The sequence below is a fragment of the Nitratireductor luteus genome, from assembly GCF_026162365.1.
Classification (GTDB): domain Bacteria; phylum Pseudomonadota; class Alphaproteobacteria; order Rhizobiales; family Rhizobiaceae; genus Chelativorans; species Chelativorans luteus.
This window is the reverse complement of record NZ_JAOANW010000006.1, coordinates 1-56,899: the sequence shown is the minus strand read 5'-3', so window position 1 is coordinate 56,899 and position 56,899 is coordinate 1. Positions and strand designations below refer to the sequence as shown.

The 56,899-nt window shown below is 64.1% G+C and carries 52 protein-coding genes and 2 riboswitches (1 of these 54 cut by a window edge); of the genes, 29 read left to right on the top strand and 23 right to left on the bottom strand.

Features of this window, described 5'->3' with window-relative positions:
• Window positions 1-291: the 5' portion of a CbtA family protein gene (locus N1058_RS09170; protein WP_265517217.1), read on the bottom strand. It extends 456 nt beyond the left edge of the window; 291 of the gene's 747 nt are visible here — the first part of the coding sequence; its start codon is at window positions 289-291; its stop codon lies off the left edge, out of view.
• 15 nt (window positions 292-306) lie between these two features.
• Window positions 307-489, bottom strand: coding sequence for a CbtB domain-containing protein (locus N1058_RS09165; RefSeq protein WP_265517216.1), 183 nt, complete (start codon window positions 487-489; stop codon window positions 307-309).
• Window positions 490-523: 34 nt separating this feature from the next.
• Window positions 524-721: riboswitch (cobalamin riboswitch) on the bottom strand.
• A gap of 61 nt (window positions 722-782) precedes the next feature.
• A riboswitch (cobalamin riboswitch) is annotated at window positions 783-990 on the top strand.
• Window positions 991-1,029: 39 nt separating this feature from the next.
• Here N1058_RS09165 and N1058_RS09160 point away from each other — a divergent pair.
• The 7 genes from N1058_RS09160 to N1058_RS09130 are packed head-to-tail and all read left to right on the top strand — an operon-like array spanning window position 1,030 to window position 9,209.
• On the top strand, window positions 1,030-1,488 hold the full coding sequence (locus tag N1058_RS09160; protein WP_265517215.1) for a DUF1636 family protein: 459 nt from the start codon (window positions 1,030-1,032) through the stop codon (window positions 1,486-1,488).
• Window positions 1,485-2,522 (top strand): cobalamin biosynthesis protein CobW, encoded by a 1,038-nt coding sequence (gene cobW / locus N1058_RS09155; RefSeq protein WP_265517214.1) that lies wholly within the window; start codon window positions 1,485-1,487, stop codon window positions 2,520-2,522. Before N1058_RS09160 ends, cobW begins: the two co-directional genes overlap by 4 nt.
• A gap of 4 nt (window positions 2,523-2,526) precedes the next feature.
• Window positions 2,527-5,877: a cobaltochelatase subunit CobN gene (gene cobN / locus N1058_RS09150; RefSeq protein WP_265517213.1), complete on the top strand. Its 3,351-nt coding sequence runs from the start codon at window positions 2,527-2,529 to the stop codon at window positions 5,875-5,877.
• Complete coding sequence (cobG, locus tag N1058_RS09145) at window positions 5,874-7,079, top strand: precorrin-3B synthase (protein WP_265517212.1); 1,206 nt, start codon at window positions 5,874-5,876, stop codon at window positions 7,077-7,079. Before cobN ends, cobG begins: the two co-directional genes overlap by 4 nt.
• On the top strand, window positions 7,079-7,711 hold the full coding sequence (locus N1058_RS09140; RefSeq protein ID WP_265517211.1) for a precorrin-8X methylmutase: 633 nt from the start codon (window positions 7,079-7,081) through the stop codon (window positions 7,709-7,711). Before cobG ends, N1058_RS09140 begins: the two co-directional genes overlap by 1 nt.
• On the top strand, window positions 7,708-8,448 hold the full coding sequence (locus N1058_RS09135; RefSeq protein WP_265517210.1) for a precorrin-2 C(20)-methyltransferase: 741 nt from the start codon (window positions 7,708-7,710) through the stop codon (window positions 8,446-8,448). Before N1058_RS09140 ends, N1058_RS09135 begins: the two co-directional genes overlap by 4 nt.
• On the top strand, window positions 8,445-9,209 hold the full coding sequence (locus N1058_RS09130; protein WP_265517209.1) for a precorrin-3B C(17)-methyltransferase: 765 nt from the start codon (window positions 8,445-8,447) through the stop codon (window positions 9,207-9,209). Before N1058_RS09135 ends, N1058_RS09130 begins: the two co-directional genes overlap by 4 nt.
• Here the strand turns inward: N1058_RS09130 and N1058_RS09125 are convergent.
• On the bottom strand, window positions 9,173-9,943 hold the full coding sequence (locus tag N1058_RS09125; protein ID WP_265517208.1) for a cobalt-precorrin-6A reductase: 771 nt from the start codon (window positions 9,941-9,943) through the stop codon (window positions 9,173-9,175). The genes N1058_RS09130 and N1058_RS09125 overlap by 37 nt on opposite strands.
• 1 nt (window position 9,944) lies before the next feature.
• Between N1058_RS09125 and cbiE the strand changes: the two genes are divergently transcribed.
• From cbiE to cobF, 8 genes are read left to right on the top strand one after another with little or no spacing between them, the layout of a single operon-like run.
• Window positions 9,945-11,213, top strand: coding sequence for a precorrin-6y C5,15-methyltransferase (decarboxylating) subunit CbiE (gene cbiE / locus N1058_RS09120; protein WP_265517503.1), 1,269 nt, complete (start codon window positions 9,945-9,947; stop codon window positions 11,211-11,213).
• A complete protein-coding gene (locus tag N1058_RS09115; protein WP_265517207.1) occupies window positions 11,210-11,596 on the top strand; it encodes a cobalamin biosynthesis protein in 387 nt (128 codons plus the stop codon). The genes cbiE and N1058_RS09115 overlap by 4 nt, the downstream gene beginning before the upstream one ends.
• A complete protein-coding gene (cobM, locus tag N1058_RS09110; protein ID WP_265517206.1) occupies window positions 11,593-12,357 on the top strand; it encodes a precorrin-4 C(11)-methyltransferase in 765 nt (254 codons plus the stop codon). Before N1058_RS09115 ends, cobM begins: the two co-directional genes overlap by 4 nt.
• On the top strand, window positions 12,354-13,130 hold the full coding sequence (gene cobA, locus N1058_RS09105; protein ID WP_265517205.1) for a uroporphyrinogen-III C-methyltransferase: 777 nt from the start codon (window positions 12,354-12,356) through the stop codon (window positions 13,128-13,130). The genes cobM and cobA overlap by 4 nt, the downstream gene beginning before the upstream one ends.
• Window positions 13,127-14,440, top strand: coding sequence for a cobyrinic acid a,c-diamide synthase CobB (locus N1058_RS09100; protein WP_265517204.1), 1,314 nt, complete (start codon window positions 13,127-13,129; stop codon window positions 14,438-14,440). Before cobA ends, N1058_RS09100 begins: the two co-directional genes overlap by 4 nt.
• Window positions 14,441-14,443: 3 nt before the next feature.
• Window positions 14,444-15,202 (top strand): adenosylcobinamide-GDP ribazoletransferase, encoded by a 759-nt coding sequence (gene cobS / locus N1058_RS09095; protein ID WP_265517203.1) that lies wholly within the window; start codon window positions 14,444-14,446, stop codon window positions 15,200-15,202.
• A 10-nt stretch (window positions 15,203-15,212) separates the two neighbouring features.
• Window positions 15,213-16,226: a nicotinate-nucleotide--dimethylbenzimidazole phosphoribosyltransferase gene (gene cobT, locus N1058_RS09090; RefSeq protein WP_265517202.1), complete on the top strand. Its 1,014-nt coding sequence runs from the start codon at window positions 15,213-15,215 to the stop codon at window positions 16,224-16,226.
• An 8-nt stretch (window positions 16,227-16,234) separates the two neighbouring features.
• Window positions 16,235-17,008 carry a precorrin-6A synthase (deacetylating) gene (gene cobF / locus N1058_RS09085; RefSeq protein ID WP_265517201.1) on the top strand — a complete coding sequence of 258 codons (774 nt, stop codon included), beginning with the start codon at window positions 16,235-16,237 and terminating at the stop codon, window positions 17,006-17,008.
• Between the two features lie 113 nt (window positions 17,009-17,121).
• Here cobF and N1058_RS09080 read toward each other — a convergent pair whose 3' ends face one another.
• Together N1058_RS09080 and N1058_RS09075 are read right to left on the bottom strand one after the other, a co-directional pair.
• Complete coding sequence (locus tag N1058_RS09080; protein ID WP_265517200.1) at window positions 17,122-17,751, bottom strand: cysteine hydrolase family protein; 630 nt, start codon at window positions 17,749-17,751, stop codon at window positions 17,122-17,124.
• Window positions 17,752-17,860: 109 nt separating this feature from the next.
• On the bottom strand, window positions 17,861-19,003 hold the full coding sequence (locus N1058_RS09075; protein ID WP_265517199.1) for an ABC transporter substrate-binding protein: 1,143 nt from the start codon (window positions 19,001-19,003) through the stop codon (window positions 17,861-17,863).
• A 191-nt stretch (window positions 19,004-19,194) separates the two neighbouring features.
• On the opposite strand from N1058_RS09075, the gene N1058_RS09070 reads away from it, so the two are divergent.
• Window positions 19,195-20,091, top strand: a complete 897-nt coding sequence (locus tag N1058_RS09070) for a MurR/RpiR family transcriptional regulator (protein ID WP_265517198.1) — start codon at window positions 19,195-19,197, stop codon at window positions 20,089-20,091.
• Window positions 20,088-21,404, top strand: a complete 1,317-nt coding sequence (locus tag N1058_RS09065) for a type I glutamate--ammonia ligase (protein WP_265517197.1) — start codon at window positions 20,088-20,090, stop codon at window positions 21,402-21,404. The genes N1058_RS09070 and N1058_RS09065 overlap by 4 nt, the downstream gene beginning before the upstream one ends.
• 3 nt (window positions 21,405-21,407) lie before the next feature.
• Here the strand turns inward: N1058_RS09065 and N1058_RS09060 are convergent, their stop codons facing one another.
• From N1058_RS09060 to N1058_RS09040, 5 genes are read right to left on the bottom strand one after another with little or no spacing between them, the layout of a single operon-like run.
• A complete protein-coding gene (locus N1058_RS09060; RefSeq protein WP_265517196.1) occupies window positions 21,408-22,049 on the bottom strand; it encodes a cysteine hydrolase family protein in 642 nt (213 codons plus the stop codon).
• Window positions 22,046-23,101 carry a branched-chain amino acid ABC transporter permease gene (locus N1058_RS09055; RefSeq protein ID WP_265517195.1) on the bottom strand — a complete coding sequence of 352 codons (1,056 nt, stop codon included), beginning with the start codon at window positions 23,099-23,101 and terminating at the stop codon, window positions 22,046-22,048. The genes N1058_RS09060 and N1058_RS09055 overlap by 4 nt, the downstream gene beginning before the upstream one ends.
• A gap of 1 nt (window position 23,102) precedes the next feature.
• Window positions 23,103-23,993 carry a branched-chain amino acid ABC transporter permease gene (locus tag N1058_RS09050; RefSeq protein ID WP_265517194.1) on the bottom strand — a complete coding sequence of 297 codons (891 nt, stop codon included), beginning with the start codon at window positions 23,991-23,993 and terminating at the stop codon, window positions 23,103-23,105.
• Entirely contained in the window at window positions 23,990-24,712 is a 723-nt protein-coding gene (locus N1058_RS09045; RefSeq protein WP_265517193.1) for an ABC transporter ATP-binding protein, read from the bottom strand. The genes N1058_RS09050 and N1058_RS09045 overlap by 4 nt, the downstream gene beginning before the upstream one ends.
• A complete protein-coding gene (locus N1058_RS09040) occupies window positions 24,705-25,496 on the bottom strand; it encodes an ABC transporter ATP-binding protein (protein ID WP_265517192.1) in 792 nt (263 codons plus the stop codon). Before N1058_RS09040 ends, N1058_RS09045 begins: the two co-directional genes overlap by 8 nt.
• Before the next feature lie 173 nt (window positions 25,497-25,669).
• Between N1058_RS09040 and N1058_RS09035 the strand changes: the two genes are divergently transcribed.
• The 7 genes from N1058_RS09035 (at window position 25,670) to N1058_RS09005 (ending at window position 35,236) form a co-directional block, all read left to right on the top strand.
• Window positions 25,670-26,407 carry an N-formylglutamate amidohydrolase gene (locus N1058_RS09035; protein ID WP_265517191.1) on the top strand — a complete coding sequence of 246 codons (738 nt, stop codon included), beginning with the start codon at window positions 25,670-25,672 and terminating at the stop codon, window positions 26,405-26,407.
• Between the two features lie 123 nt (window positions 26,408-26,530).
• Window positions 26,531-27,457 (top strand): LysR family transcriptional regulator, encoded by a 927-nt coding sequence (locus tag N1058_RS09030; protein ID WP_265517190.1) that lies wholly within the window; start codon window positions 26,531-26,533, stop codon window positions 27,455-27,457.
• Between the two features lie 146 nt (window positions 27,458-27,603).
• Window positions 27,604-28,602, top strand: a complete 999-nt coding sequence (locus N1058_RS09025; RefSeq protein WP_265517189.1) for a tripartite tricarboxylate transporter substrate binding protein — start codon at window positions 27,604-27,606, stop codon at window positions 28,600-28,602.
• Between the two features lie 68 nt (window positions 28,603-28,670).
• Window positions 28,671-29,165, top strand: a complete 495-nt coding sequence (locus N1058_RS09020; protein ID WP_265517188.1) for a tripartite tricarboxylate transporter TctB family protein — start codon at window positions 28,671-28,673, stop codon at window positions 29,163-29,165.
• 16 nt (window positions 29,166-29,181) lie between these two features.
• On the top strand, window positions 29,182-30,696 hold the full coding sequence (locus N1058_RS09015) for a tripartite tricarboxylate transporter permease (RefSeq protein WP_265517187.1): 1,515 nt from the start codon (window positions 29,182-29,184) through the stop codon (window positions 30,694-30,696).
• Between the two features lie 19 nt (window positions 30,697-30,715).
• Window positions 30,716-32,608, top strand: coding sequence for a bifunctional sugar phosphate isomerase/epimerase/4-hydroxyphenylpyruvate dioxygenase family protein (locus tag N1058_RS09010; protein ID WP_265517186.1), 1,893 nt, complete (start codon window positions 30,716-30,718; stop codon window positions 32,606-32,608).
• A gap of 972 nt (window positions 32,609-33,580) precedes the next feature.
• The gene (locus N1058_RS09005) at window positions 33,581-35,236 is read left to right on the top strand and encodes a BCCT family transporter (RefSeq protein WP_265517185.1); all 1,656 of its coding nucleotides are present in this window, start codon (window positions 33,581-33,583) and stop codon (window positions 35,234-35,236) included.
• 191 nt (window positions 35,237-35,427) lie between these two features.
• Here N1058_RS09005 and N1058_RS09000 read toward each other — a convergent pair whose 3' ends face one another.
• A complete protein-coding gene (locus tag N1058_RS09000) occupies window positions 35,428-36,264 on the bottom strand; it encodes a GlxA family transcriptional regulator (RefSeq protein ID WP_420847959.1) in 837 nt (278 codons plus the stop codon).
• 576 nt (window positions 36,265-36,840) lie between these two features.
• Here N1058_RS09000 and N1058_RS08995 point away from each other — a divergent pair.
• The 4 genes from N1058_RS08995 to N1058_RS08980 all read left to right on the top strand — a co-directional run bounded on the left by N1058_RS08995 (window position 36,841) and on the right by N1058_RS08980 (window position 42,475).
• A complete protein-coding gene (locus N1058_RS08995; RefSeq protein WP_265517183.1) occupies window positions 36,841-37,590 on the top strand; it encodes an electron transfer flavoprotein subunit beta/FixA family protein in 750 nt (249 codons plus the stop codon).
• Between the two features lie 16 nt (window positions 37,591-37,606).
• Window positions 37,607-38,542, top strand: coding sequence for an electron transfer flavoprotein subunit alpha/FixB family protein (locus N1058_RS08990; RefSeq protein ID WP_265517182.1), 936 nt, complete (start codon window positions 37,607-37,609; stop codon window positions 38,540-38,542).
• Window positions 38,543-38,655: 113 nt separating this feature from the next.
• On the top strand, window positions 38,656-41,217 hold the full coding sequence (locus N1058_RS08985) for a GcvT family protein (RefSeq protein WP_265517181.1): 2,562 nt from the start codon (window positions 38,656-38,658) through the stop codon (window positions 41,215-41,217).
• 223 nt (window positions 41,218-41,440) lie between these two features.
• On the top strand, window positions 41,441-42,475 hold the full coding sequence (locus N1058_RS08980; RefSeq protein WP_265517180.1) for a GlxA family transcriptional regulator: 1,035 nt from the start codon (window positions 41,441-41,443) through the stop codon (window positions 42,473-42,475).
• Window positions 42,476-42,481: 6 nt separating this feature from the next.
• On the opposite strand, the gene N1058_RS08975 is transcribed toward N1058_RS08980, so the two are convergent.
• Both N1058_RS08975 and N1058_RS08970 read right to left on the bottom strand, forming a co-directional pair.
• Complete coding sequence (locus N1058_RS08975) at window positions 42,482-43,558, bottom strand: FAD-binding oxidoreductase (protein WP_265517502.1); 1,077 nt, start codon at window positions 43,556-43,558, stop codon at window positions 42,482-42,484.
• 13 nt (window positions 43,559-43,571) lie between these two features.
• Window positions 43,572-44,810: an aromatic ring-hydroxylating oxygenase subunit alpha gene (locus N1058_RS08970; RefSeq protein WP_265517179.1), complete on the bottom strand. Its 1,239-nt coding sequence runs from the start codon at window positions 44,808-44,810 to the stop codon at window positions 43,572-43,574.
• 153 nt (window positions 44,811-44,963) lie between these two features.
• On the opposite strand from N1058_RS08970, the gene N1058_RS08965 reads away from it, so the two are divergent.
• Entirely contained in the window at window positions 44,964-45,848 is an 885-nt protein-coding gene (locus N1058_RS08965; protein WP_265517178.1) for a LysR family transcriptional regulator, read from the top strand.
• A gap of 71 nt (window positions 45,849-45,919) precedes the next feature.
• On the opposite strand, the gene purU is transcribed toward N1058_RS08965, so the two are convergent.
• From purU to N1058_RS08915, 10 genes are all read right to left on the bottom strand, one after another.
• On the bottom strand, window positions 45,920-46,804 hold the full coding sequence (gene purU, locus N1058_RS08960; RefSeq protein ID WP_265517177.1) for a formyltetrahydrofolate deformylase: 885 nt from the start codon (window positions 46,802-46,804) through the stop codon (window positions 45,920-45,922).
• Between the two features lie 12 nt (window positions 46,805-46,816).
• Complete coding sequence (locus N1058_RS08955; RefSeq protein ID WP_265517176.1) at window positions 46,817-48,226, bottom strand: L-serine ammonia-lyase; 1,410 nt, start codon at window positions 48,224-48,226, stop codon at window positions 46,817-46,819.
• Window positions 48,227-49,501 (bottom strand): serine hydroxymethyltransferase, encoded by a 1,275-nt coding sequence (gene glyA / locus N1058_RS08950; RefSeq protein ID WP_265517175.1) that lies wholly within the window; start codon window positions 49,499-49,501, stop codon window positions 48,227-48,229.
• An 18-nt stretch (window positions 49,502-49,519) separates the two neighbouring features.
• On the bottom strand, window positions 49,520-50,074 hold the full coding sequence (locus N1058_RS08945; protein ID WP_265517174.1) for a sarcosine oxidase subunit gamma: 555 nt from the start codon (window positions 50,072-50,074) through the stop codon (window positions 49,520-49,522).
• A gap of 13 nt (window positions 50,075-50,087) precedes the next feature.
• The gene (locus N1058_RS08940) at window positions 50,088-53,078 is read right to left on the bottom strand and encodes a sarcosine oxidase subunit alpha (protein ID WP_265517173.1); all 2,991 of its coding nucleotides are present in this window, start codon (window positions 53,076-53,078) and stop codon (window positions 50,088-50,090) included.
• The gene (locus N1058_RS08935) at window positions 53,075-53,377 is read right to left on the bottom strand and encodes a sarcosine oxidase subunit delta (protein WP_265517172.1); all 303 of its coding nucleotides are present in this window, start codon (window positions 53,375-53,377) and stop codon (window positions 53,075-53,077) included. The genes N1058_RS08940 and N1058_RS08935 overlap by 4 nt, the downstream gene beginning before the upstream one ends.
• A 12-nt stretch (window positions 53,378-53,389) precedes the next feature.
• Window positions 53,390-54,643, bottom strand: a complete 1,254-nt coding sequence (locus N1058_RS08930) for a sarcosine oxidase subunit beta family protein (RefSeq protein ID WP_265517171.1) — start codon at window positions 54,641-54,643, stop codon at window positions 53,390-53,392.
• 146 nt (window positions 54,644-54,789) lie between these two features.
• Complete coding sequence (locus N1058_RS08925; protein WP_265517170.1) at window positions 54,790-54,948, bottom strand: hypothetical protein; 159 nt, start codon at window positions 54,946-54,948, stop codon at window positions 54,790-54,792.
• A gap of 137 nt (window positions 54,949-55,085) precedes the next feature.
• A complete protein-coding gene (locus tag N1058_RS08920) occupies window positions 55,086-55,205 on the bottom strand; it encodes a cation transporting ATPase C-terminal domain-containing protein (RefSeq protein ID WP_265517169.1) in 120 nt (39 codons plus the stop codon).
• Window positions 55,206-55,618: 413 nt separating this feature from the next.
• Window positions 55,619-56,656, bottom strand: a complete 1,038-nt coding sequence (locus N1058_RS08915) for an IS110 family RNA-guided transposase (RefSeq protein WP_265517168.1) — start codon at window positions 56,654-56,656, stop codon at window positions 55,619-55,621.
• Window positions 56,657-56,899: the final 243 nt, after the last annotated feature.

The window sequence follows — 56,899 nt, the reverse complement described above, 5'->3', positions numbered from 1 at the left end:
CGCGAAGCCGACCCCCGTGACGATATTGGCCAGCGCCGTATAGGCAGCGCGTTCGAATCCGTCCGCCGGCGCCCAGGCGTCTTCATCGTGAGTATGTGCCTGCACCGCAGCCTCCGCGCCGCCAGCCACTCCATCGGTTGCCTCATGGCTGTGCTCGGGCGCAGCTTCCTCGAAGGTTTCCGCCTGCAGGATCAGCGGAACGGTGAAAGCCGTCTGCAGGACCGCCATGACAATGCCGGCGCATAACCCGGCGAGCGCGGCGGCGAACACCACGTTGCGAAAAATATTCATGATCTCACCCTCTCGTCAGTGGCAGGGAAACGCCATGGAGTGGCGGTAATCGTGCCCGGCATTGTGCATGGCTTCGAGCTGTGAAAAGCCCACGAAGCCGATGATGAAGATGCCGAGCAGCCCCGCCAGGGCAAGCTGCAAATTGCGAGATTGTGCGGAAGAAGCCACGTCGTGCGTGGTCGAAGCATGTGTCGCCATATCCGTCCTCTCCCCTCCACCCGAGGGTATTGGTGTCAATTTTCGGTCGCCGGCAGGTTTCCTGGCTCGCGGGTCGATGTTCTTGCCCGCCTTCCCAAAGCTTCAAGCCTCAGTGGCAGATGGGCGCGAACTCTCCGCTTACAGTTGCGGGGGCAGCCGCGGCATTGGCGCTCTCGCGCCGCACCGCATTCCCTTTTGGTCCCTTTCGAGGACCAGCGACGCGCCGACCATAACGAAAATGTGGCGCGCCGCAAACGGTTTGTTGAGCGCATTGACAGGAACGACGAGCCGGCTCTAAATGCATCGCTGACGGTCTTCCTTCCGCAACGGAGGAAGCTAAGAGGGAATACGGTGCGGACTTACCGGTCCAATGCCGTAGCTGTCCCCGCAACTGTAAGCGGAAAGTTTTCGCCGACACGCCACTGAGGCTAGAAGCTTTGGGAAGGCAGGCAAAAGCATCGATCCGCGAGCCAGGAAACCTGCCGTCGAAACGAGAAATCCTGACCGCCTGGCGGGTGACCCGGGCAAGGAGAATGTATTTTGACGATCGACGGCGCCGTTGCGCGCGAATCCCTGACCGACCGCTCCTCTACGGACTGCGATGAAACCGCCGGCGATTCCGAGCCGCGGCATGGCGTCACCGTCATCGTCTGCAGCTCCTGCCGGCATCCGGGTGAGACCGATGTCTCCCCGCGCCCGGGTTCGCTGCTGGCGGCCGATGCCAGGCGCGCGGGCGAGAACAGCGAAGTCAGCGTCAGGCATGTCGCCTGCCTGGGCAACTGCAAGCGCGGCCTCAGCGCCGCCATCCTCAAACCCGGCGCCTGGAGCTATGTCTTCGGCGAGCTCACCACCGACAGCGGTGCCGATCTCATCGCCGGCGCCGAGCTTTTTGCCCGGTCGGCGGACGGCTTCATGCCCTTCCGCGCCCGCCCCGAAAGCCTGAAGCGGGGCCTCATCGCCCGTATCCCCAATTTCGACAACCTGAAGGACCTGCCATGACCGCGTCCGCCGATCGCGTCCCCTGCACCGTCGTTACCGGCTTTTTAGGCGCCGGCAAGACGACTCTCATCCGCAACGTCCTGGAGCGGGCCGGAGGCAAGCGGCTGGCGATCATCGTCAACGAGTTCGGCGATGCCGGCATCGACGGCGAGATCCTGAAAAGCTGCGGCATCGAGAACTGCCCGGAGGAAAACGTGCTGGAACTGGCCAATGGCTGCATCTGCTGCACCGTGGCCGACGATTTCGTGCCGGCGCTCGAACAGATCCTCTCCCGCGAGCCGAAGGTGGACCACATCCTGATCGAGACCTCCGGCCTGGCGCTGCCCAAGCCGCTGGTGCAGGCTTTCCAGTGGCCGGCCATCAGGAACCGCGTCACGGTGGACGGCGTCATCGCCGTGGTCGACGGCCCGGCACTGGCCGAAGGCCGTGTCGCCGCCGATCTCGACGCGCTGGACGCGCAGCGCGCGGCGGACGATTCGCTCGACCATGACGACCCCATCGAAGAGGTGTTCGACGATCAGGTCGCCTGTGCCGACCTCATCATCCTGTCGAAGAGCGATCTTCTCGACGCGGCCGGCAATGAGCGCGCAAGGGGCCGCATCGAGGCGCATCTGGCGCGCAGCGTGAAGATCGTGCCGAGCACCCATGGCAAGGTCGACCCGGCACTGCTTCTGGGACTCGGACTGGCGGTCGAGGACGATATAGAAAACCGCAGAACGCATCATGACCGCGCGGATGACCACGAGCACGACGATTTCGACACCTTCATCGTCGACCTGCCGGCGGTGCCGCATCCCGAAGATCTGGAACGCCGCGTGACCGCCGCCGTCGACACCGGCGAGGTGCTTCGTCTCAAGGGTTTCGCCCATGTGACGGACAAGCCGATGCGGCTGCTCGTGCAGGCGGTCGGCCCGCGCGTCTCGCAATATTACGACCGCGCCTGGAAGGCCGGCGAGACGCCTCGGAGCCGTCTGGTCATCATCGGACTGAAAGGCATCGACCGCGCGCGGATCGAAGGCCTTCTGATGACTTGATCCGATGCATATCCTCGCCACCACCACCGCTTCGCTTGACGATCTGATCGAGCCCGTCGATCTGCGGCAGGCGCCGGCGGATATGGTGGCGCTGTCTTTCACCGACAGCGATCTGGCGGGGCTGGCGGCGGCCTGGCGGGCCGAGGGTGTTACGCTGCCATCCATGCGGCTTGCCGCCCTGCGTGATCTGCGCCACCCCATGTCGGTCGACCTTTGGGTGGACGCCGTGGCGGCCCATGCGCGCATCATCCTGGTCCGCGTTCTGGGCGGCTACGACTGGTGGCGTTATGGCTGCGACCGGCTCGCCGCGCTGGCTCGGAAAAAGGGCATCGCGCTGGCACTCCTGCCGGGCGAAGGCCAGGGAGACGATTCGCGCCTTGCCGAGCGCTCCACCGTCTCGGCGGAAGAACGCGCGGCGCTGCTCGCCTATTTCCGCGAGGGCGGGCCGGGCAATATGCGCGCGCTGGCGCGGCGGCTGGCCTATCTGGCGGGACGCGGGATCGAGGCTCCCGCCCCGGTGCCGCTCGCCAAGGCGGGGTTCTACGCACCGGATCGCGGCATCGTGCCGCTCGACTTCTTCACCGCCCGGTTGGACGAGGCGCGCGCCCTCGTGCCGATCCTGTTCTACCGCTCCATGCTGCTTGCCAGCGACGTGGCGCCCATCGACGCGCTGAGCGCGGCGCTGGAGAAACGCGGCTTCCTCGCCGTCCCCATCTTCGTCTCCAGCCTGCGCGACGGGGAAGCGGCGGCGTTCGTGCAGGAAGCGGCCGGGCGCCTGCGGCCTTCCGCTCTCGTCACCGCCACCGCCTTTTCCAACGGCGCGGAACCCGGCGAGAAAACGCTGTTCGACCGGCTGGGCTTGCCCGTCTTCCAGGTGATCACCGCCACCACCCGCCGCAAGGCCTGGCAGGAGGGCCAGCGCGGGCTGGCGCCGGCCGATCTTGCCATGCATGTCGTCCTGCCGGAGCTGGACGGCCGCATCATGGCCGGCGCGATCTCCTTCAAGGACGAAGCCGACATCGATGACGGCCTGTCCTTCGGCATCCAGCGCAACCGGCCGGAGGAGACCCGCGTCGAGCAGGCTGCCGCCCGCATCGCGGCTCTGCTGGCGCTGCAGGCGAAGCCGCGCGGGGAGCGCCGCATCGTCATCCTCATCCCAGACTATCCGAGCGCGCCCGGCCGCACCGGCTATGCCGTCGGCCTCGACGTGCCGGCCAGCGTGCTTGCCATGCTGCACGACCTCAAGGAAGCCGGCTATGGGGTGGGCGAAATCCCGGCAACATCGCGCGACCTGATGCGCTTGCTGGAAAAAGCATCGGAACCTCTCCCCCTCTCCGACTACCGGCCCTTCTTCGACCGCCTTCCCGAAGCCGCGCGCAACGCTGTCAAAGAAACCTGGGGCGAGGCGGAAGATAAAGAATTCCGTTTCCGCGCCGCGCATTTCGGCAATGTCACCGTGGCGCTCGCGCCCGACCGGGGCAGTGCCGCCGACCGGCGCGCCGACTATCACGACCCGGCGCTCGCCCCCCGCCACGCGCTGCTCGCCTTCGGCGCCTGGCTCCGCGAGAAGCTTGAGGCCGACGCGCTCATCCATGTGGGCGCCCATGGCACACTGGAATGGCTGCCCGGCAAGACCGTCGCGCTGACGGAAACCTGCTTTCCCGAAATCGTTACCGGCGCCCTGCCGGTCGTCTATCCCTTCATCGTCAGCAATCCCGGCGAGGCGGCCCAGGCGAAAAGGCGCATCGGGGCGGTCACGCTCGGCCATCTGACCCCGCCGCTCGCCGGCGCGGGACTTTCCGACGAAGAGCGCGAGCTTGAACGGCTGGTCGACGAATATGCCCAGGCCGACGGGCTCGACCGCCGCCGCCGCGACCGGCTGGCCAGGCTGATCGTCGAGACGGCGCAACGCACCGGCCTGTCGCGCGAGGCGGGGGTGGAGGATACCGGCGACACCGACGCCGCACTGATGAAAATTGACGCCTGGCTGTGCGACCTCAAGGATTTCGCCATCAAGGACGGGCTGCACATCTATGGGCGCGGGCAGCAATCCGGCGACACGCCCGAGAGCTCCGAACGCGCCGCCTGCGCGGAAGCCGAGCGCACCGCCCTTCTGGCCGCGCTTGACGGCCGCCATATCCCGCCCGGCCCTTCCGGCGCGCCGGCGCGCGGTCGCACCGACGTGCTGCCCACCGGCCGCAACCTCTTCACCGCCGACCCGCGCACACTGCCGACGCCGACGGCGAGCGCGCTCGGGAAAATGGCGGCCGACGAAGCCGTGCGCGGCTACTGCCAGGAGCACGGCGAATGGCCGCGCGCGCTCGTGATCGATCTGTGGGGCAGCGCCAGCCTGCGCACCGGCGGCGAGGAGATCGCGCAGGGGCTCGCTCTGATGGGATGCCGCCCGCAATGGGACAACGCCACCGGCCGTGTCACCGGCATCGAGGTGCTGCCTCCTGCCAGCATCGGGCGGCCGCGCATCGATGTCACCTGGCGCATTTCCGGCCTGTTCCGTGATATGTTCCCGACCCAGATCGCGCTTCTCGATACGGCGATAGCCGCGGTAGCCGCGCGCAACGAGGCGGACGGCGAAAACCCGCTCGCCGCCGCGGCGCGCAGCACCGGCAAGGCCCCGGCCCGCATATTCGGCTCGGCGCCTGGCACCTACGGCGCCGGCATCGAGGAGCGCCTGTCGCGCGGCGACTGGCGGGAGCGCACTGAGCTCGGCCAGGCCTATCTCGACGCCGCCTCCCACGCCTTCGGCGGAGCGGAAGGGGAAGGGCACAGCCTGCCCGGCGCCTTCGCGGCACAGGTGGCGGGAGCCGACATGCTGATCCACACCGGCGACGATGCCGGCCGCGACATATTGGAGGGCTCCGCCGATGTCGCCTTCATCGGCGGCTTTTCCGCCGCCGTGGCGGCGCTCGGCGGCAAGGCCGATGTGGTGGTGCTCGATACCACCGACCCCGAATGTCCGCGCGCCCGCTCGCTTGCGCAGGCCATCGCCCGTACGGTGCGGGCGCGGGCCATCAATCCCCGTTTCATCGCCGGCCAGATGCGGCACGGTCCGCGCGGCGCGGCCGAACTGACGGAAACGGTCGACCGGCTGGTCGGCTTCGCCGAGACCACCGAGGCCGTTTCGAGCGCGCTGATCGACGCCGTCTTCGACGCCTATCTTGGCGATGAGGCGGTGCGCGGCTTTCTGCTCCACGAAAACCCCACTGCTGCCCGCGCCATGGCCGAGCGCTTTCGGTCCGCGCGCCGGCGCGGCCTGTGGCACGCGCGCCGTAACACGATCGACGACGACCTGGCGGCGCTCATCGCCGAGGCCGAGAGCGAGGAGGCGACGGCATGACCCTGCGGCGCGGCGCCTGCCCCTCCCTTGCCCAGCCGATGCAGACCGGCGACGGCCTGCTCGTACGGCTGGCGCCCGCCCACGGACGCCTCACGCCGTCCAAGCTCGCGCAGATCGCGCAGGCGGCGGATCGCTTCGGCAACGGGCTTCTGGAGATCACCACGCGCGGCAATCTGCAGATCCGCGGCCTGACCGCGCGAACCGCGCTGCTTCTGGATGACTTCATAGCCGATTTGGACCTCGGCATCGCCAGCGGCCTCGCCGTCGAAACCGGACCGCTCGCCGGACTTGCCAAAGACGAGATCGCGGACCCGCGCGATCTTGCCAGCGCAATCGCCGCGCAAGCAGCCGAACTGCAGCTCGCCCCGAAAGTCTCCGTCACGGTCGACGGCGGCGGACCCTTGCATCTCGGCGAAATCGGCGCAGACATAAAGCTCGAGGCGCTTGCTGGCGGCGAATGGCGGATCGGCATCGGTGGGGTGCGCCGAACCGCCCGCTGGCTGGGTGCCGGCGGCGAAGCGGCGGTGCTGTCCGCGAGCATGGCGATCCTCCGCCTGCTCGCGCAAAAAGGTCGCGAAGCGCGCGCGCGCCATCTGGACGACGGCGATCTCTTCGGCCTCACGGAAGAATTGCAGCCGGCAAACGACCTTGCCGCAAGCAGCTGCGCAAAGCCTATCGGCACCTTCGACTTGAGCGATAATTCCCATGCGATCGGCTTCGCCCCGCCCTTCGGCCAGGCGCGCGCGATCCATCTTGCGGCCCTTTGCCAAGCGGCATCCAACACCAGGGAAATCCGTTTCGCGCCCGGCGGCGGGCTGCTGGTGCTGGGTCTGCCGGCAGGCGACGAAGATACCCTTCGTCTCGCCGCCAGACATTTCGGCTTCATCATCGAGACGACCGATCCGCGTCTTACCATATCCGCCTGCGCCGGCGCGCCCTTCTGCGCCTCCGCTCATCTCGGCACCAAGGCGCTGGCCGAGGAAGCCGCCGCCGCCGGCCTGATCGACGGCACCTTCCGCCTGCATGTGTCCGGCTGCGAAAAGCGCTGCGCCCAGCCGACCGGGGGCTGCGTCAGCCTGATCGGCCGCGAAGGCGCGTTCGTTGTTACCGCCGACGGCACGACCGCCCCGGCACATCTCCGCACCTTCCTTGTCGAGCGGGCGGAAGCGCTGCGCTCGACCCCATCGCGAAAGACCGCCTGATGCCGCAAACCGACTACATCCGCGACGGCAATGCCATCTACGAACAATCCTTCGCCATCATCCGCAACGAGGCCGACCTTTCGCGCTTTTCGGATGAAGAGGCCGATATTGCGATCCGCATGATCCATGCCTGCGGGCAGGTCGAGGCGGCGGCGCATTTCGTCTTCTCGCCGGACTTCGTCGGGCAGGCGCGCGCGGCGCTCAAGGCCGGCGCGCCGATCCTGTGCGACGCCGAAATGGTGGCGCGGGGCGTCACCGCTGCGCGCCTGCCGGCCGGCAACGAGGTGATCTGCACCCTGCGCGACGACCGCACCCCGGCGCTTGCCGAGAAGCTCGGCAACACGCGGTCGGCGGCGGCGCTGGAACTGTGGCGCGGCAGGCTGGAGGGCGCGCTGGTCGCCATCGGCAATGCGCCGACCGCCCTTTTCCACCTCCTCGACATGATCGACGCGGGCGCGCCCAGGCCCGCGGCCATCATCGGCATGCCCGTGGGCTTCGTCGGCGCGGCCGAATCGAAGGAGGCATTGGCCGAAGGCGGCCGCGGCATCCCCTTCGCCATCGTTCGCGGCCGCATGGGCGGCAGCGCCATGACGGCGGCGGCCGTCAACGCATTGGCGAGGGCCGGGCTATGAAGGGAACCCTGATCGGCGTCGGCACCGGCCCCGGCGATCCCGACCTCCTGACTCTGAAGGCGCTGCGCACCCTGCAGGAGGCCGAAGTTGTCGCGTATTTCGCCAAGCGCGGGCGCAAGGGCAATGCCCGGCGCACCGTCGAAGGCCTGTTGAAGCCCTCCGTTATCGAACTGCCGCTGGATTATCCCGTCACCACGGAAATCGACAAAGCGCATATCGACTATATCGACGCCATAGCCGGGTTCTACGAAGAGGCCGCGCGCCGGGTCGAAATCCATCTCAGCGAAGGCCGCGACGTGGCGGTGCTGAGCGAGGGCGATCCCTTGTTCTACGGCTCCTACATGCATCTGCATGTGCGGCTCGCGCCCCTTTATCCGACGCGGGTGATCCCCGGCATCACCGCCATGTCCGGCTGCTGGTCGCAGGCGGGCCTGCCCATCGTGCAGGGCGACGACATATTGAGCATCCTGCCGGGCACGCTGCCGGAAGCCGAGCTCGTGCGCCGGCTTTCCGACACGCAGGGCTTCGTCATCATGAAGGTCGGCCGCAACCTGCCGAAGATCCGCCGCGCGCTCGCCGCCGCCGGCAGGATGGAAGGCGCGCTCTATGTGGAGCGCGGCACGATGGAGAACACGCTGACCCGCCCGCTTTGCAACAAGCCGGACGATGAAGCCCCCTATTTCTCGCTGATCCTCGGGCCGGGCTGGCAGGACAGGCCGCATGAGGCTGTCGCATGAGCGGACTTCTCGTCATCATCGGCACCGGTCCCGGCAACCCAGCGCAAATGACGCCGCAGGCGCGCACGGCAATCGCCGCGGCCAGCGATTTCTTTGGCTACGGCCCTTATCTCGACCGGCTCGACCTCAACGACAGGCAGACCCGCCACGCCTCCGACAATCGCGAGGAGCTCGCCCGCGCCAGGGCGGCGCTGGCAATGGCGGCGTCGGGCCGGCATGTGGCGGTCGTCTCGGGCGGCGATGCCGGCGTCTTCGCCATGGCGGCCGCCGTCTGCGAAGCCATAGAGCACGGGCCGGCCGAATGGCGGCAGCTGGATCTGGAGATAGTCCCCGGCATCACCGCCATGCTGGCGGTGGCCGCACGGGTCGGCGCGCCGCTCGGCCATGATTTCTGCGCCATTTCGCTATCGGATAATCTGAAGCCGTGGGCGCTCATCGAGGAACGGCTTGCCGCCGCCGCCGGCGCCGGTTTCGTAATCGCGCTCTACAACCCCATCAGCCGCGCCCGACCCTGGCAGCTCGGCCGTGCCTTCGAACTTCTGCGCGAAAAGCTCTCCGGGCAAACGCCGGTGATCTTCGGCCGCGCCGCCGGGCGGCCCGACGAGCGCATGTCAATTGTCCAGCTGGACGAGGCGCAGCCCGAAATGGCCGACATGGCCACCTGCGTGATCGTCGGTTCGCAAGAGACCCGCATGATCGCGCGCGACGGCCTGCCCCCGCTGGTCTATGCGCCGCGTTCCTCGGAAAGGCCGATGAGATGATCGTCGACCTGCTCCACGGCTTCCTCTACGGTGTGAACGACGGCAGCACCGGCCTGCTTCGGCCGGGCGATCATGATCACCGGCAGCCCGAGCGCGCGGGCGGCGGCGATCTTTCCATCGGTGGCCGCCCCGCCGCTGTTCTTGGCAACGATCGTTTCGCATCCGTGCCGGATCAGCAACGCCCGTTCGTCATCTTCAGAAAAAGGCCCGCGCGACAGGATGCAGGTCGCGCGCGGCGGCAGGTGCGCGGGATCGACCGGCTCGACGCTGCGAATGAGATAGTGATGCTGCGGCGCCTGGGCGAAGGCAGCCACCTCCTGCCGGCCTATCGCCAGGAAGACGCGGCGCGGCGCGGCGCCCAGAAGTCCGGCCGCCTCTGCCACGTCGTTCGCCATTCGCCAGTCGTCGCCCTCCCCCGGCTCCCAGGCAGGCCGCGTCAGCGTGACGAGGCGCACGCCGGTCATGGCGGCGGCCTCTGCCGCGTTGCGCGCCATGCGCGCGGCGAAAGGATGCGTGGCGTCGATCAGCAGGCCGATATCGTTCTCGCGCAGATAGCGGGCCAGTCCCTCCGCGCCGCCGAAACCGCCGATGCGCGTTTCGCCGGCCAGTGGCTGCGGTGTGCGGGTACGTCCGGCCAACGAAGTGGTAACGCGCAGATCGTCCCGCATCGCGAGACGTCCCGCCAGTTGCCGCGCCTCGCCGGTTCCGCCGAGAATGAGGATATGGGTGGTCATGATGTCTTCTAGGGCAAAAGAGGCCGCTTTGGGAACGGGGTCGGCCGCCCGCCAACACCCGTCGTCGAGATGGCTTACCATCGTCGGCATCGGCGAGGACGGCGTTGCAGGCCTGAGCAAGGCCGCCAAGGCCGCCATCGGCGAGGCGGAGTTCGTCTTCGGCGGCCATCGTCATCTGGCGCTGGCCGAAACCCTGATCGCCGGTGAAAAACGCCCATGGCCCACGCCTTTCGCGAAAGGGCTGGACGACATCGCCGCGCTCAGCGGCCGCCGTGTCTGCGTGCTCGCCTCGGGCGATCCGTTCCACTTCGGCGTCGGGGCGACGCTGGCCCGGCGGATCACTGCCGCCGAGATGCACGTCCTGCCCGCGCGGTCCGCCTTCAGCCTTGCCGCGGCCCGTCTCGGCTGGCCGCTCCAGGAAGTGGAGACCGTCTCGCTGCATGGCAGGCCCATCGCTCTGATCCGCCCGCTGCTGCACGCCGGCCGCCGCATCATCGCTCTCACTTCCGACGGGCAAGCACCCGCCGAGATCGCGGCATTGCTGGCGGAAGAAGGCTTCGGCGCATCGCGCTTCCATGTGCTGGAAGCGCTGGGCGGACCGCGCGAACGCCACACGCTATCCACCGCCGAAGACCTCGGCGCCCCCACCTTCGACGATCTCAACTTGATCGCCGTCGAGGTTGCCGCCTCGGCCGGCGCCCGCATCCTGCCGCTCGGCACCGGACTGGGCGACACCCTGTTCGAGCATGACGGCCAGATCACCAAGCCGGAGGTGCGCGCCGTCACGCTTGCCGCCCTTCAGCCGAAACGTGGCCAGCTTCTATGGGACATCGGCGCGGGCTCGGGGTCGATCTCGATCGAATGGATGCGCCAGCATCCCTCCCTGCGCGCCATCGCCATCGAAGCCGATGCCCCGCGTGCCGAACGCATCAGCCGCAACGCGACAAGCTTCGGCGTGCCCGACCTGCAAGTGGTGACGGGAACGGCACCGGAGGCGCTGGCAGGCCTGCCGACGCCCGATGCGATCTTCATCGGCGGTGGCGGCAGCATCCCCGGCATCACGGAAACCGCCATGGAAGCGCTCCCCACCGGCGGGCGCTTGGTCGCCAATGCCGTAACGCTGGAGATGCGCGTCATGCTCATCGAGCTTCATGCCCGGCGGGGCGGCGAACTCATCGAGATCGCCATCGCGCGCGCCGCGCCCGTCGGCGGCATGACGGCCATGCGCCCCGCGCTGCCCGTCATGCAATGGCGCTGGAGCAAGCCATGATCTGCGCCGGGCTCGGCAGCACGAGCAACACCACACGGAAGGCCGTTCTGGCCGCCCTCGACGCCGCGCTGGCGCATCACCGCCTCGCGCGCGCCGACCTTACCGCACTCGCCACCGTGCCGCGCAAGAAGGACGAGGCCGGCTTTCACGAGACGGCAAGCCAGCTCGACCTGCCGCTGATCGTCGCCAGCGAGGAAGCTCTTGAAGCCGCCGCAGGGCGCTGCCTCACCGTCTCCCCCGCTTCCCTCCACGCAACCGGCGTCGGCTCGGCATCCGAAGCCGCCGCCCTTGCCGCATGCGGCGCCACCGCCCGTCTCCTCGGGCCAAGGCTCGTGCGGGAGGGCGTCACCTGCGCCATTGCCACAACCGGAAACCAACCATGACCGTTCATTTCATCGGCGCCGGACCGGGCGCTGCCGATCTCATCACCGTGCGCGGGCGCGATCTTCTTTCACGCTGCCCCGTCTGCCTTTATGCCGGCTCGCTGGTGCCGAAGGAATTGCTCGCGCATTGCCCGCAGGGCGCACGCATCGTCGACACCGCACCGTTCTCGCTCGACGAGATCGAGGCCGAGTATATGGCCGCCCATGAGGCCGGACAGGATGTGGCGCGGCTCCATTCGGGCGATCTGTCGGTCTGGAGTGCCGTTGCCGAACAGATGCGCCGTCTCGACCGGCTGGGCATTCCCTATACACTGACGCCCGGCGTGCCGGCCTTTTCGGCAGCCGCGGCGGCACTGGGTCGCGAACTGACCATTCCCGAAGTCGCGCAGAGCCTGGTCCTGACGCGGGTATCCGGCCGCGCATCGAAGATGCCCGAAGGCGAAAACCTAGCCGCCTTCGCCGCCACCGGCGCGACGCTCGCCATTCATCTGGCCATCCACGCGCTCGACCGCGTGGTGGCCGAGCTCACGCCCTTCTACGGCGGCGATTGCCCCGTCGCCATCGTCGTGCGCGCCACCTGGGCAGACGAGCGCGTGGTGCGCGGCACGCTCGAAACGATTGAGGCGGAGGTGGCGAAGGACCCCATCGACCGCACGGCGCTGATCTTTGTCGGCCCTGGCCTGACGGCCCGGGATTTCCGTGAGAGTGCACTTTACAGCGCCGAGTATCAGCGGCGTTTCCGGGGGCGCGAGGGCCTATGAGCACGGTCGACGCCCTGGCCCGGCTCGGCTTCGAGCCGGCCGATTTCGAACCCGGCCACGTCTGGCTGGCAGGCGCCGGTCCGGGCGGTCTTGGCTGCCTCACGCTCGACGTGCTGGCGGCTCTCGGCACGGCGGACGCGGTGATCTACGACGCGCTGGTCGACCGCTCCGTTTTGAAGGCGGCGCCGCAGGCCGAGCACCATTATGTGGGAAAGCGGGCCGGCCAGCCTTCCACCAGCCAGGACGAGATCAACCGCCTGCTGGTCGAAGAGGCAAAAGCCGGCCGCCGCGTGCTGCGCCTCAAGGGCGGTGACCCCAACATGTTCGGCCGCGGCGGCGAGGAGGCGTTCGTGCTCGCCCGTGCGGGCATCCCTTTCCGCTTCCTGTCCGGCATCACCTCGGCGGTGGGCGCGCTGGCCGGTGCCGGCATCCCGGCAACCATGCGCGGCGTCAACAAGGCCATCGTTTTCGCCACCGGCCATGCCGCCGGCGATGCCGACGATCTCGACTGGGCGGCGCTGGCGGCGACCGGCCAGCCCATCGTCATCTATATGGGCATGCACAAGCTGGCCCTGATCGCCGACGCGCTTGCCAGGGGCGGCCTTGCACCGCAAACGCCGGCCGCCCTCATCATGGACGCCACCACGCGCCGCGAGCGCATCCTCGTCACCGATCTCGAAAGCCTCGTGCGGGAGGCCGAGGCGCAGGGTTTAGGTTCGCCGGCGATCATCGTGATCGGCGGGATCGTGGCTCTCAGGAAGGAACTCCAATGACCGCCCGCGCGCTCATCGTCGGTGCGGCCCGCTCCGGGTCCGGCAAGACCAGCGTGACCATCGGCCTGATGCGCGCCCTGCGGCGGCGCGGGCTTGCCGTGCGCGGCGCCAAATCCGGTCCCGACTATATCGATCCCGGCTTCCACATGGCCGCCACCGGTCATCCCGGCGTCAATCTCGACAGTTGGGCGATGCATCCCGACCTTCTGGCGCACCTTGCCAAAGGCCAGGCGGCGGATGCCGACATGCTGCTGATCGAAAGCGCCATGGGCCTGTTCGACGGTATCGTTTCGGAACCAGGACGATCCGGCGCCGCCGCCGACATCGCCCGTCTTTACGACGTGCCCGCGCTCGTCATCCTCGACGTCTCCGGCCAATCGCAGACTGCGGCGGCGCTCGCCAAGGGCTTTGCGGCCTATGATCCGCGCGTGAAGATCGCCGGCATCGTGCTCAACCAGGTGGCAAGCGCCCGGCACGAAACGATGGCGCGCGATGCCATTGAGGCGATCGGCATGAAAGTGCTGGGCGCGGTACACCGAAACCCCGACATGGCCCTGCCGGAGCGGCATCTGGGGCTCGTGCAGGCGAGCGAGCACGACGCGCTGGAAGCCTTCATCGAGCGGCTGGCCGATGTGATGGAGGAATCCATCGATCTCGATGCGGTGCTGGCCGCCGCCGCCCCTCTGTCCGTGCCCGCCGTCATGACCAACCACAGGCTGCCACCCCCCGGACAGCGCATCGCCATCGCCCAGGACGGCGCCTTCAGCTTCGTCTATCCGCATGTGGCGGCGCACTGGCGCCAGGCCGGGGCCGAGCTCCTGCCCTTTTCGCCGCTGGCCGACGAAGGGCCCGACCCGTCCGCCGATGCCTGCTGGCTGCCCGGCGGCTACCCGGAGCTTCATGCCGGAAGGCTGGCGGAAGCGGAGACTTTCCGCGTCCGCATGCGTGCCTTCGCAAAAACGCGGCCGGTGCATGGCGAGTGCGGCGGCTTCATGGTGCTCGGCCGCGCGCTGGAGGATGCCGACGGGATAACGCATCCCATGCTCAGCCTGCTCAACCATGTAACGAGCTACGCAAAGCGCAAGATGAATCTCGGCTACCGGCAGGCGAGATTGACGCGCGACTGCCCCATAGGCAAAGCCGGCGAGACGATAAGAGGCCACGAGTTCCACTATTCGCGGCTGGTCGAACCAGGGAATGACCAGCCGCTTGCCGAACTGGCCGACGGCCAGGGCCGCGCCCTCGGCCCCTCGGGCGCCCGGCGCGGAAACGTGTCCGGCACCTATTTCCATGCAATCGCGCGAGGCTGAGCGATGACGGCCTCTCCTGCCAGCGCGCTCCTGCGTGACGTCGCCGCCTGTATCGGCTTCTACACCCGCCTGCCGCTGCCGGCTTTCGGGATGCCGGAGCGCGGCTTCGCCGCCGCGCAATGGGCTGCGCCCGTCGCAGGCTGCCTCATCGGTGCGGCGGGCGGGCTGGTGCTCCTGTTCTCATTGTGGCTGGGCCTGCCCGCGACCGTCGCCGCCGCGCTGGCCCTGGCCGCAACCATGGGGCTCAGCGGCGCGCTGCACGAGGACGGCTTGGCCGACGTCGCCGATGGTTTCGGCGGCGGAACGACGCGCGAAAGCAAGCTCGCCATCATGCGGGACAGCCGCATCGGCACCTATGGCGTCGCGGCGCTCGTCCTTTCCATCCTCCTGCGCTGGTCGGCGCTGACGGCGCTGGCCTCGGCGGCCCTGCCGGCGCTGATCGCCGCCCATGCCGTCTCGCGCGCGCTGATGCCGGCGTTGATGGCGCTTCAGCCGCCCGCGCGCGACGACGGACTTTCGGCCGGCGCCGGCAAGCCAGACGGCCGCGCCGTTTTCTTCGCGCTCCTCATCGGCGGTGGTGTCCTGCTTGTCGCGGGCACCGGCCTTTTCCTGATCGCCGCGCCGCTCCTGGCACTCTGCCTGTTTCTCGTCAAACGTCTGGCGGAGCGGCAGATCGGAGGCCAGACCGGCGACGTTCTCGGCGCGCTGCAGCAGGCGGCCGAAACGCTCACCCTGCTCGCGGCGACGCTCCATTTTACCTGAAGGACATTTCATGACCCAGTTCAAGACGATCGAAGGACTGCGCGACGCCTGTCTCTCGCTACCGGCGGGCGACGAAGACGCGGCGCAGCAGGCAGCCGCCCGTCAGAACACGCTGACCAAGCCGCCCGGCAGTCTCGGCCGGCTGGAGCAAGCCGCGATCTTCCTCGCGCGCTGGCAGGGACGGCACCTGCCGCGACTCGAAACGCTTCATGTGCTGGTCTTTGCCGGCTCCCACGGCGTGACCGCGCGCGGTGTCTCGGCCTTTCCGGCCGAGGTCACGGCGCAGATGGTGGCGAATTTTTCCGCCGGCGGCGCTGCCATCAATCAGCTTGCCCGCCAGGCCGGTGCGACCCTCACCGTAACGCCCCTCGACATCGAGCGGCCGACCGCCGATTTCACCCGGGCGCCGGCGATGACGGAGGCCGAGTTCCTCGCCGCCGTGCAGACCGGCCATGATGCCGTGCCGGAACAGGCCGACCTCGTCGCGCTTGGCGAGATGGGCATCGGCAACACCACCGCCGCCGCCGCGGTCGCCGCCGCCCTGCTCGGCGGCAGGGGCGCGGACTGGGTTGGTCGCGGCACCGGCGTCGACGATGCCGGCCTGGCCCGCAAGGCGGAGGCGGTGGATGCCGGGCTAGCCCGCCATGGCACGATGCTCTCCGACCCGCTCGCCGCCCTTCGCTGCGTTGGCGGACGCGAAATTGCGGCAATGTTCGGCGCGCTGCTCGCAGCGCGCCGCAAACGCATTCCCGTGCTCCTCGACGGCTTCGTCTGCGGTGCGGCTGCCGCCACGCTCACCAGCCTGAACGGGGCAGGCCTGGCGCATGCGCTGGCCGCCCATGTCTCGGCCGAGCCGGGGCATCGGAAGCTGCTCGCCACCCTCGGCATGGTCCCGCTGCTCGACCTCGACATGCGGCTCGGCGAAGCCTCCGGCGCCTGTCTGGCGATCAACGTCCTGCGCGGCGCGGTCGCCTGCCACAACGGCATGGCGACCTTTGCCGAGGCCGGCGTTTCGGACGGATAGGGTCATCGATGCGCAGGCTCTCCATCATCGGCATCGGCACCGGCAATCCTGAGCACATGACGGTGCAGGGCGTCGGTGCGCTGAACCGCGCCGATGTCGTCCTCATCCCGCGCAAGGGCGCCGCCAAGGAGGACCTTGCCGACCTCCGCCGTGCGATCTGCGACCGTTTCCTCGCCAACCCCGCCGCCCGCATCATCGAATTCGACCTGCCGGTGCGCGATGCGGGTGATCCTTCCTACCGCAGGGGCGTCGACGACTGGCACGCGGCCATCGCCGACCTTTATGCGGCTCTCCTTGCCGAGCACACAGGCGAGAACGGCCATGCCGCCTTTCTCGTCTGGGGCGACCCATCGCTTTACGACAGCACGCTACGCATCGTCGAGCGGCTGCGCGCCGATACCGGAATGGAACTCATGCTCGACGTCGTGCCCGGCATCACCAGCATCCAGGCACTGGCGGCGAGCCATGGAATGCCGCTCAACACTATCGGCGGGGCGGTGCACATCACCACCGGGCGAAAGCTTTCTGCGGAAGGATTCCCGCAAAACGCCGACACGGCGCTGGTGATGCTGGACGGCGGCTGCGCCTTCCTCGATCTTCCCGGCGATGCCTATGACATTTTCTGGGGCGCCTATCTCGGCACGCCGGACGAAATCGCCATCGCCGGCAGGCTCGGCGATGTCGCGCAAGAAATCGAGGAAGCCCGCGCAAGCGCACGGGCCGCCAAGGGCTGGATCATGGACACCTATCTCTTGCGGCGGCGGGACACGCGGGAGCGTTAGAGGGCCATCGTCCGTTCGGACGCTACGCAACGACGCTCGAACACCTTCGGGTCACGCATCGCGCTTTCCGAAAACCGATGCCGATTTTCGGGCCGATGCGGTAATCCCATCGCTCAAAGATCCCTCACGATCTCCTCGACATCCTGCACCCGGCAATATCCCCCGAAAGCCCGCAAGGCGGTCTCATGCCGTTCCTGCGTATAGGCCGCACAGGCATCCTGCGCGCAGACCATGTAATAGCCCCGGTCGGCGCCGTCGCGGATGGCCATGTCCACGCATTGATCGGTGACGAAGCCGGCGACGATGACATTCTCGATGCCGAGATTGCGCAGCACATAGTCGAGATTGGTGGAATTGAAGACGCCCGACGACGTCTTCGGCAGGACGATTTCATCATCCTGCGGCGCGACATCCTCGATCACCTGGGCAAGCCGCGACCCCCGGGGTACGAGAATATTCGACAGCTTGTGGTCCAGCGAACGGTCCCTGCCGTCCTTCGTCAACGCTTCGATCACGGTGTAGATCACTTCCAGGCCCCTGCCCCGCGCCGCCTCCAGAAGCCTGCGCATGGCCGGCAGCGCGCGGCTCTTCAGGGCGGCGGCGAACTCGGGATGGTTCTCGAAAATCTCGGGCTCGAGTTCCGCGTTCTGCGCGTCGACGACCAGCACGGCGGTCTTCCGCGGCTCCAGCTTCCTGTCTCGCCCTTCATGGCGCGCAAGGGTGCCGCCGGCTTGGCTGCTCATTGGCATTTTCTCCAGGATGGAATGGCCTGTGCGCCGTTGTATGATGTTCGCGCACAGTAAGGAAAGAGACGGGGCCTGGCGGCCCCGTCAGCCGAACAAAAGCGAGCAGCTAGTTGGCCCCCGGCGTCCAGATTTCTTCGACCTGATATTCGCCGTTGTGCACGCTGATGATGGAAACCGGCTTCGGCGGCACCATGCTTTCGCGCGTATAGCTGATCTCGCCCGTCACGCCCTTGAAACCGCGGGTTTCGGCCAGCGCATCGCGGATATCGGCCGGTTCGGCGGATCCCGCGCGGCGGATCGCATCGGCGACCAGCATCATCGCATCATAGCCAAGGGGTGCAAAAGCGTTCTCCGGCTCAATGCCGTACTCGGCCTTGTAGTCCTCGATGAACTTCTTCACCTCTTCCCGATCGTCGGCGCGATAGGTGTGGGTGGAGAAGTAGACGTCATCGGCGAGTTCCGGTCCCGGCACGGTCGCGACCAGTTCCGTATCGAAACCGTCGCCCGAAACGATCGGCATCGTAATCCCCTGTTCGCGAATCTGCTTCACCGAAAGCCCGGCTTCGGAAGGAATGGCTGAGACGAAGACGGCGTCCGGCGCCGGATCGATGGAGGCAAGGCGCGCGATCTGGGCAGAGAAATCCGTGTCGCCCATCATGAAGGTGTCGGTGCCCACGATCTTACCGCCTCGCTCTTCGAACCTCTCGATGAAGAACTTGCTGAGCGCCTTGGTGAAGTCCATGGAATTGTCGGTCCACACGGCGACGGTGCGCGCGCCGAGCTTGTCATAGGTGTAGTCGGCGATTGCGTAGGACTGGTCGTCATCGCCGAACGGCGTCATGAACATGTAGTCGCCGACCCATTGCGGCAGTTCCGGATGGGTTGCGCCCGATGTGACGAAAGGCACGCCCTGTTCCTGGAACAGCGGTGCACCGGCCATCACGAAGGTGGTGTCGGACTGGCCGATGCCGGCCACCACCCCTTCGGAGAGAACGCGCTGCGCGGCCTTGGCCGTCTCCTGCTGGTCGGTCTTGCCATCGGGGGCGATGAGTTCGACCTGCCGGCCGAGCAGTCCGCCATCCGCGTTGATCTGTTTCACGGCAAGCTGCGCGCCCTTCAACGAGGGACCGTCGAGCGAAGACATGCCGCCCGTCACGTTGTAGAGTGCACCGATCTTGATGGTTTCCTGTGCATGGGCTGCACCCACCATGGCGGCCAAGGCCACCGACGCGGCTATCAATCCTTTCATGCCAATCTCCCTGGTTGTCGTTGATTGTTCACCCTCTTACGCAAGCTGCCCTCACAAACCTCATGCGCTGGAGGTAGCATGACTCTGCTAGGGGGTGTCGTCAATCGAATGATACATTTTTTCTTTCACAACGCCAATTTGTCTGATTTGATACAGAATGTGCCGTGGCGCTGGAAGGCGGAAAGGAACCGATGAGCGTATTGGAGGATCTGCGACGGGCGCTGCCCGAACTCAGCAGCCGCGAGGCGCGGGCGGCGCGTCATCTGATGGCCAATTACCCTATGGCAGGCCTCACGACAGTGGCCGAATTTGCCAGCCAGAGCGGAGTCAGCACGGCCACCGTTCTGCGCCTGGTAAAACGGCTCGGCTTCCCCGTCTATGCCGATTTCCAGGAGGCGCTCCGCAGCCATATCGAGGAGACGTTGCAATCGCCCCTGCTGCGCTTCGGAGAGCGCAAGGTGCGCGACGAAGCGGCCCAGGCATCTTTCCTGGCGCGCACCAGCAACCGCATGGCCGAGCATTTTCGTGCCCTGCCGGAACTCATTTCCGAGAAGGAGTTCGACCGCGTCGCCACGCTCCTGGCCGACCCGAAACGTGATGTCCACCTCCTGGGTGGGCGCTATTCGTCCCACGTGGCGCGCTACATGGGCGATCTTTTGATGGCGGTGCGGGGCAAGGTCTATCCGATCGGCGGACAGACGCAGAGCTGGCCGCAACGTCTCCTGGACATGGGCCGCGGCAGCGTCCTCGTGGTGCTCGACGTCCGCCGCTATCAGGACGATGTCGTGCAGTTTGCCCATGCCGCATCAAGGCGCGGTGCGACGGTCATCCTGCTGACGGACATCTGGCAATCGCCAGCCGCGCGCTCGGCCGACCTCGTTTTGACCTTCCCCGTGGAATCGCCGTCGATCTTCGACGTGCTCACTGTGGGCATGGGCGTCGCCGAAGCGCTTGTCGGCGCGGCCGCCGGCAAAGCGGACACGACTGGCAAACAGCGGATCGAGACGCTTGAGGATCTGCGCTCGCGGTTGGCCGAAGGCGCCTTCGCCCAGGGCCCGATCAAACCGAAGAACATGAGGGATCGATGATACGCGAAGAAGTCATCATGCTGTGCACGGCCGATCTTGCCGGCCAGATTAGGGGAAAAGGCTTTCCCGCTTCCGACCTGAAGGATCGGCTCAGAAAGGGGATCGGTTGGACCCCGACCAACAGCATGATCACGGCGCACGGCCCGATCGCGCCGAGCCCCTGGGGGCCTTACGGCGATACCGTGTTGATGCCCGACGAGGCTACCCGCATCCGCACCGATCTCGGCCCCGAGGCCGCCGCGCTCCATTTCATGATGGCCGACATCGAAAATCTCGACGGCACGCCGTGGAGCGTCTGCCCTCGCGGCTTCCTCAAGCGGATGCTGGACGAACTCGAGCAACGCCACGGGCTGAAGATCAAGGCCGCTTTCGAGCATGAGTTCATGCTCGAGGACATCGAGGAAAGGCCCAATTCCAGCTACGCACTGGACTCCTTCCGCCGGCAGGGACGCTTCGCCGAAACCTATCTCGGCGCCCTCAAGGCGGCGGGCCTGGAGATAGACACCTTCATGCCCGAATACGGACCGATGCAGTATGAAGTGACGGTCGGGCCGGCCGAGGGCGTATCGGCGGCCGATCAGGCCGTCGCCGTGCGCGAAGTCGGCCGCGCGGTCGCTCATCAAGCCGGTACGCGGGCCAGCTTCACGCCGATCCTGCGGCCCGATGCCGTGGGCAACGGCGTTCACGTGCATTTCAGCCTGATGGGGGCGGCGGACGGCACGCCGGTCAACCACGATCCTTCCGCACAGGATGGCGTGTCGCAAACCGCCGCGAGCTTCCTTGCAGGCATGCTGGAGCTCATGCCGGCGATCACGGCGGTGACGGCGGCTTCAACCATTTCCTACCTGCGCCTGACGCCCAACAGGTGGAGCGCGGCCTACAACAATCTCGGCGACTGCGACCGCGAGGCGGGATTGCGTATCTGCCCGGTGTTTCCCGGTGCCGGCGGAGATGTTTCGAGACAGTTTCATTTCGAGTTCCGCGCCGCCGATGCCGCAGCCAGCCCTTACATGGTGCTGGGCGCCATGGTGGCGGCAGGCCTCTACGGGCTGGACAGGAAGCTGCAACGGCCCAAGGTCTGCCCCAAGCCGCCCCAGCATCTGAGCGATGGGGAGCGCGATGCCCTCGGCATCGTGCGCCTGCCCTGGTCGCTCCCCCAGGCGCTGGAGCTCTTCGAGAAGGAGGAGGCGCTGCGGCCGCTGTTCGGCGAGGAACTGGTCTCGGCCTATCTGACGCACAAGCGTTTCGAGACGGAACTCATGAAGGACCTGTCGCCGGAGCAGCAATGCGAGAAGTACCGGCTGGCCTACTGAGCCTCACCTGCCGAAATCGCGCTCCATCGCCGCAAGGAGGCTGTCGGTGGTCTCCATGCGGCAGTATCCCTTGAAGGCATTGAGCGCGGCTTCGTGGCGGGCATGGGTATCGGTCGCGCAGCCATCCTTCACGCAGATCATATGAAACCCCCGGTCCGCCCCGTCGCGGATAGTGTGGTCGATGCACTGGTCGGTGAGAAAGCCGGCGACGATGATCGTGTCCAGCCCGATATTGCGGACGAGATACTCGAAATTGGTGGAATTGAAGAGGCTGGACGAGGTCTTCGGAATGACCATTTCGTCGCCGCGCGGAGCGACTTCATCGATGACCTTTGCGTCCCACGATCCCGTGGCGATAAAGAAGTTCGACAGCTTGTAATCGAGGCTGCGGTCGCGCCCGTCCTCGGTGAAGTTTTCCATCACCGTATAGATGACCTCAACACCCGATACCCGCGCCCGGTCGATCAGCCGCGCGATATTGGCGATGACATGGCCGCGTGCCGCCCTGTAGAACTCCGGCCTCGGCTGGCGGTTCTCCTCGTCCATGACCCAGTTCTGGACATCGACGACCAGCAGGCCGCAGCGTTCGGCATGCAGCGGCTGCTCCCGCCTTTCATAGACGTCCCGTGCGCGCGGCGCGCTCATGGTTCTTTCCTCCCGCTGAACAGGCGCCGCACGACAGCCGGCTCCCCGCTGCCGAACAGACCCGCCGGTTTCAGATAGAGAACCAGGATCAGGCACAGCGCCACGATCACCTGGCTCAGGCCGTAAAGGCCGACGCTTTCCTCCACCGGCCGCAGGGACTCCGACAGGATGGTAATGGCGGCGGCCGCAGCCAGCGCCCCGGTGATGCTTCCAGATCCGCCGATCACCACCATGACGACGATGTTGAAGGCCAGAAGCACGGAATAGGTTTTGGGCGTGACCACGCTGATGAGATGGGAAAGCAGCGCCCCCGCCATGGCGGCGAGAACGGCGCCGACGACGAAGGCCAGGATCTTCAGCCGGGCGGCGTTGATGCCGCTGCACTCGGCCGCCAGCTCGTTCTCCCGAACAGCCATCATAGCCCTGCCGAGCGACGAGAACTTCATCCGCCAGGTCAGCGCCACCACGAAAACCAGGAAGCCGAAGGCCCACCAGACATTGACATGCCGGGGCAGGCCGCTGAGCCCCGCCCCGCCCCGGGTGATGCCGTCCCAGTTGGTGGCCAGCCCCTGGACGACGATGATAAGGCCAAGCGTGGCCACGGCCAGATAGTGACCCTTCAAGCGCAGCACAGCGCCGCCGATGGCAAGCGCGACGAGCCCGCCGGCAAGCCCGGCGATCAGCAGCGCCGGCAGCATGGAGAGTTCCGTCGCCGCCAGCCATTCCGGCAGGTCGGGCAGCATGGAGCCCTTGCGCCGCGCCGAAAATGTCAGGATGGCGGCAACATAGGCGCCGATGGTCATGAAGGCCGGGTGCCCGAGCGAGAACAGCCCGGTGAGCCCATTGGTCAGGGTCAAGGAAACCGCGAGCGCCGCATTGATGAAGAGCAGCGCCAGCAAGGTTACGACATAGGCGCTGAAACCGTGCTGGGCCGCGAACACGGCTGCCGCGGCGGCAAGCACGGTAAGCGCGGCGGCGATAAATCCACCGCGCGGCACGACCGTCCCCACCGCCGTGTCGTTCGAAGGTTTCACTTCCTGGGTCGCCGCCATGTCAAGCCCGCTCCTCGGTCTGGCGCACGAACAGGCCGGACGGCCGCACGAGCAGGATGACGATCAGAAGCAGAAAGACGAACGTGTCGCGATAGCCGGAAAATTCCTGCGGCAGCAGGCCGACGAACAATACTTCCGCAAGCCCCAGAATGTAGCCGCCCATCATCGCCCCGCCTATCGATCCGACGCCTCCGATGACGCAGGCGACGAACGCCTTGAGCCCCGGCACGAAGCCCAGCAGCGGATCGATCTGGCCGAACTTGCCGCCCCAGAACAGCCCGGACACGGCGGCCAGCGCGCTGCCAATGGCAAAGGCCGCCAGTATCGTCCGGTTCACGGCGACACCCATCAGGCGCGCGGCGGTAAGGTTCTCAGCCGTCGCTCGCATCGCCGTGCCCAGCCGCGTTCGATAGACGATCAGGAAAAGGCCCGCGATGAGCGCCAGCGTGAGGACAATGATGACGATATCCGTCAGCGAGGCATTGACGCCGCCGAGCCCGACGCGCTGCCGCATCCCGGCCGGAAACAGGAAGTTGCGCGGCTGACCTGAAAGGATCATCAAGGCGCTGTTCTGGATGGCGATGGAGACGGCGAGCGTCGCGATGAAGCCGGTCACCTGGCTTGCGCCGCGTATCGGCCGGAAAACGATCGTCTCGATGGTCATGCCCGCGATGGCCCCGATCGTGAGCACGAAGACGAGGATCAGCGGCCAGGGTACGCCGGCGGTCACCAGCGCCAGCGTCGAGAACGCACCGATCATCACGAGGTCGCCATGAGCGAAATTGATGAGGCGGACGATGCCGTAGATCATCGAAAAGCCGATGGCCACCAGTGCATACAGGCTGCCCAGCGCCAGCCCGTTTATGAGTTGCTGGAACAGATACTGGCTCATGCGGCGATCCCGAGATAGGACTGTCTCACCCGGTCGTTGCTGGCCAACTCCGCGCCCGTGCCGGAAAGGACGATGCGCCCGTTCTCCATCACATGGGCGGCGTCGGCCACCTCCAGCGCCATCGCCGCGTTCTGCTCGATGAGGAGAATGGTGACGCCTGTGGATTTCAGCCGTGCGATGACGTCGAAGATCTTCTCCACAACCTGCGGCGCAAGGCCCAGCGACGGCTCGTCGAGAAGCAGCATTCGCGGCCGCGCCAGAAGCGCCCGGCCGATGGCCAGCATCATCTGTTCCCCACCCGAAAGAGATCCGGCGGCAAGGCCCGCGCGCTCGGCAAGGATGGGAAACAGGCTGTGAACCTCGTCGAGCGTTTCCCTGATCCGTACCTTGTCGCGCTGGGCATAGGCCCCCATCGCCAGGTTCTCGGCCACGCTCAGCGACTGGAATATCTGGCGTCCCTCGGGACAGTGGATCAGGCCCGCGCGCACGATCTTTTCCGAAGCCAGCCGGGTCAGATCGAATTCCTTGCCGCCGCTTCGCAAGATAGCCGTTCCCGAGCGTGGGCGCAGCAGTCCCGAGAGGGTCAGAAGCGTCGTGGACTTGCCCGCGCCGTTGGCGCCGATCAGCGCCGCCAGCTCCCCTTCCCTCACCTGGAACGAGACCCCCTTGAGGACATGCGTAGCGCCCCGGAAAACGTTGAGGTCGCGTATCTCAAGCATGGGCCTTTTCCTTGCGCCCGGTTCCCAGATAGGCCTCGATCACGGCGGGGTCGCCCTGCACCGCCGCCGGTGTGCCCTCGGCGATGAGCTTGCCGCGGTTGAGCACCTGCACCCGGTCGCACAGGCCCATGACAAGGTGCATATCGTGCTCGACGACCAGCACGGCGATGCCGAACTCCTCGTTGATCTGGCGGATGAAGCCGACGAGATCCTGCGTTTCGGCAGGGTTGAGCCCGGCGGCCGGCTCGTCGAGCAGCAGTGCCGCCGGCCCGCCGGCCAGCGCGCGGCCGATCTCCACGCGCCTCTGGTCGCCATAGGAAAGGTCGCCGGCGCGCCGGTCTGCTAGCGCCGCAAGGCCGATGCGCTCCACGATGTCGCGGCCGACCCTGCGCAGCGTATCTTCCGCCCGCCAGAAGGAAGGGAGTTGCAGCATGGTGGAAACCGTGCTCGCGCCATGCCGCATATGCGCGCCGCACATGACGTTCTCCAGGACGCTCAGGTCGTCGAACAGCCTTATGTTCTGGAATGTCCGGGCAAGCCCGGCGCGAGCCAGCGCATGGGGCGAAGCACCGGTCATGTCGCGGCCGGCAATGCGGATGCTCCCCGATGAAAGCTTCAGAACCCCGGTCAGGAGGTTGAAGGCGGTGGTCTTGCCCGCCCCATTCGGCCCGATCAGGCCGACCAGATCGCCCCGGTCGAGCTTGAGGTCGTAACCGTCGACGGCCACGAGTCCACCAAATCGCTTTTCCAGCCCGCTGGCCTCGATAACCGGCGCGTCACTCACGGCAATCGTGCTCCCTTTTTCGCAGACGACGATAGGCCGGGCCGTGGACGCGCGTCAACAAAAAGATACATCTTGCAATCAAAGTGACCTATTTGTACCATTTCATACAAAATATCCACGGAGCGACCAGCGTGTGTGATTTGCAAGAGGCGACCGGGGGGCGGGTGTTGGCGATGAGCGAACCGCATCCTTTGGAGGTGTTCAATGAAGCCGCCCGATCGCAATATCTGATTGTCTGCGAGCATGCTGGCAAGCGCATCCCCCGAAGCCTCGGCACCATGGGCCTGTCGGAGGAAGACAGATGCCGGCACATCGCCTGGGACATCGGCGCCAAGGCGGTTGCGGTAGCGTTGTCGGAAATTCTCGCCGCGCCGCTTTTCACCCAGCGCTACTCCCGCCTCGTTTGCGATTGCAACCGCCAACCGGGTGTTTCCGCCTTCACGCCGGATATAAGCGAGGCAACCGCCATCCCCGGAAACCGGAACCTTTCGGAGGAGGACAAGCAAGCGCGGGCCGACGAGATTTTCTGGCCGTTTCACGACGCCATCACCGTCGCCCTCGATGCGCGGCAGGAGAAGGGGCTGCCGACGAAACTGATCACCGTTCACACGTTCACACCCGTTTATCTCGGCCGGTCCCGCCCGTGGGAAATCGGCGTGCTCTTCAACCGCGACCGCGGCTTCGCCCCCGCCATCGCCCGGTGGCTCCAGGATAGCACGGAGCTATGCGTGGGCGTGAACGAGCCCTACGCTGTCGGCGACGAGACCGATTATGCCATCCCCGTGCACGGGGAAAGGCGCGGCATCCCCTGCGTTGAATTCGAGATCCGCAACGATCTCATCACCGGCCGGGCCGAGGCGCGGAGTTGGGCAAACCTGATCGCCCGCAGCGTCTCTGCGGTTCCTACCTGACGACGGCATCCGCGAGACCGACCCGTCGGCGTTTTAGGTTGGGCTTCAAGAATAGCATGATGTTATGCTTCGGCTTCACACCGGCCATGGCGGATGCTTAGCCGGCGCGTTCGGAGGCAATACATGTCCGGGGACCGGCGTCTTACTCTCAGGCAGATCGAAGTCGTACGCGCTGTCATGGTCGCCGGGTCGATCGCCGGCGCCGCCCGATTGCTGAACGTTGCCCAACCGGGCATCAGCCGTACGATGAAACATCTGGAATCGGTGCTGGGAATTAAGCTTTTTACGCGCCAGGGCGGTCGCTATATGCCGACGCCAGAAGCGCGCGGCATATTTTCCCAGCTTCAGGACGTTCACAAGAAGCTGGACAATCTGCAGTCGGCCATCACCCTTCTGGAGCGCGGCCGCGACGTGGAACTGGCGGTCGGTTCCGTGCCTAGCATCGCCCATGCCATGGTTCCGCGTGCAGTGGCGCGGCTCAAGAAGCGCTACCCGGACCTGCGCCTCAATGTCGAGCTTCTCAAGATCGAGGAAGCGGTCGACTATTTGTTGCTGGGCCGGGGCGAACTTGTGTGCATGAGCTACCTGTTCGACCATCCCTCGATAAGGTTTGCACCGCTCGCATCCGGCACGCTCGTGTGCCTCGTCGAGCGCTCCCATCCTCTAGCCGCATGCGCGACGGTCTCGGCGGAACAGATCGCGCAGTATCCGCTCGTCGGCATCGAACCCACCGACCCTTACGGAAGCATTCTGGCGGGAATATTCGTGGCGAAGAACCTGAATTACGATATCTCGATCCGCGCGCGGTTCGGCAGCACTGTAATTCAGCTCATCAAGCAGAACCTGGGCGTTGCCGTGCTGGACAGCTTCACCGTCGCCGATCTGGGAAGCGCGAGGGACAGCCTTGTCGTAATCCCCATAAGCGAGGAGACTACATTCGAGACCTATGTCGCGTACCGGGCCGACGTGGAGCTTTCCAGTTTCGCGGAAACCTTTGTCGGCTGTCTCCGCGACGAGATGACGGCTGGCCTGCATAGCACAAAGTTATAGGACACTTAGAAATTGGTAATTGAGTTATCTCGCGCCCTCTTCCATTCTGCCAGTGGCAAGGTGCCCTGGCGGGAGGAGTTTCGAACCGCGGGAGGGCGCGCTGTTGCCCATTCAGACAGGCGGACGTACCGCCGAGGGAGGAAAGAATGCTATCGAGAATTCTAGGGGCCGGCGCGGCCCTGTTGGTCATGTCCGGCGTTGCGTTGGCGCAGACGTTTCCCGAGCGGGAGCTTCTCGGCGTCGTGATGTGGGGCGCGGGCGGCGCAACCGACACCGTGGCCCGGGCGGTGAACCCCGCCGCCGAAGAGGCGCTCGGCAAGCCGATTGTCGTCCTCAACAAGTCCGGCGGTGCGGGAGCCATCTCGACGGCCTATGTCAAGGCGGCCCCCGCCGATGGATATACGTTCCTCTACGGTGCTGAGAACCCACAGCTGCACCCGGTCATGGGCGTGTCGGACATCGACTATTCGCAGTTCTATCCCGTCAACATCCTGGGGCGCGGTGTTGCGGTCGTGACGGTGCCGGCGGGCTCCAAATACCAGACCATGGAAGACCTGCTCCAGGACATCAAGGAAAACCCCGGACAGGTAAAGATGGGATCCACCGGGCCGGGCGGCCTGCCCAGCACGGTCGCAGCATTGATCGCCAACGCTACCGATTTTGAAGTCACCGCAATCCCGTTCGACGGCGAGGGACCTGGCCTGACCGCAATGCTCGGCGGCGAGGTCGACTTCATGCCGGCGGGAATTTCCGCCGCGGCCGAACAGATCAAGGCCGGGAATATGCGGGCATTGGCAGTGGTCGATATCGATCCGGTCGTTACATTGCCGGATGCTCCCCCGATCACCGATGCGCTTCCTGAAATGGCGAAATATCTGCCTTGGGGCCCCTTCTATGGTGTCTTCGTGCGCTCCGAGGTGCCGGATGACGTCAAGCAGACGCTTGTCGAAGCCTTCAAGACGGCCGCTGCCACCGAGGATTTCCAGACCCTGATGACCAACAGGGGCAATGTTGTCATGAACATTGCCGGCGAGGAAGCAGCCAACTTCCTGACCAAATGGCAGCAGGTCACGGCCTGGGTGCTGCAGGATACGGGTGCGGCAAAAGTCAGTCCGGAGACCCTGGGCATCGCGCGGCCTGAATAACGATTTCCGCCGCCCCGGTTCTCGTGCCGCGGCGGCGGCCTCGTTCAACGAGCCTCGGGGAAAAGACGATGTCTGGTCCAAAAACACTTCGGCCGGGAGAACGGGTATTTGCCTGCCTGATCGTGCTTTTCAGCGCGGTCGCCCTTTGGCAGGCATTCCTGATCTCGGGTTTCACAGGGCTCTCACAGCCCGGTGTCTTTCCCATGCTGGCCGCCGCTGCCATGCTGGGATCGGCCCTGTTCATCCTGCGCGACACATTGCGGGCTCGTGTTGATCACGAAAACAGACGCACGTTCGCCGCCGGCATGGCGGAGGTCGTGCCCGTGAAGCTGCTGGTCATGCTGGTGCTGGTGGCCGCCTATCTCGCCGCCATGCCGCTCATTGGCTTCGTACTTGCCTCCGGCGTCTTCCTGTTCGTCTCGTTTGCCTTCCTATGGCGCAGACATGTGCTGGTTTGCCTGGCGCTTTCTCTCGTCAGCCTCGCCATCGTGTATTTCCTGTTCCGCGTGATCTTCCAGGTCGTCCTGCCCCAGGGGCAACTGATCCCGCCCGGTGTATTCTGATGTCAGGTGTGTTCCAATGATCGAGACGCTCGGCTATCTGAGCCTATCCTGGCTCGATCCATGGCTCCTGTTCCTGACAGCCGCTGGAACCCTGGCCGGCATCTATGTCGGTGCCATCCCCGGTTTGTCGGTCACCATGGCGACATCGATCCTGATCTCGTTCACCTTCAAATGGCAGGTCAACGAAGCGCTCGCCCTGATCGCCGGAGTCTTTGTCGGCGGGGTCTATGGAGGCTCGCGCACGGCAATTCTTCTCAACATTCCCGGCGCGCCAAGCGCCATCGCAACGGCTCTCGAAGGCTACCCCATCGCCAAGCGCGGCGAGGCCGGATCGGCTATCGCGCTGACCACGGTGATGTCGGTGATTGGCGGGTTCGTCGGCATACTCGCGCTGGCACTGTTCGCCCCGATGATTTCCGACATCGCCATCATGTTCGTCTCGCGCGATTACCTGCTGCTCGGCCTGATCGGCATCCTGCTTGTCGGCACCCTCTCCGGAGAAAGCTTCGCCAAGGGCGTGTTCGCCGGCGGTCTCGGTGTGCTCATCGGCATGATCGGCCTCGACCCGATGACGGCGGAGGGGCGTTTCACTTTCGGCTCGGTAACGCTGATGGGCGGCGTTCCCTATGTCGTGGCCATGATCGGTTTCTTCGGCGTGGCTGAAGCCCTGATGCAGTTAAAGACCGTCGATGTGGCGGCGGTAAAACAGAAGGTCGGCCGGATCGTGCCCCGGCTCGACGACGTGAAGCGATACTTCTGGCTCGGAATCCGGTCGTCCGGCATCGGCACCGTCATCGGCGCCTTGCCGGGCACGGGCGGGGATATTGCCGCACTGCTTGCCTACGACTATGCAAAGCGCACGACGAAAAGCCCCGAAGTCCCCTTCGGCGAAGGCGCGAAGGAGGGGTTGGTTGCTCCCGAGGCGGCCAACAACGCCGCCGTCGGCGGCGCCTTCATCCCCATGCTCACCCTCGGCATCCCGGGAGATGCCGTCACCGCCGTCATCATCGGCGCGCTCTTCATCCATGGCCTCAAGCCCGGTCCGATGCTTCTCGTGGAAACGCCGCATCTGTTCTGGTTCACGGTGGGCAACCTGACGCTGGCGAACATCTTCCTCCTGATATTCGGCCTGACGGGCATCAGGATCTTCACCAAGATCGTCGAGTGCCCGAAGGCGATACTGATCCCGCTCATCATCGTCCTGTCGGCGGTGGGCACCTACGCGATCCAGAACGATCCCGTGCATATCTACTGGATGCTTCTGTTCGGCGTTTTCGGCTATTTCATGAAGATCTATGGTTTCCAGGTCGGCCCCGTCATCCTGGGTGTCATCCTGGGCCCGATGATGGATGCGAACTACCGGCGCGCGATGATCGGTGCGCGCGGCGACGTCGGAACGTTCCTCTGGGACTTCGTCTCGCACCCCATATCGCTGATCCTCACCGCCGCCTTCCTCCTCATGATCGCTTCGCAGACGCCGCTGTGGCGGCATGGCGTGTCGATGATGGCCCGAAATCCGGCGGCGAAATGAACGGGAGCGCAAGCATTCGATGAAGACCTCCATTGCGACTGTTTCCATCTCTGGGGACCTTCCCGAGAAGCTGGCCGCCATAGCAGCCGCCGGTTTCGACGGTGTGGAGATATTCGAAAACGATTTTCTCACCTTCGACGGCAGCCCGAGCGACGTGGGGCGGATGGTGCGCGACCATGGGCTGGAAATCTCGCTGTTCCAGCCGTTTCGCGATTTCGAGGGCATGCCCGAGCCACAGCGCAGCCGCGCCTTCGACCGTGCCGAGCGCAAGTTCGACCTGATGGGAGAGCTCGGCGCCAACCTCATGCTCGTCTGCTCCAGCGTCTCGCCGATCGCGCTCGGCGGCATAGACAGGGCAGCGGCGGATTTCCGCGAGCTGGGCGAGCGGGCCCGGCGCCACGATATCCGCGTCGGCTACGAAGCGTTGGCCTGGGGCCGGCACATCAACGACCATCGCGACGCATGGGAAGTAGTGCGCCGCGCCGACCATGCCAATGTCGGTATCATTCTCGACAGCTTCCATACGCTCGCGCGCCAGGTCGACCCCGATACGATCCGCTCGATACCCGGAGACCGCATCTTCTTCGTGCAGCTTGCCGATGCGCCCAGGATCGACATGGACCTGCTTTACTGGAGCCGGCACTTCCGCAATATGCCGGGCGAAGGCGATCTCGATGTCCTCGGGTTCATGCGCGCGGTCGCGGCGACCGGCTACAGCGGGCCCCTGTCGCTCGAAATCTTCAACGACCAGTTCCGCGGCGGCTCACCAAAATCGATCTCTATCGATGGGCATAGGTCTCTGGTCTACCTTATGGACCGGGTACGCCGGAGCGAGCCCGGCATAAAGATCGCGGTGCCCGACATGCCGGAGCGCGTAGCCGTCGACGGCGTCGAGTTCATGGAATTCGCAGTGGACGAAGAGGAGGCCAAGGAACTCGGTGCGATGCTGCACACGCTTGGCTTCGCTCGCGCTGGCCGGCACATTTCCAAGGATGTCGAGCTCTGGCGGCAAGGCGGCATCAACATCGTCATCAACACCGAGCGGCAGGGCTTTGCCCGATCTTCCTATGTCGTCCACGGGGCCTCGGTCTGCGACGTCGGGCTGAAGGTGGCCGATGCGGAAGCGACGGTCCGTCGGGCACGGGCGCTGGGCGCGGAACCTTTCGAGCAGCCCGTAGGGCCTGGCGAACTGAAAATCCCAGCGATCCATGGCGTTGGCGGCGGCATCATGCACTTCATCGATGCCAAGAGCGATCTCGCGCGCGTGTGGGAGATCGAATTCAGGCCGGCCACCGACGAGGCAAAGCCCCGCGACGCCGGCCTGACCCGCATCGACCATGTCGCCCAGACGATGGACTACAAGGAGATGCTTACCTGGCTGCTCTTCTACACCTCGATCTTCGCCACGCGGAAAATGCCGATGGTCGACGTCGTCGATCCGGCCGGGCTGATACGCAGCCAGGCGATCGAATCCCACGACGGCGGCTTTAGAGTCACGTTGAACGGGGCGGAAAACCGGCGGACGCTGGCCGGCCATTTCCTGGCCGAAAGCTTCGGCTCCGCCGTCCAGCACCTTGCCTTCGAGACCGGCGACATCTTCGCCACCGCCGAGGCGCTGCTTGAAAACGGCTTCCATCCGCTCGTCATTTCGCCCAACTACTACGACGATCTCGACGCCCGCTTCGGTCTCGACGGGGCATTCCTCGACCGCCTGAAAACCTGCAGCATCCTGTATGACCGGGACAACGGCGGAGAGTATTTCCAGCTCTACAGCCCGAGCTACGGGGAAGGCTTCTTCTTCGAGATCGTGGAACGGCGCGGCGGCTACCGCGGCTATGGCGCCGCCAACGCCCAATTCCGCATCGCCGCCCAAAAACGCCACATGCGTCCAACCGGCATGCCCAAGTTTTAATGCGTAATCTTACGATAGCGCTCGAAAAGGCGGGAGGAATCGAATTGGCTGAAGGAGCTGGCACACGGATCGCAGCGCTTCAGGTACCCCTGTAACGTCGATCAATGTCTGCAACGGGCCCGTAGCAGTCGACCGCGATGGGGTATCCACGGGCTGCTTAGCGTGCCATTTCGCTCTCCTCCCGCAACCCCTCAAGAGGCGTTCGGGATGACAAGGAGAAGAAGGTTCGCGCCGCACGGTAGCGTTCGAGCCAGTGGGCGTAAGGGGTGGGCAGCGTCCAGGCGGCGCGGTTAACGCCGAGTTTTGCGGCAACTGCATAGGGCCAGTGCGGGTCCCGAGCAGCGGCCGGTCAAGCATGACGAGGTCGAGCTGATCGTTGCGGATCAGTCCGTCCGCCTGCTCCGGCTGGCTGATGTACCAGGTTGTGGAGGTAGGCAGGCCGGCTTCCTCGCGGACGCGGGCGGCGAGCGATGACGCACGCGTCCGGCTGTCAACTGCCAACGGCGGTTTATGAACGTGTGGCATTGCCTCCGGCATTCATCAGTTGATGCCGCCAGCCATCGACTGAGCCCCCGCCCCTATCGTCGCCTTCTTACTGCTCCTTCGTCGCAAATGCTCTGCTCTGTTTACTTCCAAGCCTCCAATATTTCCGAAATGGGGAAGTTCACCAAGAGCAGGTTACCTGCCGAGACAAGTCAGGGAGCATTGGGTGCAGCTTGAAAACCGTTGCATGACTTGCGCCTCGCGCGAGCTTGTTCAAGCGCGCTTCGGTTCATGTCGCAGGCACTGCCGAGCGGGTCGCCACTGCGAACGCCGAGACAACACTCCATGACCTGAAAAACTGCGGCCTCCAAGGATACCCGTTCACGCATTCGCGGCGACGCTAGCCTCCCATCACAAGACAAAAAAGAAGGTCCAATGAAAATGGACATCGAAAACGGACAATAACCGTAAGCCCGTCCAAAAAGGGGAATGCTCTTGACGAACGTATACAACGCCGAAGACACCAATGCGAACAGCCCATCGGAAAGTCTGCAGGGAGGACTGATCGAGACCGACTATACTATCGGTCGTGACAATATCGAAGGCTCCGTAGGTCCGATTGGCTTCGACGTCCATAATCCAGTTTTTGCGATCTCCGCGATCGCGGTCATAGCCTTCGTAGTGTTCACTTTATTCCTGCCTGAACAGGCCAACACGATCTTCAGCGCGCTCTTTTCCAAAGTGACCAAGGGCTTCGACTGGTTCTTCCTGGGTGCGGCAGATATATTTGTCATTCTCTGCCTCGTTCTGGTGGTCAGCCCCTATGGCAAGGTCCGGCTGGGCGGTCGCGACGCGGTGCCGGACTTCAGCTATATCAGCTGGTTCTCGATGCTGTTCGCCGCGGGCATGGGAATTGGCCTCATGTTCTACGGCGTATCCGAACCCCTCAGCCATTTCTCGTCATCCCTCGGCGGCACCACCTTGGGAGCGGACGGCGTGCGCACGGACTGGGCACCGCTTGGCGCTGTGACCAGCCAAGACGAAGCGATCCGGCTCGGCATGGCGGCCTCGATTTTCCACTGGGCGCTGCATCCCTGGGCCATATACGCGATCGTCGCGCTGAGCCTTGCCTTGTTCAGCTACAACAAGGGACTGCCGCTAACCATCCGCTCGGCATTCTACCCGATCTTCGGTGAACGGGTCTGGGGTTGGCCGGGGCACATCATCGATATCCTCGCGGTCTTCGCGACACTCTTCGGCCTCGCTACTTCGCTTGGCCTCGGCGCGGCTCAAGCCAATGCGGGCTTGAACGAACTCTTTGGCATTCCGGTCAGCACCACCTCGCAAGTCGTCCTGATCATCGGCATCACCGCGATCGCCCTCGTGTCAGTCATTCGCGGCCTCGAAGCCGGGGTGAAGCTCCTCTCCGAGATCAACATGGGGATGGCGTTCCTGCTGCTCGTCTTCGTGCTCGTCGCCGGACCGACACTGCTGCTGGTGACCGACGCCGGAAAATTCCTGCTGGCCTATCTCGAATATCTGCCGGCTCTGTCGAATCCGGTCGGGCGTGAAGATATCAACTTCATGCAGGGCTGGACCTCGTTCTACTGGGCGTGGTGGATTTCCTGGTCACCCTTCGTGGGCATGTTCATAGCTCGCGTAAGCCGTGGCCGAACCGTGCGCGAGTTTATCATCAGCGTATTGCTGATCCCCTCACTGGTCTGCGTGATCTGGATGTCCGTTTTCGGCGGAGCGGCGATCAATCAGGTCGTAAATGACGGATACTCCGCCGTTCAGAATGCAGAACTACCGCTTCAGCTCTTCGCAATGCTCGACGCGCTGCCGCTCTCGACCATCACGTCTTTCGTCGGAATCATTCTGGTGATCGTGTTCTTCGTGACGTCGTCGGATTCTGGATCGCTGGTAATCGACACGATCACTTCCGGCGGAAAAGTGGACGCTCCAGCCCCGCAGCGCATTTTCTGGTGCGTATTCGAAGGCATTGTCGCAATCGTCTTGCTCTTGTCGGCAGGCGGTCTGACTTCGCTGCAGTCCATGGTTATTTCGACCGGTCTGCCGTTCACGGTCGTCCTGCTAGTGATGTGCGTCGCCATCTGGCGTGGCCTTGCCAGCGAACCGCGATAAAGCGCCAACAACCCGCCCTGCGCCCGCTGCCGCTTACTGCGTTTCGGCTGCGGGCGCTTTTTCTCGGGTACTGTCCTTTGCCATGTAAAAGCCTTGCCCGAACGCGCTTGGACAAACGGCGGCGTTGCGCGCCCACCCATCGGAGTGGCCGGGCAGCGATGGCGCGTCACGGATCCGTAAAGGGCGGTCTGTCAATCCTGCGCCGCAACGGAGCGGCGCAACGCCTGCGGCGTGGAACCGAAGCGGCGTCGGAACATTCGGCCCAGATGCGAAGAGTCGCAGAAGCCGCAGTCCACCGCTATCTGGGCAATGGACTTCCCGGTCGTTTCGATGAGGTGGTGCGCTAGCGACAGGCGGATGTGAAGGAAGGCTTCCTGTGGCGACAGATCGAGCGCAGCGCGAAAATGGCGTTCGATCTGCCGTTTGCTGTGCCCCATCCGGCGCGCGATCTCCTTGACCGATAGAGGCGTGTCGATGTGCTGCTGCATGATGAGCAACACACGCAATACCAACGGATCGCGCACCTTGAAATCGAGCGTGATACCCGGCTGGGGTTTCTCGGCGTGCAGTGCATCGTCGATGATCATGATGTGCAGGCTCTTGCTTGCTTGCGCCCGCCCGACATGCTTGTCGACGAGATAAGCGGCGAGATGCGCCGAACTCGCGCCGCCGGAGCAGGTCAGCCGGTCGCCGTCGACGACAAAAATCTGATCGGCAACCGGCCTGAGACCTTCGAATTGTTCGAGAAAATCGGCGTGATGAAACCAACTCACGCAACAGCGATAGCCATTGAGCAGCCCGGCTTGATGCAGGAGAAATGCTCCGGTACAGATGCCAACAAGCGGAACGCCTGCAGCCGCAGCCTGATGCAGGTAGCGCGTATACGCAGAACCGAGGCTCGGGGTTTCGTCCATCAGCCCGCCAACGACGACGACATAGTCGAACTTGGTCGGATCCCCCAACCGTTCCTGAGGCTGTACTGTGATACCGCAACTCGACAGCACTGCATCCATGGTGTCGGAGAGCACGGTCCATTTGCACAGGATGGGCCGGCTGCGATCTCCTTCGTCGGCGGCCAGTCTGAGAACGTCGACAAAATTGGCGAAGGCGCAAAGGGTAAAACGTTTGGCAAGTATGAAGCCGACCGACAGCCGTGTTTCCTCCGGCCGCGGTCGCAAGGCCCTTGCGCTCACGGCGTGCGGTCTTGCTCTCTGTTCCGAGCGTGGGTCCATCATTCTCGTGCAATGATATTTTGCTTCATACTGTCGTAGCGATAATCTCGCGTTGACGCAATCATACTATTTTCCCCTAAGGATTCGTCGCAATACTGCCCTCCCGAAACTGGAATCTGGAATCCCTGCACGAACTCGTGATCTTGAGCACGGGCAAGTGATAGAGGGGAAAACACAGCCCGCTTCCGCAGGACGGATAGGTGCCCGGAGTTCAGTTCCGCAGATCCCGCCGTGGATCGAAAAAGCAAGCGGGGCGTCGCATCGGTACTTCGCTCCCGCGCCTTCGAAACAGAACACAAGCCCGCCAAATGTGCGGAATCGGTTCATGAGCTTAGCATGCCCGGCTCGGGGGTCTGGCAGGGAGGAAGAAAGATGAAGATACTGGTGCCCGTTAAGCGGGTCATCGACCACAATGTGAAAATCCGCGTAAAGACGGATGGGAGCGGAGTCGATCTCGCCAATGTCAAGATGTCGATGAACCCGTTCGACGAAATCGCTGTCGAAGAGGCCATCCGCCTAAAGGAAGCGGGCAAAGCCGATGAGGTCGTGGTTGTCTCGATCGGCCCGGCTCAGGCGCAGGACGTTTTGCGCACCGCGCTTGCCATGGGCGCGGACCGGGCCATTCTCATCACCGTGGACGGCACAGTGGAGCCGCTGACTGTCGCAAAACTGCTCAAGGGCGTGGCCGAGAATGAACAGCCGGGGCTGGTGATCCTCGGCAAACAGGCGATCGACGACGATGCCAACCAGACCGGCCAGATGCTCGCCGCGCTGCTTGGCTGGTCCCAGGCCACTTTCGCCTCCAGGATCGATCTTGGCGCGGATCGCGCGAAAGTGACCCGCGAGGTGGACGGAGGGCTCCAAGTCATCGATGTGCGCCTGCCCGCAATCATGACAGCCGATCTGCGCCTGAACCAGCCGCGCTATGCCTCGCTTCCGAATATCATGAAAGCCAAGAAGAAGCCTCTGGAACAGAAGACCCCGCAGGATTTCGGGGTAACTGTGGAGGCCCGGCTTCGTGTCCTGCGGACCGAAGAACCCGCTGTGCGCCAAGGTGGGATTAAAGTCGCGAACACCGCCGAGCTGTTCGACAAGCTTAAAAACGAAGCTGGCGTCATCTGATTGAACGGGGAACGAAATGGCTATCCTTCTTTTCGCAGAGCATGACAACGCCGCGCTTTCGGATCAGACCGCAAAGGCTCTGGCCGCAGCTTCTCGGATTGGCAGCGACATCGACGTGCTGATCGTAGGCAAGAACGCTGGATCAGCAGCTGAGGAGGCAGCATCGCTTGCAGGCGTGCGCAGCGTGATCCTTGCCGAGGGCAACGCACTCGAGCATCGTCTCGCCGAACCGACTGCCGAGCTGATCCTCTCACTGAGCGGCAATTATGATACCATCGTCGCGCCCGCCACGACGACGGGCAAGAACGTGCTGCCGCGTGTCGCCGCCATGCTAGACGTGATGCAGATTTCCGAGATCACCGAAGCTATTTCCGCCGACACGTTCAAACGGCCGATCTACGCCGGCAACGCCATCGAAGTCGTGCAGACGACCGATGCCAAAAAGGTGCTGACCGTGCGCACAGCGGCTTTTCCTGCAGCCGGAAAGAGCGGTACGGCCGCGCCGATCAAGATCGTCGAAACCGGGACTGCAGGAGCTGGTCTCTCGAGTTTCGTCGAGAACATCTTCTCCAAGAGTGATCGCCCCGAACTCGGCTCCGCGAAAATCGTGGTCTCCGGCGGTCGGGCGCTCGGCTCCGAGGAGAGTTTCCGCAAGGTCATCAGCCCGGTCGCAGACAAGCTAGGCGCCGCCATAGGTGCTTCCCGTGCGGCTGTCGACGCCGGCTACGCTCCGAACGATCTGCAGGTCGGCCAGACCGGCAAGGTCGTCGCTCCCGAGCTCTATATCGCTTGCGGGATTTCCGGTGCCATCCAGCACCTTGCCGGCATGAAGGATGCGAAGGTGATCGTGGCGATCAACACCGACGAGGAAGCACCGATCTTTCAGATCGCCGACTACGGAATCGTGGGAGATCTCTTCGAAATCCTGCCCGAAATGGAACGTCAGCTCTGATCATACCACCGCAGACAACTACATGATCGACACGTCCTTTGACCTGCGTATAGGCTGAGAAAGTTGCCCGCCATGTACTGCAAAGAACGATCGTTTTAGAGAAGGAATGAGAAATGTCAGCATTTCCTGAAAGGGCAAAGGTTGTCATCGTCGGACTTGGCGGCATTGTCGGCGCCTCAGTGGCGCATCACCTCATCGAACGCGGCTGGGACGACATCGTCGGCATCGACAAGTCGGGCATTCCCACCGATATCGGCTCGACGGCGCATGCATCCGATTTCTGCTATGCAACGAGCCACGACCTGCTCTCCTGCTGGACTACGATGTACTCCATCAATTTTTATGAGAAGATGGGGCACTATGCGCGTATCGGTGGCATTGAGGTCGCCCGCGTCGGCGATGACGGGCGCATGGAAGAGCTGAAGCGCCGCGTCGACTCCGGCAAGGCTTTCGGCACCAACGTCAAGATCATTTCGGCGGCAGAGGCCAAGGAGAAGTTCCCGCTCCTCGAAGAGGACCAGATCCAGGGCGCAATGTGGGACCCGGATGCGGGCCTGGTTACCCCGCGCTCACAAACCGTTGCAGGCAAGCTCGTTGATCAGGGAGTGTCCGCCGGCAAGCTCAGGACCTTCGCCAACACCTCCGCCCTCTCGCTCATTGTCGAAGACGGCCGGATCAAGGGCGTCGTGACCGAACGCGGCACCCTCCATGCCGATCACGTGGTGGTCTGCGCAGGCCTTTGGGGCCGCCTCATTGCCGAGATGGCGGGCGAGGACCTTCCGGTCATGCCGGTGGATCACCCGCTGACATTCTTCGGCCCCTATGACGAATTCGCCGGCACCGGCGTCGAGATCGGCCGCCCGCTGCTCCGCGACCAGGGCAACTCCGCCTATATGCGCGACACGGGAGACCCCAAGACCACCGAGGGCGGCCAGATCGAGTGGGGCTATTATTACGAGAAGAACCCGCGCCTCGTGCATCCGCGGGAGATCCTCGAAAAGGAAGAGGCGCGTCTATCGCCCTCTCAGCGCGATCTCGAACTGGAAGACGTTCTCGAGCCGCTCGAGCGCGCCATGGAACTCACCCCGATTCTCACCGAACTCGGCTTCAACGAGGGGCATTCGTTCAACGGCCTGCTCCAGGCCTCGACCGACGGCGGCCCATCGATGGGCGAAAGCCAGAAGGTGCGCGGTCTGTGGTATGCAGTGGGCATCTGGGTCAAGGACGGCCCCGGCATGGGCAAGCTCATCGCCGATTGGATGACCGACGGGCGCACCGACATCGACCACCATGGGATCGATTTCGCGCGCTTCAACGAATTCCAGCTCGACGAGAAATATATTCACGGCCGCTGCGAAGAAACGGCTGCGAAGATCTACAACCCGCCGGTGCACCCGCGCGAGCCTTTCGCCAATGGCCGCAACATCCGCCGTTCGCCCTTCTATGAGCGCGAGAAGGAACTCGGCGGCTATTTCATGGAGCTCGGCGGTTGGGAACGCGCGCATGGCTATGCCGCGAACGAGCACCTTTTGGAGAAATACGCCGACCGCGTGCCGGTGCGCGAGAACGAGTGGGACAACCGCCATTTCTGGCGTGTCTCGAATGCCGAACATCTCGAGCTGAGTGAGAATTGCGGCATCATCAACCTTTCGCACTTCCACATCACCGACATAGAGGGGCCCGACCATGTCGCGCTGCTGGAATGGCTTTGCGCCGCAAAGATCGGCGGCGACAACAATATCGGCAAGGGCATCTATACCCATTTCCTCGACGACGATGGCATGGTGCGCGCCGATTTTACGGTAATGCGGATGGAGGATCGCTGCCGTCTGATCAACGGTGCGGATGCCGGTCCGCGCGACTTTCATTACATGCGCCGCGTGGCACAGGACAAAGGCCTGGACGTCACCATCACCGATGTGACCGAGAAATACATCACCATCGGTATCTGGGGCCCGAACGCTCGGGAGAATCTCCAGAAAGTCGTTGAAGAACCCAATGCACTGCTCCCGGAAAACTTCCCCTTCGCAGCCATTCGCCGGATCAAGATCGTGGGCAAGTCGGTTGCCGCCTTTCGCATCTCCTATGTCGGTGAACAGGGTTGGGAACTGCATATGGCCTATGAGGACGGCCTTGCTGTTTGGGATGCCCTGCGTTCGACGGGCGTGATCGCGGTCGGTGTCGAGACCTACGCCAACTCGCGCCGTCTCGAGAAATCCTTGCGCCTGCAGAATGCCGATCTGTTGACCCAGTATAATCTCTACGAAGCGGATCTGTCCCGGCCTAAGGTGAAGGAAGCCGACTTCCGCGGCAAGGCAAAGCACCTGGAATACCGATCACGGGAGCATCAGCCGGCCAAGCTCTGCACCCTCGTGATGGCCGACAACACCGACAGCAAGGGCGTCGCGCGATACCCGGTAGGCACACTTCCGGTGCTCGATCCCGAAACCGGCGAAACCCTGATCGACGCGCTTGGCCGTCGGTCCTACACGACATCCATCGCTTTCGGCCCGAGCATCGGGGAGAACATCGCTCTGGCCTATCTTCCATGGGAGTACTGTCAGGAAGGCCGTAAGCTAAATGTCTCCTATTTCGATGAGATTTATCCCGTCGAAGTCGTGGGTGTAGGCTATAAGCCGCTCTACGATCCGGAGAACTTGAAGCCGCGCACCTAACGACTTGGCCGGGAAGTCTTCGGTCTCGCGCTCCCGAACGGCTTCGATGCAATCCCGAAGGACCACGGCGTACCTATTCGCCGTGGTCACCTTGGCTGCAAGACCCGCACCCGCACCCCATTCACCGCGCTCGGTCATCAAGTGCGCTGTCCGTGAGCGCGAAGACTTACTTCAACCACAACCTTCAGGTATATTTGCGACATCAAACCTGAAGGATATCGACATGCCCCTTTCCATTGGGCGCCCCAGAAAGCGCCTTCGCGTTGCCTTTCTCTTGGCCGACCGCTTCACGCTCTCCGCCTTCGCGAATTTCGTGGACGTTCTGCGGCTGGCAGCCGACGAGGCCGACCATTCCCGCCCGATCCTCTGCGACTGGTCGGTGCTTTCGGACAGCCCGCAAGCCATTCGGTCAAGCTGCGGCGTGCGCGTGCAGCCCGACACGCGGCTGCGCCACGCGGAAAACTACGATTACATCGTCGTGGTGGGCGGGCTGATCGGAGACAGCGCAGCGTTGAACGGCGAAGCGCTGGCCTTTCTCGAAGGCCGAGCTGCGGCGGGAACGCCACTCGTGGGGCTGTGCACCGGCGTGTTCATTCTGCAGCGGATGGGATTGCTCAAGGGGTATCGTTGCTGCGTGAGCTGGTTCCACCACCAGGACTTTCTCGACCAGTTCGAAGCGGAGACCCCGATATCGGACCAGATTTTCGTCGTCGACCGCGACCGCCTAACCTGCTCCGGTGGGCACGGCGCCGCACATCTGGCAGCATTCCTCGTGCAGCGGCATGTCGGCCAGTCGGCCGCCATCAAGAGCCTGAACATCATGATGATCGACGACGCCATGGGCGGCGATAAGGCACAGCCCGGACAAGCCCTCACCCGCCGTGCCACGGATGAGCTAGTCAAGCGCGCCGTGCTGCGAATGCAGCAACATGTCGAGGTGCCCAAGACCGTCGAGGATTTGGCACGCGAGTTGGGCGTTGGGCGCCGCACGCTTGAGCGGCGTTTTCTGGCGGATCTGCGCCAAACGCCCCTCAAGGCCTATCTGGAACTGCGTCTGGAACGGGCGCTGCAGCGGCTTCGCAGCACCGATGCCACGATCACCGAGATCGCGCTGGCCTGCGGGTTCTGCGATGGCCCGCACCTGTCGCGCACGCTGAAGGCGGAGCGCGGAGTAACACCGGCGGAGTACCGCAAGGCACAGGCCGGGTACGAGGAAGACCAGCCGGCGGTCGGGGTCCTGCTGCCCAATCGGAACTGATCCACTTCAGAGATTGAGCGTAACCTTGCCTTTGGGATGCGAGCAGCAGGCGAGGATGTAACCCTCATCGATCTCGTCTTCGGTGATACCGCCATTGTGCACCATATGGACCGTCCCGGCTGTCTTGCGGATCTTGCAGGTCCCGCAGACACCGAAGGTACAGCCCGAGGGGATGGCAATGCCCGCCGTCCGCGCCGCGCTGAGCACAGTCTCCGTCTCTGGGCACAACTGGGTAACACCCGAAGCCTCGAAGTTTATCTCGGCCAGTACGTCCTCTTCGGGCAGATCGTCGTCCAGCAGCGGTGCTTCGATCAGTGAAGCGACCGGTTGCTGAGGAGCATGGAAGCTTTCCTGATGATAGTGATCCATATTGAAACCGAGGCCGAAAAGCGCTTCCCGCACCGCCTGCATGAAGGTCTCGGGTCCGCAACAGAAAACTTCGCGTTCAAGATAGTCGGGCGCCATCAGGCCGAGCATCAGCTGATTGAACCGGCCCTGGTATCCGGTCCAAGGCTGATAGATGTCCGGCGCTCCCACCACCCATTTCAGATCGATTCCTTCCATGCGCGAAGCCATGTGCTCAAGCCGCTTGCGGAAGATGATATCGGAGGGACGGCGGGCGCAGTTGACGAAGACGATGTCGCAGGGACGGCCGAGATCGAAGATTTGTGTGGTCATCGACATCATCGGCGTGATCCCGGAACCTGCCGAGATGAAGAGATATTTCTCCGCCTGATGCTCTGCCATGGTGAAGCGCCCGGCCGGGCCCGATGCCTTGAGCAGCATCCGGGGCCGCAGGTTCTCGATCATCCAACGCGTGCCGATGGAATTCTCCTGCGCCTTGACGGTGACCGTCAGGGACAGCGGTCGCGAAGGAGAGGATGAAATCGTGTAGGTCCGGTAGAGCGGCCCGCCCGGCACAGGCAGTTCAAGAGTGATGAACTGCCCGGCCAGAAAGCCGAAAGGCCGCCCCGAGGGGGCCTGGAAGCATACCGTGACCACGTTCGGCCCTTCGGGAAGGATCTGGACACATTCCAGCATCTCGTCGTCGGTCCAGAACGCGCTGGCGGCTACTTGCTGCATATTCATCGAAGTCTTACTCCGCTGCGATAGCCACTGGGGCATGCGCCTCGCGCATCCGGGAGAGATACCAATCCAGGAACTGCATCACGCCGTCTTCATGCGAGGCGGAATAGGGTCCGGGCTCATATGCAGGCGAATTGATCCCCTGCTGATTGTCCTCCACCACGCGACGATCCTCGTCGTTTGTGTGTTCCCAGACCCTTGTGAGGTTTTTCAGGTCGTAATCGACACCCTCGACGGCATCCTTGTTTACCAGCCAGCTGGTGGTGACTTCGGTCTCCGTCGGGCTGATCGGGTTCACACGGAAGGTGATCGAGTGATCCGAGAGCAAATGGTTCCAGGTGGTCGGATAGTGGAACATCAGCAGCGTACCGGCGTCGAGGAAGGGAACGCGCCCCAAACGCTTCTGAACCGCGATCTTTCCATTCACCGTGTAGCTTTGAGCACCGTCCAGCAACGGCATCCGGGCAACGCGGAACTGGCCATTCTGGTCGATCTTGAAGCGTGACGGCGCCCCGGCAGTCTCAAGGCGGTTGAAGTGCTTCTCGACCGTTTCGGGAAAAACCCCGTCGGGATTGACGCCTGTGATGGAGGGATCCTCGGGATAGGTGCGGCAAAGGTCGGGGTGATTGGCCGCGCAATGGTAGCACTCGCGGTTGTTCTCCCATACGAGCTTCCAGTTGCCTTTCTCCACGATGGTCGACTGAAAGGCCACCTTCGCGTTCGCCAGATCATGCACAGCAAGATACGGGGACACAGCCTCGGCGAAAGCATCGAAATCGGGCGCCGCATCCGCAAGGCAAATGTAGACCAGGCCCGCAAGATTGCGGCAGTGCACCGGTTTCAGGCCGTGATCGGCCGGGTTGAAATCCGGGCCCATACCACGGGCCCAGAGCAGCCTCCCGTCGAGATCGTAGGTCCACTGGTGGTAGGGACAGGTGATCTTGGCGACACGACCCTGGCTGACACGGCACAGAATCGAACCGCGGTGACGGCAGGAGTTATGAAACGCGCGGATCTCGCCACTCCCATCGCGCAGGACGATGACGTCGTAGGCGCCGATTTTCAGACGCTGATAGCTGCCCGGCTTGTCGAGCTGACAGGCGGGAACCGCGAAAAGCCATTGCCTGTAGAAAATCGCTTCCAGGTCAGCCTCGAAAACTTCAGCAGAGGTGTAGAAAGCCTGCTGAAGTGCACGGCCGGGCGTGTGCTGCATCAGCATCTCAGAAAGCTTGGCGGTGTGGCTAGCCATACTCGGTTCCTATGCCGGGAAATAATGCGTGCACGAAGCCATCGCGGCGTTAAATTGACAATTGGCAAAATTCTAACCTCAGTTTAGCCTGAGTAAACTCATCACCCGAATAACACATTCGCGACATTCCTCGCCTTAAAACGACAAGCCCCTATGCCAAAGCCGTATGACCTACCTCCCCTCGGTGATCTTGCCTGTTTCGAAGCTGCCGCACGGAATCTTAGCTTCAAACTGGCCTCATCCGAAATGAACGTGACGCCCGCCGCGGTTAGCCACCGCATCAGGGCGCTGGAACACGAGTTGGGACAACTGCTCTTTACGCGGCATTATCGTGGCGTCGAACTCACGGAGGCTGGAGCCCTGCTCTTCGTCTCGCTGCAACGCGGCTTCGAAACGATTTCTGACACCGTTGCGCGAATCCGAACCCTTCACGACAGGACGGGCGTCACGATCTCGGCCACGACGGCCATGAGCGGCCTTTGGCTGACACCGCGCCTGGCCGCGTTCTGGAAGTCCTTTCCCGATGTGGCGATATCGCAGGTAGTCCAGGACAGCGGGAAGACTGTAGGGGCCGATCTGAGCATCAACTACGGAGACCCCGAGCGGGAAACCGACGAGACCCGCATCCTCTTCCGGGATCGGATCCTGGCGCTGGGAACCCGTCATTTTGCCGAGGCCCACGGCATCCGCAACCTGTCCGACATGCTGAAGGTCCCGCTGGTTCACACACTATCGGCGGACAATGCCTGGACCGGCTGGCCGGAGTGGTTCGACACGTTGGGCTGGCCCGCGCCGCGCGGGCCGGGCTTCACCTTGAACAACTATCTGATTTCGCTGCAGGCGGCGGAGGACCACATCGGCGCTGTCCTGGGCTGGGAAGGCCTGGTCGGAACCTTTCTGAACAGTGGGCGGCTGGTTCAGCTCGTTCCTGAGGCGATGGAGTCGCCCTTCCCCTTCTATCTGCGCATACATGCGCGCGCCTCGGCCAATGCGCGGCTTTTTGCAGACTGGTTGGCAGAGCACGACCATCATCCCTAGGGAGAGTGTGGCGAGAGAAGAAGCTTTGGCAGGAAGCCCTGCCAAAGCCAGGCTCGCAATGGCCGGGTCGATCAACCCATCCGCTCGGAGGCATATTCTCCGGGGCTTGCCGGAAAGACCACGGTCTTGTCGCCGTTGAGGAAGACCCTGCGATGGATATGGGCGTGAACGGCACGGGCTAGCACCTGCGCCTCCACGTCGCGGCCAAGGCTCACATAGTCCGAGGCACTCTGTGCGTGTGTCACACGCACCGTGTCCTGCTCGATGATCGGTCCCTCGTCGAGGTCGGTCGTCACGTAGTGAGAGGTAGCCCCGATCAGTTTCACACCGCGCTCGAAAGCCTGTTTGTAGGGATTCGCGCCCTTGAAGCTCGGCAGGAACGAATGGTGGATGTTGATGATCCGCCCGGACATTTCCCGGCACATCTCCTCCGAGAGCACCTGCATGTAGCGGGCCAGCACCACCAGATCGGCGCCCGACTCGCGCAGGATGCGCATTTGCTCGGCCTCGGCTGCGGCCTTGGTCTCCTTCGTGACCTTGATGCAATGGAACGGAAGGTCATGGTTGACCACGACCTTCTGGTAATCCATGTGGTTCGAGATCACAGCCACAATATCGATGGGCAGCGCGCCGATTCGCCAGCGGTAGAGCAGGTCATTGAGGCAATGCCCGAAGCGCGAGACCATGATCGCAATCTTCATTTTCTCCGCCGGATCGTGAAAGGCGTAGTCCATGCCGAAGGTCGCCGCGATTTCGGCAAAGCCTTCGGATAGCGCCTCGCGGCCGCGCCCTTCTTCCGACAGAAAGCTCAGCCGCATGAAAAAGCGGTCGTTGTCGAGGTCGGAGAACTGCGAACTATCGTGAATATTGCAGCCCGCGCTGGCAAGATAGGACGCGACAGCTGCGACGATGCCGGCGCGAACGGGGCAGGAAACGGTAAGAATGAGCTGCGTCATCAGGGGCCTTTCTCAGCATTCAGGCAGGTTGACCGCGATACCTCCGGTGGAGGTTTCCTTGTATTTCGAATTCATGTCCCGGCCGGTCTCGAGCATCACCCGGATGCAGTTGTCGAGCGGCATGAAATGTTGCCCGTCGCCCCGCAGTGCCAGAGAGGCGGCCGAGACGGCCTTGATCGCGCCAAGCGCGTTGCGCTCGATACAGGGCACTTGCACCAGTCCAGCGGCGGGGTCGCAGGTCATGCCGAGATGGTGCTCGAGCGCGATCTCGGCGGCATTCTCCACCTGCTCGTTGGTGCCGCCGAGCGCGGCACACAGCCCCGCCGCCGCCATGGACGACGCCGAGCCAACCTCGCCCTGGCAACCAACCTCCGCACCCGAGATCGAGGCATTGTGCTTGATGAGCCCGCCAATGGTCGCCGCGACGAGCAGGAGATTGCGACTGCCCTGACGGGTCGCGCCGATGCAATGTCCCCGATAATAGCGCAGAACCGCTGGTACGACGCCTGCCGCGCCGTTGGTGGGTGAGGTCACAACCCGCCCGCCGGCGGCGTTCTCCTCATTCACCGCCATGGCATAGACACTCATCCAGTCGTTGGCCTGAAATGGTTGCGCGAGGTTGTTTCCCTTTTCGGCCTGCAATTGCTCGTGAATGGCCTTCGCCCGGCGCCTGACCTTGAGCCCGCCTGGCAGAATGCCTTCCTGCGTCAGACCGCGTTCGATGCAATCGTCCATCGCCTGCAGGATGCGGTCGATCTTGGCATCGAGCTCGGCACCATGCAGCACTGTTTCGTTGGCACGCTTCATACGCGCGATGGAAAGGCCCGAGCGCGCGCCCATCTCCAGCATCTCCCTGGCGGTGCCGAAAGGATAGGGAAAGGCATGGGCGGCCTTTTCGTCACGCAGCTTCGGCTGGGCAGTCTGTTGCGCCTCGAATTCGGCCGCGGTGACGACGAAACCGCCACCGATCGAGTAATAGGTCTGTTGATGATAGGTGTTGCCGGCCCTGTCGTAGGCGCGCAGGACCAATCCGTTCGCATGGCCCTCGAGCGGCGGGCCCCAATCGAAAACCAGATCCGTTTCGGGAGCGAAACGCAGTTCGCCCAGCCCCTCCGGGCGCACGACGCCCTCGCGGCGCACCTCGGCCTCCAACGCCTCGGCCCTGTGCGGGTCGAGCGTTTCGGGCGAGAGCCCGCAGAAGCCCAGGATGACCGCCCGGTCCGTCGCATGCCCCTTGCCGGTGAAGGCGAGCGAGCCATGCAGGCTCGCACCCAGACGGTGGAGTTCACCCGCGCCCGGGATCTTCTCGGCCTGACCGCGCAGATCGTCAAGGAACCGCGCGGCGGCGACCATCGGCCCCATCGTATGTGAGGACGAGGGACCGACGCCGATCTTGAAGATATCGAAGACCGACAGGAACACTCAGGCGACCGCGTTGTAGATCGGAAAGGCATTGCAGAGCGCACGCACCTCAGCCCGTACGCCGGCCTCGACTTCGGCGTCACCCTCGGGATTGGCGGCCAGCGCGTCGATCACGCGCAGGATTAGTTTGCCTATCTGCTTGAACTCCGCAGCGCGGAAGCCCCGGGTGGTGCCTGCCGAGGTGCCGAGGCGAATCCCCGAAGTCACGAAAGGCTTCTGCGGATCGTTGGGGATGGCGTTTTTGTTGCAAGTGAGCCCCGCCCGCTCCAGCGCGATCTCGGCGGCTTTGCCGGTGACGCCCTTGGGCTGCAAGTCCACCAGCACCATGTGGCAGTCGGTTCCGCCAGAGACGATACCCAAACCGCCCGCCATCAACACGTCGGCAAGCGCCCTGGCGTTCTCAATCACCTGCCCTGCATAGTCGCGGAACTCAGGCTGCAGCGCTTCGCCGAATGCCACCGCCTTGGCGGCGATCACATGCATCAACGGCCCGCCCTGGTTGCCAGGGAACACCGCGGAGTTGAGCTTTTTCGCCAGTGCCTCGTCATTGGTGAGGATCACGCCACCGCGCGGACCCCTCAGCGTCTTATGGGTGGTCGAGGTCACCACATGCGCATGCGGCACCGGGTTCGGGTAATGCCCGCCCGCAATGAGACCCGCATAATGAGCCATATCGACCATGAGATAGGCGCCGACCTCGTCCGCGATCTTCCTGAAGCCCTCAAAGTCGATCTTGCGCGGATAGGCAGAGGCGCCCGCCACGATCAGCTTGGGCCTGGTCTCCAGCGCCTTCTCGCGCAGCTTTTCCATGTCGATCAGGTGGGTCTTGGCATCGACTTCGTAGGAAACCACGTCGAACCACTTGCCCGACATGGTGACCGGCGAGCCATGGGTCAGGTGCCCACCATGGGCCAGAGACATGCCCATGATCCGGTCACCCGGCTGCAGAAGCGCGAGAAAGACGGCCTGATTGGCCTGCGCGCCGGAATGCGGCTGCACGTTGGCATACTCGGCGCCAAAGAGCCGCTTTAGCCGGTCGATGGCCACTTCCTCGACCTTGTCCACATATTCGCAGCCGCCGTAATAGCGCTTGCCGGGGTAGCCCTCGGCATATTTGTTGGTAAGCACCGAGCCCTGCGCCGCCATCACATCGGCCGAGACGATATTCTCGGAGGCGATCAGTTCGATCTGGATCTGCTGACGGTTGAGTTCCTCGGCGACGGCAGTGGCGATTTCGGCATCGGCAATCCCGACTTTGGGCAAATGGTGAAGCATGTCAGATGTCCTTCGATCTCAGAGGGCCTCGGCAGCCAGTTCGCGGCAACCCGTTTCGAGCAGGTGGCGCAGATGCGGCGCGAAGCTGTTCCAGCAATCCATGCGGAAGAGGGTCTCTTCATCGCGCAACAGCAGCACGGTCGCTCCATCGAAGAGCGTCCGGCGCCCCTCGCCCACGGCAATGGTCTCGATATCTCGCGGGCAGCCAAGGGTGAGCAGTTCGGCAGCGCGCGGCCCCTCGATCACGAAGGTAACCTCGCGGCCCGAGATCTCCACAAGGCTGTGCGGATGCGTGGCATAGACCGCCTCGCAGGCGCTGAGGACCCCGCTTGCTGCGGATTCGGGCGCATGCAGCACCCACTCATCCGGGCCAAGGCACATGGCCTGCAACATGCCCGCATCGGCGCGCGTACCTATTCGACCCGGCAGGGTCAGGCCAAGCGCGCCTTCGAGCGGTCCCAGATCGCCACGGGCGCGCAGCGAGAACCGGGCGCAGGGAGCTGCGAGGCTGACCCGCGCGGCGGTACTTTCAGCCAATATGCTCGGGGTGAGAGAACAAATCGGTGCATTCATCTTCGCCTCCGGGTCAGATCTTCAGACGAGCGTTATCGGGATCGACGAAGACCGTGCCGGTGATCTTCGCTGCGATGGTCCTGTCGGGCATGGGGATGTAGACGGTCTGGCCCGTCCGCTCCTGCCCGCCTTCGACCAGGGCCAGAGCGATGGGCTGGCCAACGGCATCCGAGTGATAGGACGAGGTCACATGCCCCACCATCCTCATCGGGATCGGCTGCTTGGCGTCGAAAACGATCTGCGCGCCCTCTTCCAGCTTCGAGCGGTCTTCGGTGAGCAGGCCGACGAGTTGCTTGCGGTCCTTCGCCGTCAGATCCGGGCGGGCAAGGCCGCGCATGCCGACGAAATCGGGCTTCTTCTTGCCCACTGCCCAACCCATGCCTGCATCATAGGGCGTGACAGTGCCGTCGGTATCCTGGCCGATGATGATGTAACCCTTCTCGGCACGCAACACGTGCATGGTCTCCGTGCCGTAGGCGGTGATGCCGTATTGCTGCCCGGCCTCCCACAGTGTATCCCAGAGCTTGCGGCCCATGGGCGCGGGCACGTTGACCTCGAAACCGATCTCGCCGGTGAAGCTCACCCGGAAGAGCCGCGCGGGCATGCCGGCCACGGTGCATTCCACGCAGGACATGTGCGGGAAGGACTCCTCGGTCAATTCCGCGCCCTCGACCAGCGGTGCCAAAAGCTTCGCTGCGTTTGGTCCATTGAGCGCTATTGTGGACCATTGCTCTGTCGTCGAGGTCAGCCAGACGTTCAGGTCCGGCCACTCGGTTTGGAGATAGTCCTCCATCATATTGAGCACCCGCGCCGCACCGCCGGTGGTGGTGGTGACGTGGAACCTGTCCTCCGACAGGCGGCCGATCACGCCGTCGTCGCGGATATAGCCGTCATCTCCCAGAAGAAGCCCATAGCGGCAGCGGCTCGGGGCGAGCTTGGTCCAGGGGTTGGTGTACATGCGGTTCATGAATTCCACCGCATCCGGCCCCACGACCTCGATCTTGCCCAGTGTCGAGGCGTCGAAAATCCCGACGCTGGCGCGGGTAGCGCGGCATTCGCGCGAAACGGCCGCATCCATGTCCTCGCCCGGCTTCGGGAAGTACCACGCCCGGCGCCAATGGCCGACAGGCTCGAAGACCGCGCCATGCTCCTCCGCCCAAACGTCAATCTGGGTCTTGCGGGTAACCTCGAAATGCGTGCCGCGGTGGTAGCCTGCGAAGGCCCCGAAGGATGTCGGCGTATAGGGCGGGCGGAAGGTGGTCAGCCCCACCTCTGGCTGTCGCTTGCCGAGCGCGTCGGCGGCGATATTGAGCCCGTTGATGTTAGACATCTTGCCCTGATCGGTCGCCATGCCGTTGGTGGTGTAGCGCTTCACATGCTCGATCGAGCGCATGCCCTCCCGCACGGCCAGCCGCAAATCCTTGGCGGTAACGTCGTTCTGGTAGTCGACAAAGGCCTTGGCCATTCCTGGGCTGCGGTCGGTCGGCAATTCCTTGTGCGACACGCCGCTCCCGGGGCGGTCGCCCTCGACTGCATAGGCTGCCGGTGCGCCGGTCTTACCAAGTGCCACCGCAACCGCGCGGCCCTTCTCGGCGCCGTCCTTCAGCGCGGCCTCGATACCCCACAGGCCGCAGCTTGCCCCGGCGATCACGCAATCCTCGGGAGTCTTGTTCGGCAGGAACGTGGTGCGGTCCTCGTCCCAGACCAGCGATCCCTTGGTGTGCGAGAAGAGATGCAGCGAAGGCGTCCAGCCGCCCGACATCAGCACCGCGTCACACTTGATCTCCTGGCCGGCACCGACCTTGCCGCCCACAACCGCGTTCACGCGCAATGAAGAGACGCGCAGGCGCCCCGAGGTGCCCGTGACGGTGTGCGAGAGCTTCACCGCGATCCCGCGCGCCCGCGCCTCGACCAGCAGGTTCTCGTGCACGCCCTCGCGGGTGTCGATGATTGCCTGCACCTTGGCGCCCGCATCCTGCAGGTCGAACGCCGCGTACCACGCAGAATCATGGCTGGTGATCACCACGGGGCGGTTGCCGACCTTGACCCCATAGCGGTTCAGATAGGTCTGCGCCGCGCCCGCCAGCATGACTCCCGGACGATCATTGCCATGGAAGATCAGTGGCTTCTCCAACGCCCCCTGAACCAGCACGACCTGCTTTGCGCGCACGCGCCAAAGCCGCTCGCGCGGCGTGTCTGCGGGCAGATCGGCCAGGTGATCGGTGAGCCGCTCGCACAGGCCGATCATGTTCTGATGGTAATAGCCGATGGCGGTGGTGCGCGTCATGATCTTTACGCCCAGCGCCTTCAGTGCGTCGAGTTCGGCGGCAAGCCAGTCCCAGGCCGGCCGGCCGTCAATCCTGGCCTGCGGCTCCGACAACAGCGTGCCCCCGGCCTCCGCATGCTCGTCGACCAGCACGATCTTCAGGCCTTCGACCGCCGCCGCGCGCGCCGCGGCAAGGCCGGCCGGGCCCGCGCCCACGATCAGCACGTCGCAATGCAGATTGCGCGAGGCATAGGTGTCCGGATCTTCCTCGGTCGGGGAGACGCCGAGACCAGCAGCGGCACGGATGAAGGGTTCGTAGACCTTGTGCCAGAAGTTCTTCGGCCACATGAAGGTCTTGTAGTAGAAGCCCGCCGAGAAGAGCATGTAGGCCGCGTCGTTCACCGCGCCCACGTCGAATTGCAGGCTCGGATACTTGTTCTGCGAGGTGGTCTCCAGCCCCGGCCAGATTTCCTGCATGGTGGCGCGGGTATTGGGCTCGAACCGGCCCGGGCCGCGCCGGGTGCCGATCAGCGCATTGGGCTCTTCGGAACCGGCGGCCACGGGACCACGCGGACGATGGTATTTGAACGAGCGGCCCATAAGATGCACGCCATTGGCCAGGAGGGCCGAAGCCACGGTGTCGCCCTGCGCGCCGCGATAGGTCTTGCCGTCGAAGGTGAAGGTCACGGGCTTGGCGGCGTTTACCCGGCCCCGTCCGGATGCGCGGAACTTGCTCATTTCTGGCTCTCCGTCAGGGTAGAGAGGTCCGGACGCGGAGCGCCCGCCTTGTAGGTGGTCAGAAAACGATCGCTTACGGTGTCGCGCACGGCGTTGAAGAAGCGCCCGCAGCCATGCATGTGGCGCCAGCGCTCGTAATGGGCGCCTTTCACATTGGTGCGAATGAACAGGTACTCTTCCCATTGTTCATCCGTCTGGTCCGAAGGACGTTCAGGACGGATAATGTGCGCCTCGCCGGCATAGGTGAATTCGGCCTCGGGCAGGGTCTCTTCGCAATAGGGACAGCGGATCAGCAGCATGGGGGGATATCCTCAGTGTGCGACAGCGGCAGCGGCGGCTTCGTCGATCAGGCGACCTGTACGGAAGCGCTCCAGCGTGAACGGTGAGTTGATCGGGTGCGGCTCGTCCTTGGCGATGGTCCAGGCGAAGGTATGCGCCGCGCCGGGCGTCGCCTTGAATCCGCCGGTGCCCCAGCCGCAGTTGACGTAGAGCCCCTGCACCGGCGTCTTGCCAAGAATAGCCGAGCGGTCCGGGGTCACGTCCACAATACCGCCCCACTTGCGCAACATCCGCATACGGTTGAAGATCGGGAAGACCTCGGTGATCGCGGCGATCGTATGCTCGATCAAGGGCAGTCCGCCCCGCTGCGAATAGGAGGTGTATTGGTCGGTGCCCGAGCCGATCACCAACTCGCCCTTGTCCGACTGGCTTATATAGGCATGGACTGCGTTCGACATCACGACGCAGGGAAAGATTGGTTTCACCGGCTCCGAAACCAGCGCCTGCAGCGGGTAGCTTTCCAGCGGCAGGCGCACGCCCGCGCTCTCCATCACCACTGATGTGTGACCAGCAGCGGAGACCGCGACCTTCTTCGCCTTGATGAAGCCCCTGGCGGTTTCGACCCCCGCGACCGAGCCGTCGGGGTTGCGCCGGATGGCTGTCACCGGGCAGTTCTGGATGATATCGACACCACGCGCCGCTGCACCCCGGGCATAACCCCAGGCCACCGCGTCATGGCGTGCCGTGCCCGCGCGTTCCTGCAGTGCGCCGCCCATGACGGGATAGCGGGCGTTCGGCGAGATGTTCAGCGGCGGGCAGTATTCCTTGCATTCTTTGGTTGTCAGCCAGCGATTGTCGACGCCGTTAAGTCTGTTGGCGTGAATGTGCCGTTTGAAGCTCTGTACGTCATGCACCGTATGCGCCAGCATCAGTACGCCCCGACGCGAATACATGACGTTATAGTTCAGTTCCTGGCTCAGCCCCTCCCAGAGATCGACCGCATGGTCGAAGAGACGCGCGCTCTCGTCATAGAGGTAGTTCGAGCGGATGATGGTGGTGTTCCGGCCCGTGTTTCCACCACCGAGCCAGCCCTTGTCGATCACCGCGACATTGGTGATCCCGTGCTGCTTCGCAAGGTAATAGGCCGCACCGAGCCCATGACCTCCCGCGCCGACAACCACGACGTCGTATTCCGCCTTGGGCTGGCTGTCGGGCCATTGCTCGGTCCAGTTCTTGTGGCCCGTCAGGGCGTTCTTGAGCAGGTTGAAGGCATTGAAGCGCGTCATGATCTAGGCCCGTCTGCTTGGAAGGTCTGACGAGCAAATTAGCGATCTGGCCGACATATTTTTTGCATTTTTGCGACTGCCAGATTGAAGATAAACGTCAGCGTGATGAAAGTGTCTGAAAAAGTATAGCCGTTTCGCGTCTCCGATCAGAGCGCGCTGATCGCCGGTGCATCATGAGCAATGCTCGACCCGAAGATTTTCGCGGAGTTTTGCGACACCTGTACGCGGGAAACCGACCGCCGGCACGCCTGCAATGGCGGCAGATCGGTGACGGCAAATTGCGTGGCGGTGACGGCAATGGCCACGGCCCAGACGACCTTCGTCCCACACCGCCGCCGGCCGAGTCAGCGAGGTGCTTTGAACATTCCGGATGAAGAAGAGGTGGAAAATTTCAAAGTACGATAAGCATGCTCATCGCCATGGTCTGCGTCAATGGCCCGGTCTATGCATAGGTGAAGATGCCGAAAGTCGCTGCCAGGAACAGAAGTGCGACCAGTGCCACGTGCCAGACGAGTCCGCCCGACAGGATCGATGCGTTCCGAGGCCGCGGTGGGCGGGCCATGGTGCCGGTCTCGGCCGGCTCGAAGGCGGTAATTGCCGTCGTTGTCTTCGATGGAGGTGAGTTCGGTTAGCGGCTTCGCAAATCGCTCGACTGCCCATGTCGAGACCGAGGCGACTGACGAGGCGCTCTAAGAGCCCTCTCTGATTGGGGTCGTTGAGGTTAAGCTACCCTGTCATTTGTTTCGGACCGATCCGCGGCTCACACGCTTCTCTTCGCGGTCGGCGCATTGGCCGCCGCATGATGGGATCAGAGAGCGAGGCGTCTCAATCTGTGCCACGACCTTGCAAGTGGTTGATCTGCAGGTTCTGGGCTCTCAACGAGATCGCCTTGCCCATCGTCACCGCGGACGATCCGGCATCACCCTTTTGGGCGAAGCTTGACAGTTTGTATTTTCTCCCTGCTCCGGTTGTTTCTCATGCTGTTGTGCCGGCGGGCTCCCTGCCATAGCGGAACTCTGTCGCGTCGACCCACATGCGATGCAGGATCGTCGCCAGCTTGCGCGCGACTGCGACACGGGCCCGCGCCATGCCGCGCCGTTTGGCGACATTCATGCCCCATGCCCTCAGGCTTGACCACTTCTTCGAGCGCACGAGCAGCGAATGAGCCGCCTCGTAGAGCGCAGTGCGGGTGAGTTCGTCGCCGCTGCGGCTGATTTTTCCCTGAATGTCGGTTTCACCGGACTGGTAGCGCGCTGGCGTCAGCCCCAGATGAGCGCCAACATTCCTCGATCGACTGAAGCGATCCGGCCGGTCAATGGTGGCACGGAAGCAAAGCGCGGTGATGGGACCGACGCCGGGAACGCTCATCAGCTGCCGGCAGACCTTCTCCGTGCGGGCGATGTCAAGAACCTGCTTCGTCAGGCGGGCGAACTCCTTCAGCATGACGCTGAGTATCGCAAGCAGCGGCTCGACCATCGCCATCACCTCGGCGTCGCCGCCGGCCAGCTCACGGACCCGCTCCGCGAAGGCGGTGCGTGAGGGCAGGCCGAGCTTGATGCCGGCCTCGCGCAGCATGGCGCGCACCACATTCTCGATCGTGCGCATCTCGTTCAGCACCGTGCGGCGGGCGACCAGCAGCGAGCGCCACAGCCGGCACTGCCGGCTCTTCACGTGCACCTGCCGATACCAGCCGGTGCGCATGATCTGAGCCAGCGCTCGTGCGTCGTTGCGGTCGGTCTTGTTGGGCATCGTTTTCATCGCCGCGTTGGCATGGCGCGTCTCGATGCAGATCGCCGCCAGCCCTTCGGCGCGCAGCCCGTCGTGAAGCCAGGCCGTCAGCGAACACGCCTCCAGCCTAATCCGTGCCAACGGCAGATCAACTTCCCGTAAGGCTTCGCTCAACGCCTCAGGTTCACTCTGCGCTCGTGCCTCCTTCACGATCTGGCCGATCTCGTCGACGACGCAGATCGCGGTCTCTTCCAAAGACACGTCAAGTCCGGCAAAATACTTCATGGCTGCTCCTTCCCGATGTTTGTGGCGATCAACATCGACCACGTTCTCACCATCTCGACAGGAGCAGCCGCCCTCAGTTGGGCTCGGCAGAAACCCCAATCACCCCATCTGTGCCGAAAGATAGGATATTCGGCTTGCGCCCCATCCTCGGACGGTGATGCGGGAAGGTGCTGCGCTTCGAGCTGATGATAGAACGTGGTCTGTCGCGACAGCCACAAGCATCAGGAAAGGAAGCGCAGCATG

Coding starts and splice junctions, on each gene's coding strand:
- N1058_RS09165 (WP_265517216.1), bottom strand. CDS start 489: ATGGCGACACATGCTTCGACCACGCACGACGTGGCTTCTTCCGCACAA.
- cobW (WP_265517214.1), top strand. CDS start 1,485: ATGACCGCGTCCGCCGATCGCGTCCCCTGCACCGTCGTTACCGGCTTT.
- cobN (WP_265517213.1), top strand. CDS start 2,527: ATGCATATCCTCGCCACCACCACCGCTTCGCTTGACGATCTGATCGAG.
- cobG (WP_265517212.1), top strand. CDS start 5,874: ATGACCCTGCGGCGCGGCGCCTGCCCCTCCCTTGCCCAGCCGATGCAG.
- N1058_RS09140 (WP_265517211.1), top strand. CDS start 7,079: ATGCCGCAAACCGACTACATCCGCGACGGCAATGCCATCTACGAACAA.
- N1058_RS09135 (WP_265517210.1), top strand. CDS start 7,708: ATGAAGGGAACCCTGATCGGCGTCGGCACCGGCCCCGGCGATCCCGAC.
- N1058_RS09130 (WP_265517209.1), top strand. CDS start 8,445: ATGAGCGGACTTCTCGTCATCATCGGCACCGGTCCCGGCAACCCAGCG.
- N1058_RS09125 (WP_265517208.1), bottom strand. CDS start 9,943: ATGACCACCCATATCCTCATTCTCGGCGGAACCGGCGAGGCGCGGCAA.
- cbiE (WP_265517503.1), top strand. CDS start 9,945: ATGTCTTCTAGGGCAAAAGAGGCCGCTTTGGGAACGGGGTCGGCCGCC.
- N1058_RS09115 (WP_265517207.1), top strand. CDS start 11,210: ATGATCTGCGCCGGGCTCGGCAGCACGAGCAACACCACACGGAAGGCC.
- cobM (WP_265517206.1), top strand. CDS start 11,593: ATGACCGTTCATTTCATCGGCGCCGGACCGGGCGCTGCCGATCTCATC.
- cobA (WP_265517205.1), top strand. CDS start 12,354: ATGAGCACGGTCGACGCCCTGGCCCGGCTCGGCTTCGAGCCGGCCGAT.
- N1058_RS09100 (WP_265517204.1), top strand. CDS start 13,127: ATGACCGCCCGCGCGCTCATCGTCGGTGCGGCCCGCTCCGGGTCCGGC.
- cobS (WP_265517203.1), top strand. CDS start 14,444: ATGACGGCCTCTCCTGCCAGCGCGCTCCTGCGTGACGTCGCCGCCTGT.
- cobT (WP_265517202.1), top strand. CDS start 15,213: ATGACCCAGTTCAAGACGATCGAAGGACTGCGCGACGCCTGTCTCTCG.
- cobF (WP_265517201.1), top strand. CDS start 16,235: ATGCGCAGGCTCTCCATCATCGGCATCGGCACCGGCAATCCTGAGCAC.
- N1058_RS09080 (WP_265517200.1), bottom strand. CDS start 17,751: ATGAGCAGCCAAGCCGGCGGCACCCTTGCGCGCCATGAAGGGCGAGAC.
- N1058_RS09075 (WP_265517199.1), bottom strand. CDS start 19,003: ATGAAAGGATTGATAGCCGCGTCGGTGGCCTTGGCCGCCATGGTGGGT.
- N1058_RS09070 (WP_265517198.1), top strand. CDS start 19,195: ATGAGCGTATTGGAGGATCTGCGACGGGCGCTGCCCGAACTCAGCAGC.
- N1058_RS09065 (WP_265517197.1), top strand. CDS start 20,088: ATGATACGCGAAGAAGTCATCATGCTGTGCACGGCCGATCTTGCCGGC.
- N1058_RS09060 (WP_265517196.1), bottom strand. CDS start 22,049: ATGAGCGCGCCGCGCGCACGGGACGTCTATGAAAGGCGGGAGCAGCCG.
- N1058_RS09055 (WP_265517195.1), bottom strand. CDS start 23,101: ATGGCGGCGACCCAGGAAGTGAAACCTTCGAACGACACGGCGGTGGGG.
- N1058_RS09050 (WP_265517194.1), bottom strand. CDS start 23,993: ATGAGCCAGTATCTGTTCCAGCAACTCATAAACGGGCTGGCGCTGGGC.
- N1058_RS09045 (WP_265517193.1), bottom strand. CDS start 24,712: ATGCTTGAGATACGCGACCTCAACGTTTTCCGGGGCGCTACGCATGTC.
- N1058_RS09035 (WP_265517191.1), top strand. CDS start 25,670: ATGAGCGAACCGCATCCTTTGGAGGTGTTCAATGAAGCCGCCCGATCG.
- N1058_RS09030 (WP_265517190.1), top strand. CDS start 26,531: ATGTCCGGGGACCGGCGTCTTACTCTCAGGCAGATCGAAGTCGTACGC.
- N1058_RS09025 (WP_265517189.1), top strand. CDS start 27,604: ATGCTATCGAGAATTCTAGGGGCCGGCGCGGCCCTGTTGGTCATGTCC.
- N1058_RS09020 (WP_265517188.1), top strand. CDS start 28,671: ATGTCTGGTCCAAAAACACTTCGGCCGGGAGAACGGGTATTTGCCTGC.
- N1058_RS09015 (WP_265517187.1), top strand. CDS start 29,182: ATGATCGAGACGCTCGGCTATCTGAGCCTATCCTGGCTCGATCCATGG.
- N1058_RS09010 (WP_265517186.1), top strand. CDS start 30,716: ATGAAGACCTCCATTGCGACTGTTTCCATCTCTGGGGACCTTCCCGAG.
- N1058_RS09005 (WP_265517185.1), top strand. CDS start 33,581: ATGCTCTTGACGAACGTATACAACGCCGAAGACACCAATGCGAACAGC.
- N1058_RS08995 (WP_265517183.1), top strand. CDS start 36,841: ATGAAGATACTGGTGCCCGTTAAGCGGGTCATCGACCACAATGTGAAA.
- N1058_RS08990 (WP_265517182.1), top strand. CDS start 37,607: ATGGCTATCCTTCTTTTCGCAGAGCATGACAACGCCGCGCTTTCGGAT.
- N1058_RS08985 (WP_265517181.1), top strand. CDS start 38,656: ATGTCAGCATTTCCTGAAAGGGCAAAGGTTGTCATCGTCGGACTTGGC.
- N1058_RS08980 (WP_265517180.1), top strand. CDS start 41,441: ATGCCCCTTTCCATTGGGCGCCCCAGAAAGCGCCTTCGCGTTGCCTTT.
- N1058_RS08975 (WP_265517502.1), bottom strand. CDS start 43,558: ATGCAGCAAGTAGCCGCCAGCGCGTTCTGGACCGACGACGAGATGCTG.
- N1058_RS08970 (WP_265517179.1), bottom strand. CDS start 44,810: ATGGCTAGCCACACCGCCAAGCTTTCTGAGATGCTGATGCAGCACACG.
- N1058_RS08965 (WP_265517178.1), top strand. CDS start 44,964: ATGCCAAAGCCGTATGACCTACCTCCCCTCGGTGATCTTGCCTGTTTC.
- purU (WP_265517177.1), bottom strand. CDS start 46,804: ATGACGCAGCTCATTCTTACCGTTTCCTGCCCCGTTCGCGCCGGCATC.
- glyA (WP_265517175.1), bottom strand. CDS start 49,501: ATGCTTCACCATTTGCCCAAAGTCGGGATTGCCGATGCCGAAATCGCC.
- N1058_RS08945 (WP_265517174.1), bottom strand. CDS start 50,074: ATGAATGCACCGATTTGTTCTCTCACCCCGAGCATATTGGCTGAAAGT.
- N1058_RS08940 (WP_265517173.1), bottom strand. CDS start 53,078: ATGAGCAAGTTCCGCGCATCCGGACGGGGCCGGGTAAACGCCGCCAAG.
- N1058_RS08935 (WP_265517172.1), bottom strand. CDS start 53,377: ATGCTGCTGATCCGCTGTCCCTATTGCGAAGAGACCCTGCCCGAGGCC.
- N1058_RS08930 (WP_265517171.1), bottom strand. CDS start 54,643: ATGACGCGCTTCAATGCCTTCAACCTGCTCAAGAACGCCCTGACGGGC.
- N1058_RS08920 (WP_265517169.1), bottom strand. CDS start 55,205: ATGGCCCGCCCACCGCGGCCTCGGAACGCATCGATCCTGTCGGGCGGA.
- N1058_RS08915 (WP_265517168.1), bottom strand. CDS start 56,656: ATGAAGTATTTTGCCGGACTTGACGTGTCTTTGGAAGAGACCGCGATC.